Raw genomic sequence first — 55888 nt, forward strand, 5'->3', positions numbered from 1 at the left:
AGCGCTGAAGAGGCTTCGGCCAGTGTTTTCACGTCCTGCGGGTAGGCGTAGGTCACCGCAAGGCCGGGCTTGAGGCCGGAGGGCTGCGGATTTGCGGGTGTGAGTTTCAGCGGTGCAGCGCCTGCCGCCGCCGCCAGAACCGTAAGCGCCGCCACGGCAGCTGCCTTCATCATCAACTTCATTGGTCACTCCCTGTCGTTTTGGGATCAGGATAGTACCAATGACGCCGCCGGACCACAGCTTTCCTTGCGGCCCGCGCCACGCGACCTCCTGCAAGGCGGCAGCAGCAAAGAAAAAGGGCTGCCCCGCAGGACAGCCCTTCCGCCAGATGCCCCGGGGGCAGCAGGCTTAGTTCTTGGCGTAGAATTCGACGACCAGGTTCGGTTCCATCATAACCGGGTACGGCACGTCGCCCAGGGACGGGGTGCGCACGAAGGTTGCGGTCATCTTGGAGTGGTCGGCTTCGATGTAATCCGGCACATCGCGCTCAGCCAGCTGGGTGGCTTCCAGAACGGCAACCATCTGCTTGGACTTGTCGCGGACCTCGATCACGTCGCCTTCTTTGACGCGGTAGGAGGGGATGTTCACGCGCTTGCCGTTCACGGTCACGTGGCCGTGGTTCACGAACTGGCGGGCCGCAAAGACGGTTGCAACGAACTTGGCGCGGTAGACGACGGCGTCCAGGCGGCGCTCCAGCAGGCCGATCAGGTTTTCACCGGTGTCGCCGGAGACGCGGACGGCTTCGCCGTAGATGCGGCGGAACTGCTTTTCGGTCAGGTCGCCGTAGTAGCCCTTGAGCTTCTGCTTGGCGCGCAGCTGAATGCCGAAGTCGGACAGTTTGCCCTTGCGGCGCTGGCCGTGCTGGCCCGGGCCGTAGTCGCGGCGGTTGACCGGGGACTTCGGACGGCCCCAGATGTTTTCGCCCATGCGGCGGTCGATTTTGTACTTGGCAGACGTGCGTTTGGTCACGGCTGATCTCCTTCTTTAATGGCATTGCAGCTTGTTCCGAAAACCGGTTCCCACTTTTCGGGCTGCAATCGCATCCGCCACCGCACCGTCCGTGTTCACCTGCTCCAGGAGCACCTGCAACAATCGAAGGGCGTTGTCCTCTTGCTCCGCATCCAGGATCCGGGCATGACAGGCATCCCCTTGCGGGGGCCACCAACACCAATGAAGCCGCGCTTATATAGGGGGATGGGGCAGAGTCAACATGGCGAACGCGCATTTGCCTGGAAATCTGCAGGCGACAGCCGGGCCGGGACGCGAAATAGCGCGCTGTTCCGGTTCCGTAAAGGCTCAGGCGGCCTGATGCGCGAGAATCGCGGCCTCGGACGCGCTGAGATTGCGGCGGGCATAGGCGCCGTAAGACAGCGGATCGCGCTCCAGCTGCGGCTGCAGACGGAACAGCCTCGCCCTGTCGCTGCCGCTCAGCGCGGTGAGCGAGGCGTTGGAGGGATGGAAGCTTTCGGTCTCCACCCCGTTGGCCCAGAGCACCTGGTGATTGGCCAGCATCAGGTGGATATAGGTGACCTCGCGCACCGTGGCATCGGGCAGGATTGTGCGGCCATTGGCCAGATCGCCGGCCGCCACCAGCACCTCGGGCGTGTTGAACAGCGCCTGCACATGCGCGCCGCGGAGCAGCATCCGGTGATCGGGGGAGACCAGCAGCTCCCGTTCCGGGCGGTCGATCCCCAGGGCGCCGGCATGAATGCGGACCGGGCGCAGCTGCGGCATCACGTGCAGCCGCGCACCGGTGATCCGGCGCGAGCCGATCCACAGGATCTCTTGGGCGCCATTGTCACGGGTCTGGACCTTGCCGCCTTCGCGCAGCTGTTCGACCCGCTTGGGCCCTTCGGGGGTCGAAATCAGCGTTCCGGGGGTAAAGCAGACCACCCCGGATTCGCCGTGGGTCCGCTCCGTGCTGCGGCCGGCCAGCGACTGGTGCACCACCCAGAGGTCGGTCCCGCGCGGCGGCAGACTGCCCGTGAACATCAAGAGCGGCAACTTGCCCGGCCCGGTTTCGATCAGGGTCACCGTGAAACTTTGCGCGCCGTTGGTCACGGCAAAGCTGCTGTCCATCAGCGGCTCGTCCACCGCGACCGCATCCACATCGGTCCGGTTCTGCACCGCTGCCCCAACCAGCCGGCGCACCGACCGTGCCGCCCGGCGACGCAATTCTGCCTCATCGTTTGCCGTATCCAGCCGCAACAGCCCTGCTGGCCCGTCCACCCGCACAGCATCGCCATGCCAGGACCAAGCCGCGCCCACCTCCAGCGCGCCCACCGGCGCGGCCGGAAGGCCGTCAATCTCGGTTTGCGACCAAGAAACAACAAACGTGCCGCGAAAGCCCGTTTTCATCTGCCTGTATGCCCGCTTCAGCTCGTTATTTTTATGGAAAGTTAACAAAACAACCTGAATCAGGAAACAATAAGGCCGTTGAAAGGCTTGTGAACGTGCTCTTTGCGCACCAATCTGCAAGAGGTTGAGACCACCCCGGAGCCACTCAATCCAGAGTGTGCAAATCCGGTGATTGTTCACAAAGGCAGAACAGATCCGTGCCTCAGATCACCGGGCTGCAGCTGGCCCGCAGGGTATCGGCCGCCTGGCGCACCACTTCGGCCACCTGCGTCAGCTGCCGCGCCAGCGGGTTGCTGCGGCGCCAGATCATACCGATGGTGCGGGCGGGCTGCGGGTCGCGGAAGCGGGCCACCGAGACCACCGCCGAGCGGGTTTCAACCGGGACTGCCATTTCCGGAATGAGCGTCACGCCGATGCCCGCACTGACCATCTGAACCAGGGTCGACAGGGAACTGCCGTCCAGCAGCTCACGCGGGGCCGCCGACTGCATGTTGCAGAACGACAGCGCCTGATCGCGGAAGCAGTGCCCCTCCTCCAGCAGCAGGAGCCGCATTTCGCGCAAACCCTCCGGACCCGGCACCGGCTTGCCGCTGTCCTCCCCCGGGCGCACCAGCACGAAGTCCTCGGAGAACAGCGGCACTTCCTGGAACGCAGGCTCTGAGACCGGCAGCGCCACGATGGCGGTGTCCAGCCGCCCCTCCCCCAGTTCCTCCAGCAGTTTGGGGGTCACGGTTTCGCGCACCCGGATGTCGGCCTCCGGATATTGGCGGGTCAGCGTGCCGACAATGGAGGGCAGAAGATAAGGCGCAATGGTGGGAATCACCCCGATCCGCAGCCGCCCGGCCAGACCGTCACGGGAGGCGCGCGCCAGCTCGCCCAGCTCATCCACCGAGCGCAGGATGCCGCGCACCCTTAAGGCGAGATCCTCGCCAAAGCTGGTCAAACGCACCTGGCGCGCCCCGCGCTCCACCAGCTGCACCCCCAGAACTTCCTCCAATTCCTTGATCTGAACCGACAAAGCAGGCTGCGACACCGCGCAGGTCTCTGCCGCGCGGCCGAAATGGCGGTGCTGGGCCAGCGCCTCGAAATAGCGCATCTGGCGGAGGGTCACGTTTATCATAGGTTTTGATTATCACTGCGATGAATAAATGCAACTTAATCCAATGGATTTCCTCTGCTAGCCTCATTTCACGAAGACAGGGAAACCGGCAGCAGCTTTGCCGCGCTTGCATTCTCAAGGCGGGGCCAGGGCTGCGCTCAAGCGATGAGCTGCCGCACAGGCCCGAGGGCGCTTCTGTCACGTAGCACGATAGTAATTGCAGCCACGATCGGAGACAAAAATGGACGGAAATACCCCCCAAGGAAAATGCCCGGTGTTTCATGGCGCCGGCGCATCCGGCGGCACCACCAACAAGCATTGGTGGCCGAACCTGCTGAACCTGAAGGTCCTGCACCAGCATTCGCCTGCGTCGAACCCGATGGGCGCTGATTTCAACTATGCCGAAGAGTTCAAGAAGCTGGACCTGAAGGCGGTGAAGCAGGACCTTTACGCGCTGATGACCGACAGCCAGGACTGGTGGCCTGCGGACTATGGCCATTACGGGCCGCTGTTCATCCGCATGGCCTGGCACAGCGCGGGCACCTACCGCAGTGCGGACGGCCGCGGCGGCGGCGGCACCGGCAACCAGCGGTTTGCGCCGCTGAACAGCTGGCCGGACAACGGCAACCTGGACAAGGCGCGCCGCCTGCTGTGGCCGATCAAGCAGAAGTACGGCAACAAGATCTCTTGGGGGGATCTGATGATCCTGGCGGGGAACTGCGCCATTGAATCGATGGGCGGCCCGGTGTTCGGCTTCGGCGGCGGCCGCGCGGATGTGTGGGAGCCGGAGGAGGACATTTATTGGGGGGCGGAGAAAGAGTGGCTGGCCACCAGCGACCAGCCCAACAGCCGCTATTCCGGCGAGCGCGACCTGGCCAACCCGCTGGCCGCGGTGCAGATGGGGCTGATCTATGTGAACCCGGAAGGCCCCGACGGCAATCCGGATCCGGTCGCCTCTGGCAAGGATGTGCGCGAGACATTCTCCCGCATGGGGATGAATGACGAGGAGACCGTGGCGCTGGTGGCGGGCGGCCATACCTTTGGCAAGGCGCATGGCGCAGGCGATCCGGAGCTGGTCAGCACGGAACCGGAAGGCGCGGAGATTGAGCATATGGGGCTGGGCTGGCTGAACTCGCACGGCACCGGGAATGCGGCTGACACCACCACGTCCGGCATTGAGGGAGCGTGGAAACCCAACCCTACAAATTGGGATATGGGCTATTTCGACGTGCTGTTCGGCTATGAGTGGAAACTGGTCAAAAGCCCGGCTGGTGCAAACCAGTGGCAGGCGCAGGACGTGAAGCCCGAGCATATGGTGGTGGACGCCCATGACCCCAGCAAGACGCATCCGCCGATGATGACCACCGCGGATATGTCGATGCGGATGGACCCGGAGTACGAGAAGATCTCGCGCGATTTCCACGCCAACCCGGAGAAATTCGCCGACGCCTTTGCCCGCGCCTGGTTCAAGCTGTGCCACCGCGACATGGGACCCAAGTCGCGCTATCTGGGCGGGGAGGTTCCGGCGGAGGATCTGATCTGGCAGGATCCGGTGCCTGCGGTGGATCACCCGCTGGTGGAAGACGGCGACGTGGCGGACCTCAAGGCCAAGGTGCTGGCCTCCGGGCTTACGGTGCCGGAGCTGGTCTCCACCGCCTGGGCCTCGGCCTCGACCTTCCGCGGCTCCGACATGCGCGGCGGCGCAAATGGCGCGCGCATCCGCCTGGCGCCGCAAAAGGACTGGGAAGTGAACGAGCCTGAGAAGCTGGCGAAGGTGCTGAAGGTGCTGGAAGGCATTCAGCAAGACTTCAATGCCGACGCAACCGGCGGCAAGAAGATCTCGATGGCCGATCTGATCGTGCTGGCAGGCGGTGCCGGCGTGGAAGAGGCCGCCAAGGCTGCCGGGCATCCGGTGGAAGTGCCCTTCACCCCTGGCCGGACCGATGCCAGTCAGGAGCAGACCGACATCGAGGGCTTTGCCGTGCTGGAGCCGGAGGCGGATGGCTTCCGCAACTACCAGAAGGCGGACTACAGCATTCCGGCCGAGAAGATGCTGGTGGACCGGGCGCAGCTGCTGACCCTGAGCGCGCCGGAGATGACGGCGCTGATCGGCGGGTTGCGGGTGCTTGGGGCCAATCACGGCGGCTCCGCGCACGGGGTGTTCACGGACCGGGCTGGCGTGCTCAGCACCGATTTCTTCGCCAATATCCTGGACATGGGCGTGCAGTGGCAACCGGCTGGCGACGGCACCTATGAGGGCCGCGACCGTGCCAGCGGCGAGGTGAAATGGACCGCCACCCGTGCTGATCTGGTGTTCGGCTCCAACTCGCAGCTGCGGGCGCTGGCCGAGGTCTATGCGCAGGATGACTCCAAGGAGGCGTTTGTGCAGGACTTCGTTGACGCCTGGGTCAAGGTGATGAACGCAGACCGGTTCGATCTGGCGGCGTAAGAGCTGCCGAAACTGAAAATTGGAGGCGCTCCGGGACACCGGGGCGCCTTTCTCTTTACACGACCCAGAAACAACACTGAGGGCAGCGCCTGACCCTCGGCGGGCGTGAAGCGCCCTCCCGTGGGGAAGGTCGGGTGCTGCCCGGCCTATCGGCCAGGCGATTATACTTTACTCTTCTGGCGCGGCAGCTGCCCCCTGCCCGAGCTCAATCACACGGGTATCTGCGGTGTAACCCGACTCGATGATCAAAATTGCCAGCAGCCCGATCATCGCCAGCGGCGGCAGCAGGATCGCATAGATCAGCGCCAGCCGCTCCCAGGCCATATGCATGAAAACGGCAATGATCAGCCCCGCCTTCAAGGTCATAAAGATCAGGATCAGGCTCCAGCGCAGGAGCCCCTGCAGCTGCGCATAATCCACCCAGTAAGACGCGGCGCTGAGGATGAACAGCAAAACCCAGACTACGAAGTAGAGCTTGATCGGATGCTGCTGCCCCTCTTCATGGGCCATGCTGCCGGTGTCCATTGCTTGCGGTGTATCTGTCATCGCGGCCCCCTACCACAGATAGAAGAATGCAAAGATGAAGACCCAGACCAGGTCGACGAAGTGCCAGTAGAGCCCCATGATTTCGACCGCCTCGTAATCGCCGTTGCCCTGTGACATCCAGCTGCGCTGGTCGCGGTCGAAGTCGCCGCGCCAGACCTTGAGCGCGACGATAATCAGGAAGATCACCCCGATGGTCACATGGGTGCCGTGAAAGCCGGTGATCATGAAGAAACTGGCGCCGAACTGCTCTGCCCCCCAGGGGTTGCCCCAGGGGCGCACGCCTTCGCTGATCAGCTTGGACCATTCAAACGCCTGCATTCCCACAAAAGCCGCGCCCAAAGCGGCGGTGGCCAGCATCAGTGCGGCGGTCGCCTTGCGCGCCTTGCGGTAGGCGCAGTTCACCGCCATCGCCATTGTGCCGGAGGAGGAGATCAGCACGAAGGTCATGATGGCGATCAGGATCAGCGGCAGGTCCCGGCCGCCGATATGAAGGGCAAAGACTTCGCTGGCGTTGGGCCATTCCACGGTGGTGGAATTGCGGGCGTTCAGATAGGCGACCAGGAAGCAGGCAAAGATAAACGTGTCGCTGAGCAGCAGGATCCACATCATCGCCTTGCCCCAGGAGACCTTCTTGAACACCCGCTGGTCCGAGCCCCAGTCGGCGGCAAAGCCGCTGTGCCCCTGTTGCAGCAATGTCTGATCCTGGCCTTGAAGCGGATGTTCCATAACTCTCCCTCCTCCTTCAACTCACGGCCGCGCGGCATAGCGCCAGAAAGGCGTTGCCCCAGCCCTGCAGCAGCGCAAACAGCATCAGCCAGAAGGCCAGCAGCCCGTGCCAGTACAGCGCGCAAAGCCGCACGCCCGGCAGCAGCGCCTTGACGTCCCTGCCCCCGGCGTGGCGCAGGCAGACCGCCGCCAGCGCGATGATGCCGCCCAGCACATGCAGCCCGTGCAGGCCGGTGATCAGGTAGAAAAAGCTGGCCGCCGGGGGGCCGTCCAGCGGGTAGCCGTCTTTGGTCAGCGCGATCCATACCTGCGCCTGCCCTGCCAGAAACGCGAGCGTGGCGATGCTGGCGGCAATCAGGCTGGCGCGCAGCCAGCGCGCTGTCCCGGCCCGCGCCGAGATCACCACGAACTGCAGGAACAGGCTGGCCAGCAGCAAAAGCGCGGTGTTCAGCCAGACCCGGCCGGGCAGCGGCACCAGCTCCCACGGCGTTTCCTCAATCTGCATGACAAAGGCGCTGCCCAGCATGGCAAAGAGCCCGCCGGCCACGGCCAGGAAAACCGCGATGAAGATAAATCCTGGCGCCTTGCCCGGGCCATGGCCCGCCAGTGGCGCAATGCCGGTTTCCAGCCAGGGCTTGGAGGCCAGGCGCTGCTGCGACAGCCAAAGCCCCGCAGCCAGGGCGACCAGCGCCAGGAAGGCAAGGATGACCGTCACAGCCGCCTCCCCTCGCCGTCCGGCACCCAGGGATCGTTCTGAGCAACAAAATCCTCCGGCGCGCCGGGCACGCTGTAGTCATAGGCCCAGCGGTAGACATTGGGCAGCTCATCGCCCCAGTTGCCATGCCGCGGCGGCGTTTCCGGTGTCTGCCATTCCAGCGAGGTGGCGCGCCAGGGGTTGCCGTCCGCTGCGCGTCCGCGGCGCAGGCTCCAGAAGATGTTGAACAGGAACAGCACCTGCACGGCCCCGACAATCAGCGCGGCTGAGGAAATGAAGGCGTTGAGCCCGTCAACCGGCGCGGTCAGGAATTCCGGCTCGCCGATCTCGAAATACCGGCGCGGCACGCCGACCAGGCCCACGTAGTGCATCGGGAAGAACACCGCATAGGCACCGATGAAGGTGACCCAGAAGTGGATCTGGCCCATCGCCTCGTTCAGCATCCGCCCGGTCATCTTGGGATACCAGTGATAGATCGCGCCGAAGATCACCATGATCGGCGCCACCCCCATCACCATGTGGAAATGGGCGACGACGAACATGGTGTCAGACAAGGGCACATCGACCACCACATTGCCCAGAAACAACCCCGTCAGCCCGCCGTTCACGAAGGTCACGATGAAGCCCAGCGCAAACAGCATCGGCAGGGTCAGGTGGATGTCGCCCTTCCACAGAGTGAGGATCCAGTTGTAGACCTTGATCGCGGTCGGGATGGCGATGATCAGCGTCGTGGTGGCAAAGAAGAACCCGAACCACGGGTGCATGCCCGAGACATACATATGGTGCGCCCAGACGATGAAGCTGAGCGCGCCGATGATGACAATGGCCCAGACCATCATCCGGTAGCCGAAGACGTTCTTGCGCGCATGGACCGCGATCAGGTCGGAGACGATGCCGAAGGCGGGCAGTGCCACGATATAGACCTCGGGGTGGCCGAAGAACCAGAACAGGTGCTGGAAGGCAATCGGGCTGCCGCCGCCATAGCTGAGCTTCTCGCCCAGCTCCACCAGCGTCGGCATGAAGAACGACGTGCCCAGCAGCCGGTCGAACAGCATCATCACGCAGGCCACGAACAGCGCCGGGAACGCCAGCAGCGCCATCACCGTGGCGGTGAAGATGCCCCAGACCGTCAGCGGCAGCCGCATCATCGTCATGCCGCGGGTGCGGGCCTGCAGGACGGTGACGGCATAGTTCAGCCCGCCCATGGTGAAACCGATGATGAACAGGATCAGCGAGACCAGCATCAGGATGATGCCGCTTTGCGCGCCGCCCGGCGTCCCGGACAGCACCGCTTGCGGCGGATAGAGCGTCCAGCCCGCGCCGGTCGGCCCGCCGGGAACAAAGAAGCTGGCAACCAGCACGAGGACGGCGAGCAGATAGACCCAGTAGCTGAGCATATTGACGAAGGGAAACACCATGTCCCGGGCACCGACCATCAGCGGGATCAGGTAATTGCCGAAACCGCCGAGGAAGATCGCGGTCAGCAGATAGATCACCATGATCATCCCGTGCATGGTAACGAACTGGTAATAGGCCTCCGGCGTGATGAAGTCGAAAGTGCCGGGAAAGCCCAGCTGCAGCCGCATCAGCCAGGACATCACCAGGGCCACCAGGCCGATGGCCACAGCGGTGCCGGAATACTGGATGGCGATGTATTTGGCGTCCTGCGAGAAAACATATTTGCCAATCCAGCTGTGCGCATGCGGCGGCATCACATCGGCAACTTCGCGCGGCGGCAGATTGCTGTCGTGGTCAGGCAGGGTGTCGGTCATTGCAGGACTCCATCGCGTTTGCGTCCCGCCCGGCTGAAAGCCGGGCAGTGCCCGACCGCCCCGTCAAACCGGAGGTTTGCCTCCGGCAATACGGAGCGGGCACTTCGTTTCCGCCCGCGGCCGGGCACTGCCCTCACCGTTCTGCCAGTCTTGTCGCGGGTTCAGACGCCGTGCGGGCGTAGTCTTCAAAGGTCAGCTGCTCCTGCAGCCATTCCTGGTATTCCTCCGCCTCCACTACGGTCACATAGCCGCGCATGAAGGGATGCGCGGTGCCGCAGTATTCGGCGCAGAGCACCTCGAAATTGCCGGTGCGGGTGGGCGTGAACCAGATATAGGTGACCATGCCTGGCACCATGTCCATCTTGGCGCGGAACTCAGGCACGTAGAAATTGTGCAGAACGTCGATCGAGCGCAGCAGCAGCTTCACCGGCTGATCCACCGGCAGATAGACCTCGCCGCCCTCGATGATGAGGTCATCGTTGCCAAAGCGGTCATGCGGGTTGACGCCCAACGGGTTCTCTCCGCTGACCCATTCCGCATCCGCGGTGCCCAGCACCCCGTCCTCCCCCGGCAGCCGGTAGGCCCAGCTCCACTGCTGGCCGAAGACCTCCAGCTCGGTGGCGTCGTCCGGCACGGTGACAAACTGCTTCCACACGAACAGCCCCGGCACCAGCATGGCCGCCACGCCAACGGCGGTCACCGCGGTCAGCCACCATTCCAGGCGCTTGTTTTCAGGATCGAATTCCGCCTTGTGCCCCGGCCGGTGCCGGAATTTCCACACGCAATAGGCTGTGAACAGCACCACCGCGGCGAACACCGCGCCAGTGATCCAGAAGGTTATAACCAGCGTGTTGTCGATATAGTCCCAGTTCGACGCGATCGGCGTCCACCACCACGGGCTGTAAAGATGGAACGCAACGGACCCCGCCACGATCAGCACAAGCACGACCGCAATCAGCATCCCGCCCCCTTTCCCCGCTGCCCGAACACTCCAAAGGTCCGGCAGGCAGGTTCATTCGGCATGAGAGGACAGTATACGGCGGTTTCACAAATTAATCCAGAAACCGTATGTTTTACGCCTTTTGCGGCAAGAAGTTTCCATATTAACGCAATTCCGGCCCCGCCCGCGCAGAGCTGCCCGGGAAGATTCCGGGCCGCCGGAAACAAAAAGGGCCGGAGGGATTTCTCCCTCCGGCCCCTGCACCGCCCGGCAGGGCGGCAGCATTGCTTATTCGGCAGGCGCGCGCTCTGCTGCCTTCTCACGCTGACCGTCGCGGAACAGCGCCTTGGCCAGCGAGATGCACATCAGGCCCATCACCATGGTGAACGGCAGGGCACCGATGATCATCGCGCTTTTCAGCGCTTCCATCGGGTCGGCCCCGCCATTCTGCTTGCCCGCGAACAGCAGGGTGCCGATCACGGCGGTCAGGATCAGGCCCCAGACGATCTTGTGCTTGTTGCCGATGTTCTGGTCGCCGCCGGACATGATGGTGTTCATCACCAGAATGCCGGAGTCCGCAGAGGTGACCAGGAAGGTCATGATCAGAACCACGCACATGATGGTGATGCCGGACAGCAGGCCGCCGTCGATCATGCTTTGCAGCGTGACAAACAGCTTGGCAGTGTTGGAGGCGCCGATGATCGCACCCTCTGCTGCGCCGTTCAGTTCCAGGTCGATGGCGGTGCCGCCCAGGATGGTCATCCAGGCAAAGCAGACCAGCGCCGGGGCGAACACGCAGCCGATGATGAATTCACGCACCGAGCGGCCGCGGGAAATGCGCGCCAGGAACAGGCCCACGAAGGGCGAGAACGCGATCCACCAGGCCCAGTAGAAGGTGGTCCAGCCTGCCTGCCAGCCGAACTGGCGCTGCGGCTCGCCTGCGGCATAGGCCGCTGACAGCACGTCGTCGGACAGGGCAGCCGCTTCGCCTTCCAGACCGGACTTGAAGCCTTCGAAGGAGCCCCAGGCGTTGGTGGCACCGCCGCGCAGAGCGTCGGCATAGGGGGCTGCCTCGGCCGGCAGTGCTGCCGAGAATTCAGCCGCGGATTGCGGGCCGAAAGCGCCAAAGCTCAGCGATGTGAAGTTCAGGATATAGTCCACAAAGGCGGAGGCGTAGGTGCTCATGGCGAACATGAAGGAGCCGAAGACCACAAAGGTCAGCAGCAGGATGATCGACAGCACCAGGTTCAGGTTCGACAGATACTTGACGCCGCGGCCGACGCCGGACACTGCCGAGATGATCGACAGGCCCATGATCGCGAACAGGCCGGCCAGCAGGCCAACGGTGCCCGGTGCAGGCGCGTCGCCGCTCATGTCCATCATCCATTCCATGCCGGTGATCGCGTAGAGGCCGTCCACGAACTGCGACACGCCGAAACCGATGGTCACGGAGACGCCCAGGATGGTGGCGACAACGCCCAGCACGTCAACAACGTGGCCCAGGAAGCCGTTCATCAGCTTGCCGAACAGCGGCGTCAGCGCGGTGCGGATGGTCAGCGGCATGCCGCGGGTATAGGCGTAGTAGGCCAGCGACAGGCCGGTCACCACATAAATCGCCCAGGCGTGGAAGCCGTAGTGCAGGAAGGTGTAGCGGAAGCCGGACTGAATGGCCTCTTCGCTGTTTGCCGCGACATCCTGCGACAGCACCACCGGGTTGGACCCCCACAGGCCCAGCGGCTCTGCGGTGGCGAAAACCATCAGGCCGACGCCCAGACCGGCGCCGAACATCATCGAGAACCAGGAGAAGTCCGAAAACTCCTTTTGCTCGCCCGGGGCCCCCATGATCCGCTTACCGGTTTGCGGCAGAGCGGCGACCACAAACAGGAAAAAGGCGAAGAAGCCGACGATGACGATGTAGAATGCGTTGAAATCCTCCAGAATGCGCCAGTTCAGGCTGCCCAGCACGCCAGTGGCGTTTGCCGGCCAAACCAGGGCCCAGAGCACCAGCGCGACCATGATCCCCTTGCTGAGCAAGGCGATCTCGACGCTGTGCCCCTCGTAGAAGCCGCCGTTGGAGGTCTTAATCTCCAAATCGGTAAAAGGTTGCTTAATTGACATGCGTTTCCTCCCGTTTCGCACGTGCCGCACCGTGGTGCGGAGTATCCGGCGGGTTGCGGTCCCGCCGGGGATTGGCGTCAGCCCATGAGAGCTTTGATCCTGTCCAGCGTTGCAACGCTGACCGCGACGCCTTGGTCACGGGCCCTGATCCGCTTGCCGCGGCGCCCGTCGCCCGGCACATGTGCGCCAGGCTGTGCCCGCACCGCTTCCACGATTCCGACCATTCCGGAACGAAATGTGTCATTTGATGTCGCAGCGGGGTCGATTGCGATAAACATTTGGCCGGTTTTCGGCGGGCCGCCCGCGGTGCCGGAGAACGGCGAGGCGTTGATGCCCAGGGTCGCACCGGTCAGTGCGGCGGCCATTATTTCGGTCAGCAGCGCGACGCTAACGCCCTTATACCCGCCCGACGGCGCCATGGAGCCCTTGAGGCCCGCGTCCGGATCGGTGGTCGGGTTGCCGTCAGCATCCAGCGCCCAGCCCAGTGGGATCTCCTTGCCCTCGCGGGCGTGTTTCATCACTTCGCTCTTGGCGATGGTGCTGGCGCTCTGGTCGATCAGCAGTTCCGGCTCGCCGTCCTCGCCCGGCACCGCGACCGAGAACGGGTTGGTGCCGACAACCGGCTTGCTGCCGCCCGACGGGGCAATCGAGGCCGGCGCGTTGGTAAAGCCCAGCCCCACCAGCCCGGCGCGGGCCAGGCGGGCGGTGTGGTAGCCGAGAACGCCGCAGTTATAGCTGTTGCGGATGGCCAGAACCGCGATGCCCTGCTCGCGGGCTGCCGGGATCAGCGCCTCAAAGCCTGCGTCGATGGCCGGATGCGCGAACCCTGTGGCCGCGTCCACGGAAATGACGCCGGGACGCGGGCGGGCCAGCGCGGGCGACGCCTGCCCGTCCACCTTGCCGCACTGCACATGCTCCGCGTAGATCGGGATATAAGCGAGGCCATGGCTGGCCACCCCGTCGGCCTCTGTCGCTGCGGTGGCAACCGCCAGCGGGCGGGCATTCGCCTCGGATGTGCCCGCAGCCACCAGGGCGCGGAAGGACAGGTCCTCGATCTCGTCAAGGGTCAGGATTTGGGTTTCGGTCATGTATGGGGCCTCTTCAGTCGTTGTCCGACAGCCCGGCGCCGGCGCCCAGAAGGCGCGACTCCTCGGTGGCCGGAGCGTAGGTTTTATGGGCAAACTGGTTGAGCGCGGCCCAGGCCGCCTCTTCCGGCTCAGCGCGGGTGCGGCCCGGCTTCGGGTTTGAAACGATGCCCGCGGCACGGATGGTCATCAGAGCGGCGGCCTCAGGCAAAACGCCTTCGCATTGCAACCCGGCCCCATCGGTGACGGCTTGAAAGCCCTCGCCCTCGACGGTGACGCAGGTATCAAGCTGGCGGGCGGCCATCGCGGCAAACGGCAGGATCATTGCGGGCTGGGCAACAGGTCCAATTGTCCGTGGCGTGTTCCGCAACTGCACCGCGCAGTCCGACAGAACCGCGCCGGTTCCCAGCGGGCACAGCGGCGCTTGGGATTGCCAGTCACCGTCCAGAGACCGCGGCAGGTGGCGCGATAGCTCAGCCGCAAAGCCGGCCCGCAGCAGCCCGGCCAGCACAGCCGCGCCGTCCAGCCCCTGCGCGCACAGCCAGCGGGTAGCCTTGGCAGCCTCCTCGGCCAAGCCCCAGTCATAGCCGGCCCCGCGGGCGGCGCGTTTGGCGGTGGCTTCCACTTCGTTCAGTGCATAGCTCATTGGTCTGCCTCCGGGTACACCCACAAGTCCGCGTTGGCGGTGGTCAGGTCTTCGGGGTAAGGCGCGCCCGCATACATGCAAATCCGCACCCAGCGGTCGGAGCGCGGGTCGAAATGGGTGGCCCCGAAAAACGACAGCTTGGCCCGCAGCATGTCGACCGGCAGCACGCGGTTGCTGATGGTGTTGCTGCGGATCTCGCCATAAGGCGCGACCTGGCTCATCTGCGCGCGGCGCACGGTATGGCGGTGCTCCGGATGGCGCAGCAGGAAGGCCGCAACCGGCTGTTCACCGTCCCACTCTGCCAGCGCGGCATGGGCCGCCGCCGCGTCGCGGGCCGGGGCCAGCGGCTGCTCGTAGTTGGCAATCGGCTCGTCGAACCGCTCGCCCATGCGCGGCTCCAGCTTCTCCTCCGAGACATACCAGGCGCGGGCGCAGTTCTCCTTGGCCGTCCAATCCAGCTCCAGCGCCCAGCCAAAACTGTCCTCGATCAGGCTGCGGACCTGTGCAACCGGCATCGCGCCGTTGATCACAAAGGCCTGTTTGTTGCTGTCTGCCATGCAGTCCGACAGCCCGTCCACCAGCTCTGCATAGGGTTCCAGGATCAGCGAAGCCGCCAGTTCCTGCCCTTCCAGGCTCAGCTCCGCCTCGCTCCAGCGGATCAGTCGGTCCCAGGGGTGATCGTTGAGCAGATCATCTGCCGCGGCCCAGGCTGCCAGTTGGTCGAGATCCTTGCGCAGGCTTGCCAGCTTTTCGATCTGCACCGGATGTTCGGAGTGCCAGCGGGCCGCGGACAGTTCGCTCCGCCGCAGTATCCGGCGGAAGCAGGCGGCCTCGTCGCTGGAAGCCGTCTGAACCGAGCGCACCCGGGCAATCGCCTCTTCCCGCGCCATGATCCAGTTGTTGAACAGCACCGGGTGGTTGACGATGTAGGGCGCCATGCCAAGGCCGGTGGAATTGCCGATGCCCAGCCGCCGCGCGGTTTCCGGCGCCAGCGGCACGGCGTTTTCGCCGCCCTTGGCGCGGGCCATATGCTCCACCAGATCACGGACAAAGACACGGGTCAGGTAGACCGACAGCATCTCTGCCTGGAACGGCGCGTTAAGTTCGGGGCGGTCTGCGATGGCTTCGCGGTCCGCAGCGCCCAGCTTGCCGGAGCCGTAGACGGCGGTGGTGCGCATCAGATAGCCGACAGCCTCCACCTGGTCCGGGTCAGGCTGCCGGCCTTGCGACAGCGCATCGATGAAATGCGCCCACAGCCGCACAGAGCGGTTGGCGCGGGAGACAGACAGGGACTTATCGTTGACCCGGCCCGCCTCCTGGTACGGCACGTTCTTCGAGAGCCGCTCAATGTCGTCATCCCTTGGCACCCCGTCGAACAGGGTGAAGGTCGCATCCCAGGCGGTGGCGATCACCCGGTCCGAGCGCATTTCCGGCGGCAGGTCGTGGGCGAAGGCAATCAGGGAGTAAGTCCGCGCAGGGCCGGTGGCAGTATAGACCGCCACCCCGACGCCCTTGGCATTGATATCGAACTTGGGGCGCGCAAAGCTCCAGTTTTCCCGCGCCATGCGGCGCGTCAGCACCCGCATGAAGCTGAGGCGGCACTGATGCAAGGAGCCGAGCCGGCTGAGGCGCATCACCTGTGCCGGATCCCGTCGTGATATCGTTGTCTGCGCGGTTGTTTCCATGACCTATCCCTTTGGGCCAAAGTTTTCGGCAAAGAACCGGTACCAGTTCCCGCCCATGATGCCGCTGACCTCGTCATCGTTCATGCCCGTCGCGCGAAGGCCGTCTTCGATGTTTCCAAAGTCGCGGTTGTCGTTGAACCAGCTGGGCATTGCCGGGAAGCCCGGCGCGGCGGCTGATCCTTCGCCGTAGTCGATTTCCTTGGTCCAGCGGCCAACGCGCATCCATTCCACGACGCTGTCGGGCTGGTCCTGGCAGAGGTCGGTGCCGATGCCGAGGTGTTCCACCCCGTATTTGTCAGCGGTGCGGGCAATCATCTCGCAGAAGCTTTGCAGGGTGCAGTCCGATTTATCCTTGAGGTGGTGGGGATAGACCGAGAAGCCCATCATGCCGCCGTGGCCAGTCACCGCGCGGATCACATCGTCCTTCTTGTTGCGCAGCGCGGGCGACCATTCATGCGGGTTGGCATGGGTGATAGCGATGGGGCGGGTGGAAATCTCCGCCGCCTCGATGGTGGAGCGGTCGGCGGAATGGCTCATGTCCACGACCAGGCCCACCCGGTTCATCTCCTTGATCACCTGACGCCCCATGCGGGTGATGCCGGTGTCCTCATCCTCGTAACAGCCGGTCGCCAGCAGCGACTGGTTGTTGTAGGTGAGCTGCATGAAACGGGCGCCCAGGGTGTGCAGGATCTCGATCAGGCCGATGTCGTCTTCCATCGGCGAAGGGTTCTGGAAGCCGAAGAACACCGCGGTGCGGCCGGTTTCGCGGGCCTTGCTGATGTCGCTGGCCCACTGCCCCTTCATGATCAGGTCCGGATACTGCTCGAACCAGCGGTTCCACTTCTCGAAGTTCAGAACCGTCTCGCGGAAGTTCTCATGATAGGCAATCGTGACATGAATCGCGTCCACGCCGCCCTCGCGCAGCTGGCGGAAGATCTTTTCCGACCAGTTGGCATATTGCAGGCAGTCGATACGGTATCCGGTCATTCAAGCACCTCGATTTTTAAAGGTCAGCGCCCGTCCCAAGTGTTTGCGGGGGCAGGACGGGCGCTGGATCCGGCGTTTCGCCGGAAAAGTTCAGGCCGAGCGGCTGGCGGGCATCAGACCGGTTTGCCGGCGCTGATATAGGCGGTCTTGACGGTGGTGTAGAACTCCGCCGCCGCCTTGCCCTGCTCGCGCGGGCCATAAGAGCTGTCGCCGCGGCCGCCGAAGGGCACGTGGTAGTCGGTGCCTGCGGTCGGCAGGTTGACGGTGACAACACCGGTGCGCGCGTTGCGGCGGAAATGGGTGGCGCGGGCCAGCGACTGGGTCACGATGCCCGAGGTCAGGCCGAAGTTGGTGTCGTTGACCACCGCCAGCGCCTCGTCATAGCTGCCGACCTTGATCACGCTCGTCAGCGGCGCAAACATTTCCTCGCGGTTGATGCGCATGTCGTTGGTGGTATTCAGGAACACGCCGGGGGACATGTAAAAGCCCTCGTGCGGCATTTCCAAACGCTGGCCGCCGCAGGCCAGTTCGGCGCCTTCGGATTTGCCAAGGTCAGCATAGGCCAGGTTCTCGTTCAGCTGCTGCTCGCTGACCACCGGCCCCATCTGCACGCCCTCTTCCAGCGCGTGGCCCACTTTCATGGCCTGTGCCCCGGCGACAAGCTTGTCGACAAAGGCGTCATGAACAGCCGCGTGGACCACGAGCCGGGAGGAAGCGGTGCATTTCTGGCCAGTGCCGCCGAAGGCGCCGCCCAGCGCCAGGGTGACGGCCAGATCCAGGTCAGCGTCGTCCATGACGGCCAGCGCGTTCTTGGAGCCCATCTCCATCTGCACCTTGGTCAGGTTCTGGATGGCGGCGGCGGCAATGCCTTTGCCGACCGGCACCGAGCCGGTGAAGGAGATCGCGTTCACCTTGGGGCTTTCGACCAGGCGCTGGCCGATGGAACGGCCGGAGCCCATGACCAGCGAGAACAGGCCCTTGGGGATGTCCTGCTTGGCGATGATCTCAGTCAGGGCCACGGCAGAGGCCGGGGTGATGTTAGCCGGTTTCCAGACCACCGCGTTGCCGTAGCAGAGCGCCGGCGCGATTTTCCAAGATGCGGTTGCGGTCGGGAAGTTCCAGGGCGAGATGATCGCCACCACGCCCACGGCCTCGCGGCGCACGTCCACCTCAATGTCGGGGCGCACGGAGTCGGCGTTTTCGCCGATCTGGCGCAGGCATTCGGCGGCGTAATAGGTGAAGAACTGGCCGGCGCGGTAGACTTCGCCCTTGCCCTCGGCCAGCGGCTTGCCTTCTTCGCGGCTCAGCAGCGTGCCCAGCTCCTCGGCGCGGGACATCAGCTCATTGCCGATGTTCATCAGCACCGCCTGCTTGCGCTCCAGCCCGTAAGCGGCCCATTCGGCCTGCGCTTTCTGCGCCTGGTCCAGCGTTGCCTCCAGCTGATCGGCGCTGGCCTGGGCAAACATGCCGACCAGATCGCTCAGATCCGAAGGGTTGCGGTTTTCGATTTCGCTTTCGCCAGCCAGCCATTCGCCGGCAATCAGGTTCAGTTTGGTCACGGAGAAGCCCCAGATGCTGAAATTCAGGTTTGCAGCAGGATGGACTTCCGCCCCCGCATCAGTCAAACTCAATAAACTGAACGTAACTTCAACAATTCTGAAGTCATGGCCTTGAAGATTGAAATGCTGCGCGTCTTTTGCACCGTGGCGCAGACCGGGAACCTGTCTGAGGCTGCGAACCGGCTGGGCCGGACCCAATCGGCTGTTTCCATGACGCTCAAGCAGATGGAGGACCATCTGGGCAAGAAGCTGTTCGAGGGCGAGCGCAAGAGCCAGCTGTCGCCGCTAGGCGAGCAAGTCTTTGAGCTGGCCCAGAAACAGGTGCGCCGCTTCGACCAGACGGTGCAAAGCATCGAGATGGCGGCGGAGGCGACCCACGGGCTGATCCGCATCGTGTCGGTGCCATCGGTGGCTGCGCTGGTGTTCCCGGCGGTGCTGGAGCATCTGACCGCCCGCTTCCCGGGTCTCAAGGTCGAACTGCGCGACACCGACACCCAGCAGGTTCTGGACGCATTGGCCGAAGGCAAGGCGGATATCGGCATCGCCTCCGGCTATCATCCGCTGAACGGGGTCAAGGCGGTGCCGCTGTTCGAGGACCGCTTTGGCCTGGTCTGCTCTGCCGATCACCCGCTGCTGCTGCAGGAACGGCCGCCGGCGATCGCTGACGTTACCGGGGCCGGTTTTGTCCGCAACGCCCTGTGCGGCCTGATCCGCAACGAGCGCTTTGTCGAGGCCAGCAGCTCAGCCGATGTGACGATTCACAACACCCACTCGCTGATCACCATGGTCCGGACCGGGAAATGGGTGACGGTGCTGCCGCAGACCGTGGCCCGGTTCATGCCGGAAACCACCGCCTTCCGCCCCATTGCTGACTTGCCGGACAAACGGGAGGTCTACCTCTACCAGCGCGACCGCTCCCGGTTTGCGGCCCTGACTGAGGAATGCAGCAGCTTCATCCAGTCGTGCGACCTGTCACCGGACCTGGCCGGATAACCGCGCGCCTGCGTCCCGCCGCCGGGCAGGCCCGCCGCGCGTCAGGCCAGGTGAAAGGACAGATGGGGTGCGCCGCCGTCTGCATCCCGGACCTGCCGGGCCGCGATACCGAACACCTCAGATACTGTTTCCGGCGTCAGCGCCTGCTGCGGCGTGCCTGATGCCACCAGCCGCCCGCCCGACAGCACCGCCACCCGGTCGCAGGTCAGCGCCTGGTTCAGATCGTGCAACGCCACAACGGCAGTCACTTTCAGGTTCCGGACGCACCGCAGGATCGACAGCTGGTGGTGGATGTCCAGATGGTTGGTCGGCTCGTCCAGCAGCAGCAGCCCCGGCTGCTGCGCCAGTGCCCGCGCGATATGCAGCCGCTGCCGCTCGCCGCCGGACAGGGTGGCCCACTCGCGCTTGGCGAAGGCCTCCATTTCCACCGTCCGCAGGGCTTTGTCCACCTGCCGGGTGTCTTCTCCGCTCCACGGCCGCAGCGCCGACAGCCAGGGGGTGCGGCCCAGCTCCACCACTGAGCGTGCGGTGATGCGCTCGGCGGTATCAGCCTGCTGCTCGACAATGGCGATCCGCTGGGCAATCTCGCGGCGCGACAGCCGCGCCAGCGGCTGCTCCGCCAGCAGCACCTTGCCTTGCGAGGGCCGGGCCAGCCCCGCCAGCAGCCGCATCAGCGTCGATTTGCCGGACCCGTTGGGTCCGACCAGCGCCAGCGTCTCACCGGGTTGCGCCGACAGCGACACATCCGACAGCAGCGCCTTGCCGCGCACCGCAAAGGACAGGCTGCGGGCTTCGATCCTCATCGCGCCGTCCTCTGCCCGCGCACCAGGATAATGGCAAAGGCCGGCGCCCCGATCAGTGCGGTGACGACGCCGATGGGCAGCACCTGACCGGGGATGATGACGCGCGAAACGACATCGGCGCCGATCAGAAACACCGCGCCGGTCAAAGCGGCGGCGGGCATCAGACGGCGGTGGCCCGGCCCCACCAGGAACCGCGCCGCATGAGGGATCACCAGGCCGACAAAACCGATGGAGCCGACGATCGATACCATCACCGCTGTCATCAGCGCGGTGGCAAAGATCAGCACCACCTGCACCCGCCGCACCGGGATGCCCAGCGCCGCGGCGGAATCGGTGCCAAAGGTGAAGGCATCCAGCGCCCGGGCGTGAAACCGGCAGACCATCCAGCCCGCCAGCGCCAGCGGCACCGCCAGCCACACATCCGGCCAGCGCACGCCGCTGAGGTTGCCCATCAGCCAGAACATGATGCCGCGCGCCTGATCCGCATTGGCGGATTTGGCGATGATGAAGGCCGTGAGGGCGTTGAACAGCTGCGAGCCGGCAATGCCCGCCAGCACAATCTGCGCCGCTGCGGCCCGGCTGCTGCCCGCCCCGGCGGCCCGCGCCAGGATGGCGACAAAGCCAAACGCCAGAAGCGCCCCGTTGAAGGCGCCGAAGGACAGCGACAGGGCGCCACCGCCGAGGCCGGCAATTGTGACCGCCACCGCCCCGGTCGAGGCGCCGGCGGAAATGCCCAGAATATAAGGGTCCGCCAGCGCATTGCGCAGCAGCGCCTGCAGCACCACGCCTGTCACCGCCAGCGCCGCGCCGCACGCCCCCGCCACCAGCGCCCGCGGCAGCCGGTAGCTCCAGATGATGCCCTGGTCCACCGGGTCCACCGGCAGACCCGCCCCGGCCAGCTTGTTGACCAGAACAGACAGGACAAGGTCAGGCGCAAGCGGGGTTTCCCCGATCATTGCGCCTGCCAGAACCGCCGCAGCCAGCACCGGCAAAGCCAGGCAAGCGCCCCGGAAGCCGTGCCATGCAAGTGCGGCGGCTGCGCTCATGCGCCGTTGCCGATTGCGCTGAGTTCAGCGGCCAGATCCTCCAGCGCAGGGATCGCGCGGATGGTGGCGTCCATGGCCTGGGCATCCATCACCACGATACGGCCGTTCTTCACGGCGTCCATCTGGCTGGCGACCGGATCATTGCGCAGGAATTCCAGCTTCTTCTCGTAGTCGTCGGCGGCAAAGCGGCGGCGGTCCATGCGGGCAATCACGATCACCGTCGGGTTGGCCTTGGCAATGGTTTCCCAGCCGACGGTCGGCCATTCCTCGTCGGTCTCGATGACATTACGCAGGCCAAGCTGCTGCATCATGTAGCCCGGCGCGCCCTTCTGGCCGGCCACGAACGGGTCGCTTTCCAGCTCAGGCGAAGAGAACCAGAACACGGCTGAGGCGTCGGCCAGCGCAACCTCTTTCGCCTTGGCAACAGCCGCGGCCTCGCGGGCCTTGTAGTCAGCGACCAGCTCTGCGCCTTTTTCGGCCTCTCCGAAGATCGCTGCCAGCTCCTCGATGCCCTGATACAGGCTCTCGGTGGTGAACATCTGCGTTCGGGTGCCGTCGCCGCCGGTAGTGTTGTCCTTGCCGACGCAATCGGCGGGCATCACATAGGTGGGGATACCCAGGTCATGGAACTGCTCGCGCTTGGCGACGACACCTTCAGGACCCACGTGCCACTCATACTGGGCCGCCACCAGACCGGGGCGCTTGGCCACCACGCTTTCAAAGCTGGGGTCGTTGTCGGCCAGCCGCTCAACCTTGGCGTTCACGTCGGCGTATTCCGGCAGAACATCGTTGAACCAGACCGAGGTGCCGAGCACCTTGTCCCCCAGCCCCAGCGCATAGAGCACTTCGGTGGCGGCCTGGCCGACGGTCACGGAGGACGCCGCAGGGGCGTCGAAGGTGACGGACTGGCCGCAGTTTTGGATAGTCAGCGGAAAGCTGTCGCCGGCAGCCGCCGCCTGGGCCGCAACGGTGAAGGTAAGGCCGATAAGGCCGGAACGCAGAAACATGTTAGTCGATCTCCATATGTCAATGACCGGAGAACGGGTGAAAGGGCATTGACCGGCAGGGCGGAAGACCTGGGCCCTTCCTCTGCGGCACCTGATAGCGGCGGCGCATCCAGCCGGCAACCTCCCCGGACAACCCCGCCCGGTGTGCTTCGGTTTCTTCACCGGCAGGTCTCCTGACTGGCGGGTCATCGTCTGGGCCGCCTTCCCGGACCGCTGGGGTCCAGTGACGCGATGGCTCAGCACTCGCCGCCTACAGTTGCGGGGGCAGTTCCGTTTGGTGCCCGGCGGGCACCGCGGATTCCCTCTTAGCCCTTGCGGGACCGGTAGGGCGCGCGTAGCGCATCACTTCCGCTGCGGCAAGAAAAACTTGCAGCCGCTGCTGGATTCCCGTGGAAAAGGCGCGGGCTGCTTCGGCATCCGCAGGAACACCTCCCAGCCGCGGAGCACGCCACCGCGGTTTACAGGATCTCATCCTCGTCGAACATCGGATCGTCCTCCAGCTGGGCGCTCAGATCCTCCACCGAGTCCTCTGCCCGCTCGACCGACCCCACCCTGCCCAGGTGGAACACCGCATCGCCTTCATTAACGACGGGCATCACCGCACGGCCGACAATCAGCCCGTCGAAAGGAGCCAGGATCTCCTCGTCCTGCTCGCCGAAGGGGTCGGAAACCGATCCCAGCAGATCGCCTTGCCGGACCAGCTCCCCGTCGTTCTTGTACACCCGCAGAAGCCCGCCCATCGGCGCCCGCAGCCATTTGCTGGAGGCGCAGAACTGCGGCTGCGATTTGGGTTTGGAAATGCCCTTGGCCGGAACCATACCCATGTGCCGCAGCACCCGCAGGATGCCGGCCAGCCCGGCCCGGATCGACAGCTCGTCAAAGCGCAGGCCCTCGCCCGCCTCATAGAGCAGCACATCCTTGCCCATCTCCTTGGCCGCGCCGCGCAAAGAGCCATCGCGCAGCTGCGACTGCATCACGATGGGCGCGCCGAACACCCCGGCGAGTTCCCGGGTGCGCGGGTTATCAGGCGAGATGCGGATCTGCGGGTAATTGGTCCGGTGAACAGCCGCCGAGTGCAGGTCGATCCCCAGGTCCGAGCGGGCGACCACCTCTGTCATGAACAGATGCGCCAGGCGCGAGGCCAGCGAGCCGTGCTCGCTGCCGGGAAACGCCCGGTTCAGGTCGCGCCTGTCCGGCAGATAGCGGGAGTGGTTGATGAAGCCGAAGGCATTGACGATCGGCACCGCGATCAGCGTGCCCTTGAGTGTCGTCAGGTTCGGCGCGCGCAGGAGCCGCCGGACAATCTCCACACCGATCACCTCGTCCCCGTGCACGCCGCCGCTGACGAAAACCGCCGGCCCGTCCTGGCGGCCGTGCACAACATGCGCCGACATGGTGACCGGCGTGTGATCGGACAGAACGCTGACCGGCAGGTCAACCGTCAGCCGCGCGCCCGGCGCCACCTTGGCGTGGCCGATGGTGAAATGCTGCCGCACCCTCATACTGCTACCCTTTGCCCTTGGATCTGGTGACGCCGGACTTGGCGTGTTTTTCAAGGAATTCGACCATCCTGCCAGTGATGTCCAGACTGGTCGCCTTTTCAACCCCTTCCAGGCCGGGGGAAGAATTCACCGCCATCACCACTGCGCCGTAGCTGGCGCGCAGCATATCGACGCCGCAGGCGTTCAACCCCTTGGTTTTGGCGGCGCGGATGGCGGTGGCGCCCGCCTCGCGCTCTTGAGTTGCGGCCCTTGTGCAAGCGTGATTATTTCGCCGCAGGCAAAACTCCACCGGATTGTGCAACTAAACGCCTTTGCCAGCACTGCCTGCACTTTGGCCGGGCGGTATGGGCGCCGATGCGGTGGCGAGGCTTCCGGGCGGTACAGGATCACGCGGAGGCTGCCTCAGGAAATCTTCGGGCGGCGCGGGCTGGATCGGGGCGACGTCACGGCGCTCTCGCGTGTGCGGCTGGAATAAGGGTATGTTCTGATTGATTTGGGCCGCTTTTTCGTGGTTATGAGCGGCAGCGCCTTCGTCAGCCACCGGCGCGCGGGCAAGGAGATGCCGGCGCCCCGGACCGCAGCAGGCTGAACGCTGTGCCGCGGCTGGCCGCCTGACATTACAGGGATAAGATGGATCTTGAACAGCTGATTGCCTGCCCTGCCTGTGACGTGCTGCACCGCAACCAGGACGTGGCCAAGCACACGGTCGCCAGATGCGCCCGCTGCGGCACGGTGCTGGCGGCGCCCAAATCGGGGGCGATGACCCGGATTGCGATGCTGTCGCTGACGGCGCTGATCCTGCTGGCGGCCGCGGCCGGCTTTCCGTTTCTGGAGCTGCAGGCGCAGGGGCTGTCGCACCGGGCGTCGGTGCTGGATGCGGTGCTGGCGTTTTCCAGCGGGCTGATGGCGCCGCTGTCGCTGGCCACCGGCTTTCTGATCGTGCTGCTGCCCGCCGCCCGCTACGGCGCCCTGGTCTATACCCTGGCGCCGATGGCCCTAGGCTGGCACCCTGCCCCGCATGCCGCCGCTGTCTACCGCTGGGCGGAACGGCTGAAACCCTGGGCGATGGCAGAGATTTTCATTATCGGCGTCGCGGTGGCCCTGGTCAAAGTGTCCGGCCTCGCCCGGGTCGGGCTGGGGCCGGCCTTTTGGGCCTTCGCCGCACTCCTGGTGGTGACCATCCTGACCGACAGTTCCATTTGCAGGCTGACCGTATGGAAAACCCTGAAGACCCGCCGCGGTTCCTGACCGCAGCCGAGGCCGGGCTGACCGGCTGCCGCACCTGCGGGGCCGTCAATCAAGGCGGTGCGCGGATCTGTTACAGCTGCCGCAGCGAGCTGACCCCGCCGTCCGCCTACAGCTTGCAGCGGGTCTGGGCCTGGCTGGCGGCGGGGCTGATCGCCTATATCCCCGCCAATATCTACCCGATGCTGCGCACCACCTCGTTTGGCCGCGCCTCCGAGAACACGCTGCTTGGCGGCATCGTGGAGCTGTTCAGCCTAGGTTCCTACGGTGTCGCCTTCATCGTGTTCTTTGCCAGCATCGTGATCCCGCTCGCCAAATTCCTGGCCATCGGCTATCTGGCGGTCTCGGTCCGCAGGCCCGCGGCTCTTGGCAGGCACGGCAGGCTGGTGCTTTATGAGGTTGTCGAATTTATCGGCCGCTGGTCGATGATTGATGTCTTTGTCGTGGCGATCCTGACCGCCCTGGTTCAGCTGGATTTCGCCGCTGCCGTCACTCCGGGAATTGCAGCGGTCAGTTTTGCATTGTCGGTTGCCTTCACCATGCTGGCAGCCCAAAGTTTTGATCCGCGGCTGATCTGGAACGCGGAAAAGCGAGAGTATGAATGAGCACGCCTGAACCCGCCACGATGAAAGTTTCTGCGCAGCGCCCGTCGCCGTGGCGCAATTTGTCCCTAGTCTGGCTGGTGCCGCTGGCGGCGCTGGCGGTGTCGCTGGGTATAGCGTGGCAAGCATATTCCGCCCGGGGCGTTCTGATCCGCATCACTTTCGAGAACGCCTCCGGCATTGTGGCCAATGAAACCACGGTGCGCTACCGCGATGTGGCGATCGGACAGGTTGAGGAGCTCGGCTTTACTGAAGACCTGAGCAAGGTCACTGTCTGGGCCCGCATCGACAAGAAGGTTGCCCCCTATTTGGATCAGGACGCCGCCTTTTGGGTGGTCCGCCCCGAGGTCAGCACGCGCGGCATTTCCGGGCTCAGCACCGTGCTGTCGGGTGTCTATATCGAAGGCACCTGGGACCAGGATCCCGGCGTGGCCGCCACCCGCTTTGAGGGCGAAGACGGGCCGCCTCTGGTGCAGCCGGGCCGGGAGGGCCGGCGGATCACCCTGCGCACTACCGACGGCAGCATGATCTCCGAAGGCGCGCCGGTGCTGTTCCGCGGCGTTGAGGTCGGCCGGCTGGAGCAGCCGCGCCTGACGGTCAGCGGCGACAGTATCGTCGTCGATGCCTTCATCGACGCCCCGCATGACCGCCGCATCAACTCCGCCACCCGGTTCTGGGACACCTCCGGCTTTTCCGTCTCCTTCGGCGCCAGCGGGCTGTCGCTGGACGTTGACAGCATCGCCTCGCTGGTGGCTGGCGGCATCGAATTCGACACCGTTTTCGATGGCGGCAAGCCGGTGGGCAAGGGCACGGTTTTCGACATTCACGAGGACGAGGCCGCCGCCCGCCGCACCGCTTTTGCGCGGTCGCGCTCGGATGGCGTGGCGGTGGCTGTCGCCTTTGACGAGTCGGTCGCTGGGCTTGCCAGCGGTGCCGCGGTCAAGCTGGGCGGTGTCAAAGTCGGCGAGGTCAGCACCCTGAACGCCGCCATCCAGAACCAGAGCGACGAAGCCGAGGTGCGGCTGATTGCCAAACTGCTTCTGCAGCCTGCGCTGATGGGGCTTCCGCCCGGTGCCGGAGAGGTAGAGGTGCTGGATTTCCTGGAGCAAGCGGTCGAAGGCGGGCTGCGGGCGCGGCTGGCCTCCGCCGGGCTGCTGAGTTCGGAACTGATTATTGAACTCGTCACTCTGGAGGAGGCCGCCCCAGCGCAGTTAGACCGCAGCGCAGAGCCCTTCCCCGAACTGCCCAGCGCCCCCTCCGATCTGCCCGATTTCACCGCAACCGCAGAAGGCGCGATGGAGCGCATCAGCGAATTGCCGGTTGAGGAGCTGATGGCGCAGGCCATCGCCACCCTGGCCAGCATCGAAGACCTGGCCGCTGCCGACAGCACCCGCGAGGTTCCCGCCGCTGCGGTGGCGCTGCTGGAAGACACCCGCGCGCTGGTCGCAGATCCCGGTACCCGCGCCCTGCCGGCTGAGCTGACCGCCGCCGTGGCGGACCTGCGCGCCATGCTGACGGAGGTGCAGCAGGGCAATGCGGTGGCCAATCTGAGCGCCGCGCTGGAGCAAGGCAGCCAGGCCGCCGCCAGCCTCGCCGCCGCATCGGATGAGCTTCCTGCCCTGGTCAGCGACTTTCGCGCCCTGGCGGCCAAGGCCAATTCCCTGGAAGCCGAAGAGCTGATCCGCTCCGCCAGCCGGCTGATGAACAGCGCCGATGCGCTGATCGGCACTGAGGAAGCCCGCGATCTGCCCCCTGCCCTGACCGGCGCGCTGGATGAGATGCGCCGCACGCTGGAGGCGCTGCGCCAGGGCGGGCTGGTGGACAATGCCAATGCCACCATGGCCTCTGCCCGCGGCGCCGCCGATGCCGTGGCCGCCGCAGCCGAAGGCCTGCCGGCCCTTTCCGCCCGGCTGGAACGGCTGGTCGCCCAATCAGAGGCGCTGATTGCCTCCTATGGCGCCCGCTCCAGCTTCAACTCCGAGACGCTGGACGCCCTGCGCGAGGTCAAGACAGCCGCCCGCGCCGTCTCGCAATTGGCCCGCAAGATTGAACGCGACCCGAATTCTCTGCTGTTTGGACAATAAGATGATTAAATCCCTGACTTTGATGGCTCCCCTTGCCCTGCTTGCGGCCTGCGGCCCCTCCAATGAGGCCCGCTACCTGATTTCCGCAGCACCGGGTGAAAAAGTGGCAAACCTGCGCTCCCGCACCATCGAAGTGCGGCTGGTCTCCCTGCCCTCCTACGCCGCCGCCTCCGAGATCGTTGCAGAGGGCGAAGGCGGCGCGCTGTTTGCCCTAGGCGGGGCGCAATGGGCCGATGATCCGGCCCGCGGCATGACCGCGGCCCTGGCCCGCGGACTGAACGAGCGCACTGGCGCCTCTGCCGCGATGGAGCCCTGGCCGCTGAACACCGGCCCGGACGTGCGGCTGGATGTGCGGGTCGATCAGGCCTATGCGCGTGCCGACGGGGTGTTCGAGCTGACCGGCCAGTTTGCGGTCTCCTCGCCCGAAGGCACCGTGCGCGAATTTGTCAGACCTTTCGACATTCAAGCGCCTGCCAGCGGCACCGGGCCATCCGCTGCCGCTGACGCTCTCTCCCGCGCGCTGGCGGAACTTGCGCGGCAGGTGTCCCAGTCCATGTAAAGGCAAGCCGGGCTGATGGGCGTGCCTGCTGCAGGTGCGGCAAACCCGCTGTCCCATCAGGCGCTCTGCGCGTCCGGCCCGGCCAGCGGCAGCCCTTGCAGCATGCCCGATCGGTAGGTCTCGGTGATCAGCATGCAGGAGGTGTTTTCAATCTCCAGGACATAACTCCTTGCCGCCTCCGGGTCGGGCACGCCGCAGCGCTGCCAGAGCCGGGACAGAACCCCGTCCGGGCACGGCACCGGTCTTTTGCGGGTCAGCTTGATATCGAAGATGTACCCAATTGGCGACAGCCCCTGTTCCAGATGCCGCTGCACCTCCGGATCGAGCTGCTCCAGCGCGACATAGGTCAGGTTATCCATCATCACCTCGCCCCGGTGCGACATGCACACCTGGCGTTCGATAAAGGACGTGCCAGGCAAATGCGCCCTGACTCCCTCCAGAACATCCGCGGTGACCTTCTGGTGCAGCACGTCCAGCTGCACCGGCCCGTCAGCCAGAGTTTCGCAAATCAGCGTGGCTGAGCCGTCCTGCACCAGCAGCATCTTTTTCCAGACCGCCGCCCATTTCGCAAAAGGGCTGCCAGCGGCGAGGCCATCGTCAAACCGCTTGCGCAGCAGCGGCGCTTGCGCTCCTTCCGGCCGGCCGGGCGGCGTGCCCGTGCTGTGATGCTGACTGCCGGTGCTCATGTGCTGTCACTTTCTCTATCGGACCAGGCGACAGGAATAGCAGCACCGGCGCCGTGGTCAAACGGCTAACCGCCGCTTGCGGCGGAGGCTTCTCACCCCTGGCCAATTCAGTGCAATAGCGACGCCGCTTCGGCCAATTGCTCTGGCGACAGAGGCTTGCAAAGGAACTTCTTGATCAATGGGAACTTGGCCGCGCGGTCCAGATCCGCCGGATTGACCGTGGTGCTGACAATCACAACCACAGGCACCGGGTCCAGAGCCTGGATCTGGCTGGCGTATCTTTCAAGAAATTCGAAACCGCTGATGGGCGGCATATTGATGTCCAGAAGTATGAGTTCCGGCGGCCGCCCGCCGTCGCTGATGAATTGCATCGCAGCCAGTGGCCCGTCGAACAGCTCGAACTTGTCGAACACCTGCGACCGGCTGATGATGCGTTCTGCGAACTTCCGGTCCATTCTGTCATCATCTATGACGTAAACCACTTTGTCGCGGCTATCCATCCTGCATCTCCTCCAAATTCAGGTCGACGCTGAAAGCCGCGCCTTTCCCGGATTCCGAAATCACCCGAAGCTCTGTGCCGTGGGTTTCGGCCACCCGTTTGCACAGGGCCAGTCCGATACCCGAGCCGGGGCATTGGTCATAGCGGTGCAGACGCTTGAACAGCTCAAAAATCCTCTCCTGCATGTCTTCAGGAATGCCGGGACCGTTGTCGGACACCGAGAGCCGAACCTTGCCCGCCGTACCGGCTGGAGCACACTCAACCCTGACCTGCGCCTTTTGCCCGCTGCTGCCGTAGGTCAGCGCGTTCGACAGCAGGTTGGTCAGTAATACCCGTATCTGGAACGGGCTGCCCATGACCACGGGCAAGGCCCCCACACGGATTTCGGCCTGCGAACCGGCCGCCAGGGAATCCATGTCTTTGAGAACCTGCCGCACCAGCATCTGCAGATCCACCCGTTCCGGGGTGAACTGATGGCCGACAATTTTCGAGTAATCCAGCACGTCGTCCACAAGCTGGCGCATTCGCGCGGCAGTGCCGATCAGATCACTGATGAGCTCCCGTGCTTCGGGCTTTAAGTCCGCCTGATAATCCTCAAGCAGGACCTCCAGAAAACAATAGAGCGTGTTGATCGGCGTCTTGAGATCATGGGACAGCGCATAAGTGAAATTGGACTGTTCCTGATTGGCCTGCACCAGCTGCCGGTTCTTGCCTTCCAGCTCTTCCGCGCGAAGGCGGATCTCTGTTGTCCGCGTCCGGACCTCCCGGTCCAGTTCGTCCCGCTGACGGGCCAGCTCAAAGGTAATGTCACGCAATTCCTGCTCAACACGGCGGCGTTCTGCGATTTCCTTTCTCAGGCTGGCCATGCCGCTGACGTAACCGCGCAGCGCCATGTCATAAACTGCCACGCCCTCAAGAAAGAAGTCCTCCGCCCGCTCAAGGAATGCGCCGGAAGCACCCGTCGGCAGCAGGCTGTTGCGCAGCCCGGCGAAATGCAACAGTCCGAAATCCGGCAACGGCACGTTTGCTTCCAGGGCAAGACGCGCTGTTTCATACGCCTCCCCCAACTGCTCTGGATCTCCGCTTTCGATATAGGCGGCCAAGGCTGTCTGGTAACGTTCAGCCACCAGCGTCAAAGTCTCTTTGGCCGGGTGCCGGTCAACACCGGTCATGGGTGCCTCCGCTGATGGGAGACAGCCAGGACCGTGCGGTCATCATGGTCTTTTCCGAAAGTCGCGAGACAGGAGGCCACCCACTCCTGCGGCGGCATGCCGGCCGTCGGGAGGGCGTCGCGGAAGCGCCGCGAAACCCCGTCCGAGGCAAGGATCAGGGCATGGTCTGGCGGGAACGGCTGGGTTTGGGACAATACACCGGGGAAATGCACCCCCAGGGTCCCGCCCTTTTGCAGGATCGGAACGGTGTCTTCACCCCCCGGCAGGAGGGCGCAGAGGACCCCCTCCACATCCCCGAGTGCAGCCCATTCAACGGCCGCCCTGTCAGGGTCGATCAGCGCCACAGCAAGTGCCGCGCCGCGCGTGCCCCGTATGCGGTCATGCGCAGCTTCGAACAGCTCTGCAATATCACCGACGGAGACCGTCGCAAGTGCTTCCAGGCAGGCATTTGCTGCGTCCTGAGCCCCCGGACCGCTGCCGACACCATCCGCCAAAGCCACCATCAGCCTGTTGCCGGCACGCCGCAGCAAGTAGCCGTCGCCGCACACAGAGCCTGCCATCTTTGAAGCCTGTGCCGCGGCCCAATCTATCCGGGAGCCGCCAGTTTCAAAGTCGATGCTGCCGCTGTCTGCACTTAACGCCATTTCACCACCGTCACGACAAGACCCCGGCCAGGATCTGAGCTGATATCGAACTGATCGACGATCCGCCGCGTTCCCGGCAGCCCGAGGCCCAGGCTGTTGCCGGTAGAGTAGCCGTCCTGCAAAGCCAGTTCGACGTCAGCCAGGCCCGGCCCCCGGTCGCGGGCCGTGACCTTTATACCGGTCTTTGTTCCGCCCCTGGCAGTGCAAAGCTCCACTTCTCCTTCTTGCGCATAGTTCACGATGTTCCGGGCCAGTTCCGAGACAGCGGTTGCAATCAAAGCCTGGTCCGGCCTGCTGAAGTCCAGCTCGGCAGCGAGGCGGCGTGCCAGCTGGCGGGCCGCCACGACATCGCTGTCGCAGGATACCGGCTGCAGCAGTACAGCGGGGTCCGCTGCGGGCGCGTTCATGGACCGTCTCGCAGAATGGCGATACCGTGATCCAGGTTCAGGGCTGTGGGAACATTTTCCAGCTTGAGGCCCAAAAGCACCATTGCCATTGCGATTTCAGGCCGGATGCCCACTATCGCGATCTTTGCGCCGCGCAGGGCGACCGAAGCCGCGATATCGCTCAGCATCCTGGTGCCGTAGCTGTCGATGACATCCAGCAGGCTGACATCCAGGATCACCTTGGAAGCCGCCAGGCGGGTAACCTCAAGCAGGATCTGATTTTGCATTTCCTGGATGTCGCTGTCGGACAGCTCCTCCTGCACCGCTGCGATCAGCAGGTCGCCCTGGCTTATAATGGGGACACGCCGGACCACTCTAGCGCTCCAGAAGCTTGCGCGCGGTTTCAACGCCCCGCTCAAGATCTCCTGCCGGGTTCAATGCCTCACCGGTGACACCGATTTTCACCAGAGACTGCGCCACCTCAGCGCTGATACCGGTCAGCACTGAGTGAGCGCCCATCAGGCGGGTTGCCGTCATTGTCTGTATCAAGTGGTTGGCGACCATACTGTCCACCGCAGCCACCCCGGTAATATCCAGCACCACTGCGCGGGCGTTCTGATCCCGGATTGCATCCAGAATCTGCATCGTCAAAAACCGCGACCGGTGGCTGTCCAGCACGCCGACCACAGGCACCAGCAGCAGCCCCGCCTGCAGGCGCAGCACCGGCGTCGGCAGTTCGCTTAGCTGGCGTTCGCGCTGTTCAATCGCATCGCTCCTGGCTGCCGAGAACGCCTCAATCGTCATGGCCTGATGGCACGCCGCCGTCTTGCGCAGCGCTTTCTCGGTTTCGAGGGCCTCTGCTTCGTTATCGGCACTCTCCCGAACGAGGTCGCAGATCCGGTTAATGGCGAAGGTGTACAGTCCAAGATAGAAGCTGGGTGAGATGCCATAGCTTTCGTTGAACAGCCCGGCGCGCTTGCGGTCCTTGTAGTATTTCTGATCGAGGCCCGCCTCAAAAAGCTCCAGCAGATGCCGCCGCTGCTCGTCCCTGACCTCTTGCATGCCATGCGGGCGGGCTTCGCCGCCGGGATGGTCGTAGCCTCCCTCGCGGCTGTAGAATTCCTGCAAGACTGCCTCGATATTCTGTTCTGCCAGAGGCATGAGGCCGGATACCCGGGCCCTGTCGTCTTGGCTAACGTCGAACCAGCCCCAAAGTTCCTGCAGCCCTTTGGCCGGGGTCTGGATTGTCGAAGTTATGACCTCATTCATGGCGCCCTCGCAACGATGACAATGCCCTCAGAGAGTCTGGCGATATGCTTAATGAAGCCCTAAAGAGGCCAGCAAGACGCCAATAAATCCCCGTAAAATCAGTGCGTTGAATGGCATGAGGACGGTGCCGGGTTCAGCCTGCCCTGAGGGCTCCGCACAGCCCGCCTTTCGCGCTGGTGCGGCCGCCTGCAGCGAGCTTCAGGTCCGAATCCGAGCTTGCCGGTGCCCATGAGGCAGGCACCGCTCCGAGCTGGCCCCGGACGAGGCAAACTCTTATTTATAACACTTGGCGGCGCCTTATGGAGCAGCCAGAGAATCTGCGGGCTGCTGCTGCGTGATGCACCCGATACCGCCGCCATCGAGCGCGGTAAAGGTGCTGTCCACGCCCACAATTTTGCGGCCAGGGACCAGCCTATCCAATCCGGCCGCTGTCGCGCAGCCAGGCATCGTTGATCGGGATTTCCAGAATCTCAATGTTGCCGCAGCCCTCGAGTGCCGCGCGCGCTCCGGAAGCGTCGCTGGGATCAGCAATCACGGTCACCAGCTCGAACTCTGCCACTGCGCGCATCACACCGGCATAATCCGCCCGTATGCAGCCCGGATTGCTGCGGCAGCTCAGCTCGGCCGGCCAGGCATTACAGGTGCGGGCGCGGGGTCCGCCAGCGTCTTCAGGTCGATATTGCCTTCGACGAGATCGATCCAGCAGACGAGGCCGGTGCGGCCCCGATCAAACGGCAGCATCCAGACTTGGCCTTCCGACGACACTTCCGGCAGCTGCGCGAGCGCAGGGAGCAGTTCATCCCAGGCTTTTAGCCGCGCGGTGTCGATCGGCTTGATCGGGTCCGCGGCCCGCATCTTGCCGATCAGCCCGCCGCGGGGGTCCGCCACATCGGCCCCTTTCGGGCGGCAGCTGCCGACGTGTACCCGCTCGGGCCGAAGGCTGATCGTGACTGCGGCGCCAACGCTATCGGGCACCCCGAGCGCGCCGGTTCAGAGCGGATCGCGGTTGGATACAGCAGCCTTCCGGCGCCCTGCGGCACCATGCGGCGGGCCGCTGCGGGGAACAGGCGGGCAAGGACGTCCAGCGCCTCCTGGTCGTGCTTGGGCAACCCGTACTGCCGGCCGATCACGCCGCCATTAACCGAGTGGACATTGATGTCGACAGAAAGCGGCGGCTGCCGTCCGGCTTGCCGTCTACGGGCGGCGAGGTCACCCGATACGGTACTGTGTCATGCGAGCTTGACCCCCTGCTTGACGAGATCGCTGGTTGTCTTGCGGATGCCGTTCTCGAGAATGTCGAACATCTGGTCGATCTGGCTTTCGGAGATAATCAGCGGCGGCGAGAACACGCACATGTTGATGATCGGGCGCAGGATGAGGCCGTTTTCCTGGCAATGCGCATCGATCATGGCGCCCACGGTCTTGTCGAGTGCGAGAACATCGTCGGCCGACGCATCTGCCACGCATTCGACACAGCCGAGCAGCCCCTTGCCGCGGGCATCGCCGACAAGCGGGAGGTCCGCGAGGGCTCCGAGCCGGGCCTCGAAATGGGGAGTAACATCCCGCACATGCTCAAGGATGCCCTCGCGTTCGATGATCTCGATGTTTTTGAGCGCAGCGGCAGCACTGACCGGATGGCCTGAGTAAGTGAACCCGTTCGAAAAGGTCGCATCCCGGGACTTGTCGCCGGATACCTCGGCGATCAGCCGGTCCGAGATGATGCAGGCCCCCATTGGCACATAGCCTGAGGTCATGCCCTTGGCGCAGGTGATGATGTCGGGAACGATATCAAACACCTTCTGGGAGGCGAACCAGTGGCCCATGCGGCCGAATCCGGTGACGACTTCGTCAGAGATGTAAAGCACATCGTGCCGGCGGCACACTTCGAGGCAGCGTTTGTGGTAACCCGCCGGCGGGACAATCACCCCGCCCGAACACAGGATCGGTTCGGCAATGAATGCCGCCACCTTGTCAGCGCCGGTCTGCAGAATGGCGTTCTCCAGATCCGCCACCTTCTCATCCAGAAACGCCTCGATGCTCTGACCTTCGGCGCGGACATAAGGATTCACGTTGGGCAGGAAATGGGTCAGATGAGATGCCTGGTCCAGCCAGCCCTTGTCGCGTTCCTTGCCGCTCATCGAGGCCGCCAGATAGGTCGAGCCGTGATAGGCCTTCTGCCGTGAGATCACGATCTTCTTTTCCGGCCGGCCCAGAACATTGTTGCGGAACTGGATAAACCGCAGCGCGCTGTCCACGGCAGTTGAACCGCCGGTGGTAAAGAACACGTGGTTCAGATCGCCCGGCGTCCGCTTGGCAATCTCGTGGGCCAGGCGCGCAGAGGTGGAGTTTGCGTTGTTGAACGGCGAGAAATAGGCCAGCTCCCGCGCCTGCTGCGCCATTGCTTCGGCGATCTCAGTGTTGCCGTAGCCAATCTGCACGCACCACATGCCGGCCGGTCCATCGATCAGGCGCTCGCCCGTTTCCGTCGTGACATAGATGCCTTCACCGCCTTCGGTGAAAGTCCTGTCATTCTGGCCGATATAGGCCATTCCCTCCCACGGATGAACGAAATTCCCATTGTCCCAATCGCGGACGGTTTCGAAGTCGGCAGTCTGCTGCGTCATGGCATCACCAGGATTGTAACATCAATCACAAACTGAACGTACGTTCATTCATTGTCAAGAAATGCTTTTGCCATTAGGTTTTAGCTGTATGAAGCCGTTGGAAACTCAGGGGCATTCACCCAAGTCAGAAAGGTTCGCAAAGGACGTGAGCAACACCGGTCAGCATGAGGAAGGGCAGAACGCCCGGGAACTGAGCAAGTCGAAGAACCGGCGCCACCTTCTGGATTCGGCAGCGGATGCCATTTTCAAACACGGCTTCCGCGGGGCGACGATTGCAGCGATTCAGAAGATATCAGGCCTATCGCGGGGCATGATCAATCTGCACTTCAAGACAAAGGAAAACCTCTTGCTGGCGGTCGCTGAAGACTTGTCTAACAGTTATTCCGAACGCTGGAAAAAGATTGCCCGCAACCCTGACCTCTCCGCGAGGGACAAGCTGATGGGGATTATCAAAGTTGATCTGTCACCGGATATTCTGAATGAACGTGATGTGGCAATCTGGTTCGCGTTCAGGTCCGAGGCTTGCTCGAATCCCGAGTACCACAAATACATCGATTCAAGAGATGCGAGCTTTCACAACACGATCGTGGAGATCTGCCAGAGCCTGATCGACGAGGGTAAGTACCCAAATGGCGACGCCCATCTTGCGGCCGACGCCTTTATTGCGCTCTTCGAAGGCATGTGGACAGATTTCCATCTCCACTCAGAAGAATTCGACCGGTGCCGCGCCGAACGTGTCTGCCTCTACATCGCAAACAGTCTTTTTCCGGATCACTTCGACCTTTGAAAGGTTCAGCGGGAGTCTGGGCTCTGAAGCAAAGGTGCGGATTTACAGCGCGAACGGCCAACATTCTGCGGCAAGGACCCTGACCAGCGAGGCGTTTCTTAGGCCATCCGGCAGTGGACCTTTTGTCAGTCTCTGAACAGCAACGGTTGTGCGCTAATGCGGGGTGCAGGGTCTGGCGCGGGACACAGGTCTGGCTGTTTGTTGTAGAGCTGACCCGCATGTCAGCCAAATACGCTCCGAACGCAGCAGTCCGGCATTCGGATTTCAGACACTCCTGCATCAAACGGAATTCCCAAGGATCGAAGCAAGCGCAGCGGGCAATCCAGGCGGCGAGGCCGACCCTGCCGGAAGGAACGCTTGCAAGCTTTGACACCACCATCCGGGCGCCGGTGCTAAAGCGCCAGATGCGGCAGGCAGCCCGGTTCCATCCTTAGAAGTGCTGCAAGCAACTCCAACCCTTTACGGAAATGACTTTCATCCTGCACCGCACCCAGAGAAACCCGCACAGCGCCAGGTGGGCACGTGCCGGAGGCCAGGAATGGCGTATCAGGTGCAACAGCTATTTGCAGCTGACGCGCGTATTGCGAAAAGCTGCCGGAACTCCACCCTTCAGGCAGCGGCAGCCAAAGATGCAAGGCAGAGGGATGCCCCCTCCAGGAAATTCCCCGGAAGACCCGGCTGGCGATGCGGTGCCGTCTGTTGAAGGCGTGGCGCTGCCAGCTGGTGAATTCCAGCATTGTGCCGTCCGTCACCCAGCGGCTGGCCAGCTCCCACATTAATGGCGCGCCCGCTCCTCCGAAGCTCAGCAAGCGGCTTGTCAGAGCTGGACGCAGATGGCCCGGGGCGGCCATGTACCCGGCCTGCAGCCCGGGCATCGCGCATGTGCTGAGGGTAGTCAGATATACTGAACGCTCCGGCAGCAGCGCCGACACCGGCGGCGGGCGGTCCTCTGCCACGGGGCCAAGCGGATCATCTTCAACGATACAGAGATCATGGGCATCCGCAATCCGGGCCAGATCCCTGCGCCGGTCCTCCGGCATCATGACCGGAACCGGATTGGCCAGTGAAGGCCGCAGGCACAGCACCTTGGGGCCGGACGTCCGGCAGGCGTCCTCCAGTGCGTCCGGCAAAATGCCATCAGAGTCCGCCTTCAGTCCCGCAAGCTTCAAGCCCAAGTAGGAGCAGCCCGATACGAGCAGGTTGTGTGTAATGCTGTCTGCCAAAACAGTGTCGCCCGGGCGGGTCAGAGCGGACAAGGCGGCGGACATTCCGAGGCTGCCGCCGTTTGTCAAAAGAACCCGCTCTGGTGCAGCCGCAAGCCCGCAGGCTGCCAGCCACCGGGCCCCGGCAGCCCGGTGCGCCCCGCTCCCGGCGACGGCGCCGCAGGCCTGCAGTGCCGAGGGATCCAGTTCTGCCGCAAGCTCCTGCAATGACGTCTGAAACCGCTTGCTGTGCTCTTTGTTGCGGACGGGGCTGACGGTGGAGAAATCAAAGCCGCCTTCGCGCTCTGACCTTTGCGGAGCAGGGTGCGGCGCGGGACCGCAAACATAGCTGCCCCGTCCGACCTGCCCGTCTATCAGGTTCTGCTTGCGCAAGCTCTCGTAGGCTTTGCTGACGGTGTGAACGCTCAGCCCAAGCCGGTCTGCCATCTTACGGTGCGGCGGCAGCCGGGCGCCGGCGGGGAGTTCTTTGGTCAGAATGGCCTGTTCAATGGCTACTGCCAGGCTGGCGTGCAGAGGTGAATGAAGCGTTTCAGGATCAGGATACCACATTGCCGTTCCCTGCTCCCGGCCGCCGCGCCGAACCGGCTGCACAGCAAGGGTCCAGCAGCCGCTTCACGCCGCTTTTGCTTTTGCAGCCTGACCGGCGCCCGGAATGAGCGCCGCGTGCAAAACCGCGACCGCTGTTTCCGCTGATGTCCTTGGCACCGCAAATTGAACATCGACGTTGCGCGGCGTCTGGTGCGCCGCGATCACGTCGACACCTGCCTTGTGAAAAGCTGCAAGCCCGCGGCCGAGCGCCTGCACCCCGGACAGATCGCGCCCGATGGCTGAGACGATGGACAAAGCCCGCGCATCGACCTGGGCCGACGGGTAGACACGCTCCAGATCATTCACCACCCGCCGCACGGCCTTCAGCGATGCCTCGACATAGTGGGTGATGGTATTCGCGTTCGAGCTTTTGGAAACGATCCGGACGCTGTGGCGGCGCAAAGCCTCAAGCACAGTGGCATCATAGCCTTTGACGCCGACCATATCCTGCTCGAACAGCTCCAGCGCAATAACATCAAGGCTGGTCACGATTTCAACTTCCGGGACTTCGGCAGGCTGACCGTCGATGAGCGTGCCGGGGTCGGCAGGCTCGAAGGCATTGGTAACGCGCAGGGCAACGTTTGACTGGCGCAGGATCTTAGCGGCATTGGGGTGAATGGCTTCCATCCCCATATTCGACAGCTGGTCGGCAACATCATAGTTCGTGTGCCCCAGTTTGCGCACGGCATCCGCGCCCACCAGCGCCGGATCTGCAGAGGACAGATGGAACTCCTTGTGGATGATCGCCTCTTTTGCCCTGGTGAAGGCCGCGATGCTGGAAAAGGTAACCTCGGAATACCCTCGGTCATACTCCCGCATCAGGCCTTCGCGGCACTGGGCATAGCCGGTGACAACAGGCAGTTCCGAAGCCAGGTCGAGAGAGCTGAGGCCGCCGGCAATCCGCTCCTGGAGCGAGCATTCGCTTTCATCGCGCCAGCCGCTGAGGTCAATGAAACGGGCATTCACACCAGCGCGCTGCAGCATCAGGGTCGTGACAAATGCAGAATGCGCCTCGCCCAGCCCGGACAGCAGCTCGCGCACCAGCATCATCTGGCTCGACAGGCGAAAATGGCCGTAAGAGCAGAGGCGCCGCAAGTCGAACAGGCAACTGCGGGCCCCTTCAATGCGGTCGCGCACAAAGTCTTCAGCCAGCGCCCGGTCGGCCGGATTATCCAAAACGCCGTTGTGGACACCGGCCATCGCTTCCCCCACGCGGCTCAGCGCATCAAGCCAGCCATGATCGTTGTCGTCGTTGGCAAACAGGGCATAGACGCCTGGTTCCCCGGATTTCTTGTGCTCCAGCAGCAAGTTGGTGATCCCGCCAAAAGCGGAAACAACAAAGATCCGGTGATAGAGCGCGCTGCCGCAACGGTCAGCAATGATCAAAGTGTCACGCAGCTCCCGGATGCGGGACATCGACGTGCCGCCGATCTTCTCGACGGTATGTTCGGGAAAATTCACTGCCTATCCCCCGGCTGGCACCGGGGCCTCTTCAAGTGGTTTCGAGCGCGTAGGAGCCGTCTTCGCGGTGGACTTCGCTGCCGGTGACCGGCGGATTGAACACGCAGGCCATGACCAGCTCTTCCTCGGCACGCAGGGTGTGACGGTCATGCTTATCCAGCGCATACATGACGCCGGGCCGGATCAGATGGGTTTCGCCGGTTGCCAGATCGGTGATCGAGCCGGAGCCCTGCATGCAATAGACGCTTTCAAAGTGGTTCTTGTATTCGAACGTGTGTTCGGAACCGGCCTCAAGAAAGGTGATATGGAAGGAAAACCCCATTCCGTCCTGCGCCAGCAGCATCCGGACCGAAGACCATTTTGCGTCTGAAACAACGCGGTTGCGCTCACTTTTGACGATATCGTTATAGTCGCGAACAATCATGTCTTACTCCGCTGCGAATTTGCTTGAGTCCGTCACGCCGCGGATCGCGTCGCGCAGAATTTTCAGGCCCTTAAGGAAAGTCTCGTTGTCTGTCGTCAGCGGCGCCAGAACCTTCACCACCTGGTCCTCGCTGCCTGAGGTTTCGATGATCAAACCGTTCTCGAAAGCACACGCGCAAATGCTGGCGGCCAGCTCGCCTGAGCCCACGTCCAGGCCCTGCATCATGCCGCGCCCCTTCAGACAGGAACCAGGAAGCAGCTCGCTCATCTCCTCCAGGGCAGCTGTCAGGAGCCGGGATTTGGCCGCAACGTCCCTTTGGAAACGGTCGTCCGTCCAGAACTTGCGGATCGCAACCCGGGCCGTGACAAAAGCATGGGTGTTGCCGCGAAAAGTGCCGTTGTGTTCTGCCGGGCCGAAGATGTCGTGCTGCGGGCGCACCAGCATCAGCGCCATCGGCAGGCCAAAGCCCGACACCGATTTGGCCAGGGTTACGATGTCCGGCGTGATACCCATCTCCTCGAACGAGAAGAAGCCTCCGGTCCGGCCGCAGCCGGCCTGAATATCGTCAATGATCAGCAGCGCGCCGTGGTCCTTCGCCAGCGCGGCGATGCGCTGCACCCATTCGGGGCTGGCTGCATTCAGACCGCCTTCGCCCTGCACGGTTTCCAGCAAAATTGCAGCCGGGGCGTCCACACCGCTGGAGCGGTCGTTCAGCATGGCTTCAAGATAATCCGCCGTATCAGCGCCTCCGGGGAGATAGCCGTCATAGGGCATCCTGGTCACGCCGTTCAGCGCCAACCCGGCACCGCCGCGGTGATAACCGTTGCCGGTTGCCGCAAGAGCACCCATCGTGACGCCGTGAAAGCCGTTGGTAAAGGCAATGACATTGGTGCGGCCGGTCACCTTGCGGGCCAGCTTGAGCGCCGCTTCAATGGCATTGGCACCGGTCGGGCCGGTAAACATTACCTTGTGGTCCATGCTGCGCGGCCGCAGGATCTGCTGGTCGAAGGCCTCCAGAAAGGCAGCCTTTGCATCGGTATGCAGATCCAGGCCATGGGCAAGGCCGTCGGACGAGATATGTTCGATCAGGGCCGCCTTCATGTCCGGATCGTTATGCCCGTAGTTGAGCGAAGAGCAGCCAGCGAGAAAGTCGATGTACCGGCGCCCCTTGTCGTCCGTCAGTTCGGATCCGCTGGCACGGGTGAAGACCGTATCGAAGCCACGGCAATAGCTGCGCGTTTCGGACTCGCGGCGCTTGAAAATAGAAATCTCGGCTGACGTATCAGTCGGCATAGTGTGTCCTCTTGGAATTAAGCAGGTCAGAACGGGCAAGCGCCACATGGATGTAAACGCCCTCAGGCTGCCCTGCCGGGCGCCTCGGAGAAATCGATCGTGACCATGTGCTCGGTGCTCTGGCGGTCCCTGAAATGCCGGGCCTGAGTAAAGTAGGGCTGGCTCTTCAGCGGCGCGCTCCGGTTAGCTGCGAATGTGTGGAACAGCCCCCAGGACGCTCTGTTTTCTTGGGTGATGGTCGTTTGCAGCCGCTTGATGTTTTTGCAGGCATCGCGGCGCAGCAGGCCGTTCAGCATCAGCGAACCAAGCCCGGCACCACGGGCCTTTTCCGACACCGCAACCTGCCAGACAAACAGCGTTTCCGGATCGTCAGGCAAAACGTAGGCAGAAACCCAGCCAGCGATTTCGCCATCAATCTCAGCAACCACGCAAGTTTCGCGGAAATGGTCGCACTGGATCAGATTGCAGTACATCGAGTTTTCGTCGAGCGGTTTGCAGGCGCGCACCAGCTCCCAGATTTCAGCTCCGTCTTCGGCCGCAGGTTCGCGCAGCGCTGGTGTTGATTTCCGGAAAAACTCTAATGCATGCCGCATCTGTCTCGGCGCCTCCATTTAATTTGATTAGCTAAGTACCACCTCAAAGCACCCCCCTCAAGCGGTTGTCGCAAATTGCGGCAATGTGTCGTTTTTCTGCAAAACAAGGCACGCGAGCGTCGGCACATTCGACCTCTTGTGTTTCGCTTGTCAAAGCAAAACCGCGGTTCCGCTCGGCTTGATTATCGCTTCGGGCTCTGTCAGAAACTGAAGATGGACCGTATTGATGCCAGTCTGATAGCCCTGCGGCGGATTTTGCGCGCGACCGACATGTTCGGGCGCGAGCTTGCCCAATCAGTCGACCTGACGGCTCCGCAGTTCCGGGTTCTGCAAATCATCGCCGGAAATGAGAGCTGCACAGCCAAGGCGATTTCCCAGCAGATGCGGATCTCCCAAGCTACCGTGACCTCACTTGTCGACAAACTGGTGCGCAAGGAGATGGCTGTGCGTGAAAAATCGCTGGCAGACCGGCGTCAAACCAATATTTCCGTTACCGCAAAAGGCCGCCGGGCAATTACGGAAGCTCCGGACCCCCTTCAGCAGCGGTTCGTCCGTAAATTTGAAGCGATGGAAGATTGGGAGCAAGCGGGGCTGATTGCGGCGCTGGAGCGTGTCGCCGCCATGCTGGACGCGGAGGACATTGATGCGGCGCCGGTTTTGGATACAGGAGAATCCTTGACCACTTCGTGAACTGGATTTGCAGCATTTGCTGTACGGCTGGACATGCAGCAACGGTCAAGCTGAACCACACCTGGAGGGCTGTCCGCGGCGGCTGCTCAGCACAGCCGGAGCTGTCTTCGCGATACCATCCGCAGACTATTGATTGATATAGTACCGGTAATTCCGCCTGCCCCAGTCGGTGTAAAGGTCCGCCATGATCGTGCGGAACTGGCTTTCGGCCATAAGCGGCCGGATCGGTGCAGCCCCCCGGCCGCCGAACACGCTGACTGTGTCGCCGACTTGAATGCCGTCAGCTCCGGTCACATCAGCTACAATCGCATTCATGGAGATCTTGCCGATCACTGGCGCCAGAAAGCGCCCGCCCACAACAACGCTGCCATTCCGAGAAAGCCGCCTGAAACCGTTTTCGTACCCGATCGCAATACAGGCCAAGCGGCGGGCCCGGTTAAGGCGGTGCTCCCTGTCATAACCAACGGTTGACCCTTCAGGGTAGTCTTGCAGGCTCACCACGCGCGCTTCCAGGTCCATCGTGCTGCAAAAGCCCAGTTCCGGCTTCAATATCCCATACAGTATGGCACCGCAGCGATACATGTCTGTTTCAATTGCGGTCTCTGAAATCAGTGTCAGCGAACTGCCTGCGTGAACGACAACATCAGACCGTTCCAAATTGCTGTTTTCAAACACCCAGGAAACCTGCTGCTGGAACAGCCGGTTGCTTTGCTGCAGTTCGGGCCGGTCATTTGACGGAAAGTGAGTGCAGATCCCGCCAATGCGCTCCCCCAGGCAGTCCAGAATTTCGCGGCAAGTCTCCTTGCCGGCCTCCGTCGAGACTTCCAACCCATCGCGCGACATTCCTGCTGCGTTCAAAGAGAGATGCACACTGGCCTTGTACCGTCCGGCCTTTGCGCTGGCACGGATTTGCTGTGCGGCTCGGCGCGAGGCAACCTGTTCTTCGACCCGGTCCTCCAAAGCCCCCTCAATTTCCTGGGGCGCTGCCGCCCTAAGGCGGATGACAGCCCCTTTGAAGCCCGCCTGGCGCACGGCCCGCGCCTCGGAATTGCTGGTGATGCCAATACATTTGACACCCTGTTCTTGCACCAGGGGAACAACTTGCTGAATGCCGTGACCATAGGCGTCTGCTTTCAGCACGGCACAAAAGCGCCTGCCCTTCGGGACGAGACCCAGAGCAAGCTCAAGGTTTCTCGAAATGCGGTCGCGGTGAACTGTGCACCACGAGGCAGGGCAGATGTCCGGCATCTTCAGGCCTGCGACCGCCCGAGAAGTCTATCGGCAATCCCGCAAAACAAATCTGTCACAATCGGAAGGAGCGCATCGGGGAAATCATAATCCGGGTTGTGAAGCTGGGGATGCTCCTCACCGGATCCGACATAGAGCAAGGCCGCCTTGGCTCCGTCTTCTCCGAAGCGCCCGAAATCTTCGGACCAGCGCATCGGGACAGGCATGTCGCGGCAGGTCTGCCCCAGCGCTTGCGCCGCTTCTTGCGCGATTTCGGTGGCCTGTTCATCGTTCTCGACTGCGCGGAAAACATCGTGCCATCGTACCTCCGCTTTCAGGCCGACGGCGCTGCTTTCGACCTGTCTTCGCGCCTCGGCGATCAGGGTGTCCATCCGCTCATTCGTCATTGAGCGCAGCGTGACGCGCATCTCCCCGTCGGCTGGCGAAATACCGAAAGCAGGTTCGCCCAGTTTCACATGCGTCAGGGTGCTGAGCGCAAAACCGGCATCACCGATTACGCCCTGGCTGAGTGCCGGCAGCCCGGCCATCAGCTCCGCCATTGCATTGGCGGGCGAAATCCCGTCCTCGGGGGCTGCAGCATGCGAACTCTTTCCTTCCAGCAGAATCTGCATCCCTCGCGAAGCGCAATTGCCCGCCCCCGGCCGCAGGCCAATCTCGCCGAGCGGCCGGCCGGGCACATTATGGTAAGCAAAGGCAAAGTCCGGGCGGATTTCGGGCCAGCGCGGATCCTTGATCACCGCCTCGGCACCGGCACCGGTTTCTTCGGCCGGCTGAAACAGCACAATGACGCGCCCGGCGGCAGGGCGGCAGCCGGCCAGCCGCATCGCAACCCCCAGAACCGATACCATATGCCCGTCATGGCCGCACAAATGCCCCCTGCCCTCTACCTCCGACCTGTAAGGCAGATCCGAGATTTCGCGGATCGGCAGCCCGTCAAGCTCGCATCGGAACAGCACGGCGGGGCCGTCCTGCGCCCCGGTGAACTCTGCCGCAACACCATGACCGCCGAGGCCGCGCCAGATCCGGTCCGCCCCCAGCGCGGTCAGTTCGGCCGCGATGCGCTCAGCGGTTCCGGCCTCCTCACCGGAAATCTCGGGGCGGCGGTGCAACTCCTGGCGCAAAGCCGTCAGCTGGCTGATCTGTTCAGCAGAAAGAGCGGCCATCAGAACCTCCTTAGAAAATCTCGAACAACCCGGCGGCGCCCTGCCCGCCGCCGACACACATGGATACCACGCCCCACGTCACACCGCGGCGGCGGCCTTCCAGCAGGATGTGCCCCGCCATGCGGGCGCCGGACATGCCATAGGGGTGGCCGATGGAAATCGCGCCGCCATTCACGTTCAGCCGGTCATCGGGAATGCCCAGAGCATCGCGGCAATAGAGCAGCTGCGCGGCAAAGGCTTCGTTTATTTCCCATAGGCCGATCTGATCCATGCTGAGCCCGGCTCGCTCCAGCAGGCGCGGAATGGCCACTACCGGGCCGACGCCCATTTCTTCGGGAGCAACACCCGCGGCAGCAAAGCCGCGCAGGGCTCCCAATGGGGTCAGTCCCCGCTGGCGGGCCTCGCCGGCCTCCATCACCACCAAGGCCGCCGCGCCGTCGGAGAGCTGGCTCGCATTCCCTGCAGTCACGGTTTTCCCCGCGCCGCGCACCGGCGCCAGCCCCGCCAGCCCGGCAGAGGTAGTACCGGGGCGGTTGCATTCGTCTTGCACCAGCCGGACCCGTTCTTCACGGGTTTCCCCGCTCGCCTTGTCTGTGACAACCTTGACCGCGTCAACGGGCACGATTTCATCAGCAAACAGCCCGGCCTGCTGCGCCTTTGCAGTCCGGATCTGGCTTTGCAGCGCATAAGCGTCCTGTGCTTCTCGTGTCACGCCATAGCGGCCGGCCACCACTTCGGCGGTGTCCAGCATGGCCATATAATAACCGTCCCGAACATTCGGATCGCGATAGCGATGCCCGTTCCAATGCGCATTCTGAACCAAAGAGATGCTTTCGAGCCCACCGGCCAGCGCAATACTGACCTCTTCGCACCGCACCATGTGCGAGGCCATCGCGATGGCGTTCAGGCCCGAGGCGCACTGGCGGTCCACCGTGGCCCCGGCGACGCTGTCGGGCAGCCCGGCAGCCTGGGCAATATGGCGGGCGACGTTCACACCGGATGTGCCTTGCGTCAATGCCGAACCAAAAACGGCCTCTTCGACGTCACCGCCCTGCACTCCGGCGGCGGCGAGGGCTGCTGTGACTGCGGGCGCGGCCAGGCCCGGCGCCTCGAGATTGTTGAACGCACCGCGATAGGCTTTGCCTATCGGCGTGCGGGCGGTGGAAACGATGAAGGCGTCGCGCATGTGAAAGGTCCTCAGATCTCTTCGGTTCCGCACCAATCGGCGATGAACATGGCTGTGGCCCTGGTGACGCGGCGTACGCTTTCCAGGTCGACGCGTTCATTGAAACCGTGGATCGCTTCGGCGCGCGGGCCATAAACCAGCGCCGGAGTGTCCGCATAGAGGCCGAAAAAACGCGCATCGGTGGTGGCGGTGATCGCTTCGCGCGCCAGGGCCTCACCGGTGGCGGATTGGTGCGCCTGATCAAGCGCGGCAATCGCGGACGCGGCTTTGGCGGAACTGTCCTGCGACAGCGCGTACCCTTCGGCATGAAAGCCATGATAGACAATCTCGGGCAAGGCATTACGCAGGAAGTCATTTTCGCGCGCGGTATCCATAATCACCTGTTCGATCTCGGCCTTTGCGGCGTCGATGGACTGGCCAGGGAATATTGCCATTCGCACGTCGAAAACGCACCAGGCGGGCACCGAGCTGGTCCAGTCGCCGCCTTCGATTTTGCCGACGTTCAGGTTAAGCGCGTGATCCATATGGGCGTAATCGGCCGGGCGGTTCCCGGCTGCGTTCCAGCGGTGCTCCATTTCATGCAGCGCCCGGATCAGCGGAAAGGCCGCCTCGATCGCGTTGGCTCCGCTGCCGGCATAGGCGACATGAGCCGGCAGGCCTTTGAGATGCACCTGAAACCAGATCACGCCCAGCTGCGCGGTGACCAGACGTTCGGAAAACGGCTCGGGGATCAAAGCCGCGTCAGCGGTATAGCCCCGCGCCAGGCAGGCCAGCGCGCCGTTGCCGGTGCACTCCTCCTCGACCACGGATTGGAAGAACACATCCGCGGCAGGGGCCAGCCCGCAGGCCCTGAGAGCGTCCAGCGCAAAGAGGTTCGAAGCCAGGCCCGCCTTCATATCCCCGCCGCCGCGGCCATAGAGCCAGCCTGCTTCCACACGCGGCTCGAACGGGGGGCTGTCCCACATGTCCAGCGGCCCGGCGGGCACCACGTCAATGTGCCCGTTCAGGATGAGCGAGCGGCCTGCAGGCGCCTGAGCGCGGTGAATGCCCACTACGTTGACGGCATCTTCATAAGGACCGAGCACCGGTGAGAACCCGGGCAAATGCCGGATCCCGGCAACGTCAATCTGCCAGCGGTCGACCTCATAACCGCGCGCGGCCAGTTCAGATGCCATGAAATCCTGTGCCGACTGCTCATTGCCCCGCGTCGACGGGTGCGCCGTCAGCTCGGACAGGAATCGGACTTGCCGGTCGAAACCAGCGTCTACGGTGTCACACAGCCGGTTTTTCAGATCATCTTGCATCATGAGCCTCAAAATGCTGGCAGGTCGGTATCAGGACGGATCAGCGGTGCGCCGGTGGCCTCGGCCACTTCAGCCGCGCTGACACCTTTTGCAGTTTCAGCCAGAACAAATCCCTGCGGCGACACATCAATCACTGCCAGATCGGTAAAAACCCGCGCCACACAGCCGCGGGCCGTCAGCGGCAGGGCGCATTCGGACTTCAGTTTGGGATTGCCGGCCCGGTCGGTATGCGTGGTCAGCACCACCACCCGCCGCGCTTTCTGCGCAAGCTCAATGCCGCCGCCTGCGCCGGGGCTGAACTTACCAGGGATTTTCCAGTTGGCCAGATCACCATTCGCGCCGACCTCGAACGCCCCCAGCATAGTCAGATCCAGGCGCCCGGAGCGCACCATCGCAAAGCTGGTGGCGCTGTCGAAAAAGGCCGATCCCGGCACGGTCGAGACATAGCCGCCCCCTGCGTCGATCAGATTGCGGTCCGCCTGTTCCGGCGGCACCGCCGGGCCGATGCCCGCCAGGCCGTTTTCGGTATGCAGGCATACCGGGAAATCAGCAGGCAGATGGTTGACGACCCGGGTCGGCAAGCCGATCCCGAGATTGACCACCATGCCCGGTGCAATCTCACGCGCGGCGCGGGCAATCATGCGTTCCTTAGCGCTGGACAACGGCGTACTCCTCCGACAGCTCACCCAATTCAGCCACGTGATCGACAAAAACTCCGGACGTATGAATTGCATCCGCCGCCAGCCCCCCCGGCGGAAGAAGGGTCTCGGCCTCAACAATCACGCAATCGGATGCCATCGCCATCAGCGGATTGAAATTCCGCGCTGTCGCGGCATAGGCAAGATTGCCGAAGGTATCCGCCCGGCCGGCATGGATCAGCGCCGCGTCCGCGCGCAGGGCGGTCTCGACCAAATGGGGCCGTCCTGCGATCTCGACCACCTGCTTTCCGGCCGCCAGCTCTGTGCCGATGCCAATATCGCTCAGCACCGCGCCGATCCCGGCGCCGCCCGCCCGGATGCGTTCGGCAAGAATGCCTTGCGCGTTGAATTCGACCTCGATCTTGCCTTCGTTCATCAGCGAAATCGCGTGGCTGTTCAGCCCCAGATGGGTGGTGATAAGCCGCGCCACCTGCCCGCTCTGCAACAGATGGTCGATTCCCATGCCGGGCTCGTTCGCGTCGTTCTTGATGAGCGTCAGGCGGCGCGCGCCGTGGGCAGCAAGAGCCCTGATCAGCGCCATTGGTGTGCCGGGCACACCAAAGCCGCCCACCATCACCGTGCTGCCATCCTTGATGCCGGCAATAGCGCTTTCGATTGTGCAGCTTTTGTCAGGCAGCCTCATGCGGCCTCCGCGATAGGCAGTCCCGCCTCGTTGGCAAATGCATCCAGAGCGTCCTGCAGGATCGCCATGATTTCACCGATCTGCGCTTCGGTGACAATCAGCGGCGGGGCAATCAGGAAATGGTCACCAGCGGTGCCGCCGCGGGTGCGCCGGGAATAAATGATCAGGCCGCGCTCATAAGCAAGTTCGACAAGCCGCGCATGAGCATCAAGGCTTGGCGGCAAGGGGGCCAGGGTTGCGCGGTCCGAGACAAGCTCGAAGGCCGTCAGAAGCCCTTTGCCGCGCACGTCGCCGATAAAGGGATAGCGGTTCATCAATGCACGCAGGCCTGCCATAAGGACCTCCCCCATCTTGGCAGCGTTCCCGATCAGCCCCTGATCTTCCAACTCTTCCAGAACGGCAAGCCCGGCGGAACAGGCAAGCGGATTCCCTGCATAGGTGAAGCCATGCAGGAAGCCGCCGGCGTCCAGAACCGGCTCCACCAGGCGCGCGCTGGCGACGATCGCCCCCAAGGGCGCGTAGCCTGCGCCGAAGCCCTTGGACAGGGCGACGATATCCGGGGTGATGCCCCAATGCTCGGCAGCCAGGAATTTGCCGGTCCGGCCGGCGCCTGTCATGACCTCGTCGTAGATCAGCAGAACACCGAACTCGTCGCAGATTTCGCGGACACGGCCATAGTAGCTGTCCGGCGCGACCAGGGCCCCGGTGGAGGCCCCGCCGACCGGCTCCATCAGAAAGGCCAGCACGTTTTCCGGCCCTTCTTCCAGGATCCGGTCCCGCAGCAGCTCCGCATATTTCAGCCCGCGCTCTTCTTCGCTCAGGTCATCGCGGTCGAGATAGGTCGCGGGCGCCGCCACCTTGGGCATGCCCTCCAGCATTGGTGCAAACGGTTCGCGCAGCGGGTCGTACCCTGTCAGATCCAGCGCGCCGAAGGTGCAGCCGTGATACGAGGGAAAGCGTGAAATCACCCTGTGGCGGCTGCTTTGGCCCTGGGTGACCGCGTATTGCCGGGCCAATTTCACAGCGCTTTCAACCGCTTCCGAACCGCCGGACACGAAAAACACCCGGTCCAGCCCTTCCGGCGTCATGGCGACGGTTTTTGCCGCCAGATCCTCTGATGGATGGGTGCGGAAATGCAGGCGGTAGCCAAAGGTGGCCTTGTCCATCTGTGCCTTCATCTTGGCCAAAACGCGCGGATTGGAATGGCCGATGTTCGACACCATCGCACCGGAGGAGCCGTCGATGTAGCGTTTACCAGTCTCATCGAACAGGTAGATGCCCTCGCCGTAATCCAGAAACGGGCGCGGTGTGCGGGACTGGTAGAACAGGCAGGAGTTTGCGTCGCTCACTTTGCACCCTCGATATGCTTGCGAAGAAATTCGCGTGTTCTTTCCTTGGCCGGGGTCTTCAGCACGATCTCCGGCGGGCCTTCTTCAACAACGACGCCTTTGTCCATGAACAGGACGCGATCGCAGACCGAGGCTGCAAAATCCATTTCGTGGGTCACGATGATCATCGTCATATGCTCTTCGGCGAGCCGCTTCATAACGAGGTTCACCTCTTCCACAAGTTCGGGGTCCAGCGCCGAAGTTGCTTCGTCGAACAGCATCAGCTTCGGCTTCATGGCCAGCGCCCGTGCGATCGCGACCCGCTGTTTTTGCCCGCCGGACAGCTGCGAGGGGTAGTAGTCGATCCGCTCCAGCATCCCCACTTTGTCCAGTTGCTCTTCGGCCAGCTTGTCGGCCTCCTGCTTGGACAGCCCCTTGAGCATTTTCGGCGCCATGGTGACGTTTTCGCGCGCGGTCATGTGCGGAAACAGGTTGAAGTGCTGAAACACCATGCCAACCTGCTGGCGCATCTCATTGATGTGCTTTTCATACTGGCGGTGGGGCAGCTTCCTGTTCACCTGCACCCCATCCAGCCAGATTTCGCCGCTGGTCAATGGGTCCAAGTCGTTGATCGCCCGCAATAGCGTGGATTTTCCGGACCCTGACGATCCGATGATGCCAACGATCTGCCCGCGTTTGACGGTCAGGCTGATGTCCTTGAGAACCTCAACCGGGCCAAAGGATTTCTGTGCGTGTCGTATTTCGACAAAGTCTGTCTGTTCAGGCATGAGCGGCCTCCTGAAATCAGCGGGAGATGGAGATGCGGCGTTCGATCCTGCGCTGCACCCATTCCATGCAAAGGTTGATGACGTAGTAGAACGCGGCAGCCAGGATGTAGAATTCGAACGGGCGGTACGTCTTGCCGATCACCCGCTGCGCCGAAAGCGTCAATTCGCTGACGCCGATCACCGACACCAGGGCGCTGTCTTTCAACAGGGCGATCATGTTGTTTCCGATCGGCGGGATCACGTCGCGCACCGCTTGCGGGATCACCACCTTGCGCAGGGCTTCACCACGGCTCAACCCCAAGGTGCGCGCGGCCTCCATCTGCCCTTTATCCACGGCAAGGATCGCGGTCTGAATCAATTCGGAATTGTAAACCGCAAAGTGCAGGCCCAGGCCGATGATCCCCGCCACGAACGCCGGCAGGTCGATGCCGATCTGCACCAGGCCAAAGTAGATCAGGAACAGCTGCAGCAGGAGCGGCGTCCCCATGAAGACCCATTCGATCAGGCGGAAAGGCAGGCGGATGATCCAGGGTGCAAAGAGCGCAATCACTGCAAAGACGATGCCACCGAAGAAGCTGAGGATCGCAGCAGCGGCGGTGATGCCGATGGTCCAGGCACAGCCCAGAAGTATCACATCCAAGTATTTGGGAATGATCGAAAAATCGAGGCCCATCTGACTTTCCTTTTTCCGATCAGGTGATTTGAACTTTGCGGTCAAGCCAGGCAACGCCCCGGCCAACCGCATAGATGATGATCATGTAGAGAACCCCGGCGAGAAGGAACATTTCGAACGGTTTGTAGGTCGAGCCGATATAACGCTGTGCGGTGTAAGTAAGCTCGATGACCGAGATCGCCGCCACCAGAGCCGTCGCCTTGACCAGCATATTCAGGTTAACCCCAAGCGGGCGCACCATCAGCCGCGCAGCTTGCGGCAGGATGACCTTGTAAGTCGCCTGCCAGCTGCTCAACCCCAGGGTACGGGCAGCTTCACGCTGGCCTCTGTCGATTGCGATGATCGCCCCGCGGATCGTTTCGGTCACATATGCCCCGGCGTTGATGCCCAATCCGATAACGCCCGCCTCGAAAGCGTCCAATTGGATGCCGATTTGCGGGCCGCCGAAATACAAGATGAATAACTGGATCAGCGCGGGCGTACCGCGGAACAGGCTGACATAGGCGGCACCAAGCAACCGCAGAACCGCAAAACGCGACAGACGGGCAGCAGCGCCCAGCGTTCCACAGGCCAGGCCTAGAATGGCAGTCAGCACCGACAGCAGAATGGTTGTCCAGGCCGCCTCCAGAAAAAACGGATAGACCTTGAGCATCAATTCAAAGTCCATGTTCCACTCCTCTGGTTAGACGGCGCGCCGGTACTGCGCCCGTTTGCGGCAGAAGAATTCCCTTGCTGGATAACATGCAACTCCACACCTGTATTTTGGCTGAGATCGGCGTGTGCAATCCAGCCGCGGACAGCTGGTCCGTTCTGGCGGGAGCGCGCGATCCGTCATGCGGGATTGACGAAGCCCCTGCCGCGGCGCTGGGCAGCAGGGGGAAGGCTTGTCAGCGGATGTCCGCGCCAATCCACTTCTCGGCGATGGCAAGGTAGGTGCCGTCTTCCATCATGGAATCCAGCGCCTTTTGCATTTCCGCCGCCAGTTCCGGGCTACCCTCACGGATCGCTATGCCTGCCCCGAAAGGCTCGGTCGTCGGATCGCCGAACATTTCGAACTCCTGCCCCTTCTCCTTCATCGCAAGAATGGCAGCGATGGAGTCGTTGACGATGGCGTCAACACGTCCGTTTTCCAGCTCCAGCAGAAGCTCAGGCAGGCCTTTGTAGGTGTTGATGTCGTAGCCCTTGTCACGCGCCCAGTCCTCATGGGTTTCACCCAGGGTCAGGCCGACTTTCTTTCCTTCGAGATCCTCCAGCCCGGCAATGCCCGATCCCGGCTTGGAAAAGATGGCGCGCTTGTCCGAGTAGTATGGCCCAACAAAGTCGACAACTTCATCGCGCTCCTCGGTAATGGTCATCGATCCAACGATTGCATCGTATTTGTTGGCAAGCAGCCCGCCGATAATGCCATCCCATGCGGTGGTCACGATTTCCGCTTCCATCCCCATCCTCTTGGCAATCTCGGTGCCGATGGCCGGATCAAAGCCGACAACCTGGTTTTCGTCGTTCACAAAGTTGAACGGAGGGTATGCACCCGACATTGCGATGCGGATGACACCCTTTTCTTTCAAGGTGCCAAGCTCTTCTGCAGAAACAGTGTTCAATCCGGCCACTGCAAGGGCAGCTGCGGCAATCGCGGATTTCAGGACGGTTCGGCGGACAGTCATTTTTTTCTCCCTATTGAAACAGGCCGGGCTTTTCGCCCGTGCGCAGTGGCGGACGAGCCGCTTGAACAAAAGCTTGCACAACCGTCCTGTATTGCGCAAATAAATATATGCTACCTTCAATATAGGTGAAATCTATGAGCCTGCCGCATCAGCAGCGTTTCCCCTGGAACCTGGATTGGAACCTGCTGCGCACTTTCATGGTGGTCGCCGAGCAGCGCGGCATCTCTAAGGCCGCGGATTTTCTAGGGCTGAAACAGCCAACGGTGTCCGCGGCCCTGAAACGCCTTGAACAAACAACCGGCAAGACGCTTGTCATTCGCAAGCCGAATGAGTTCACCATAACCCGCTCGGGACAGGCGCTTTACACGGAATGCGCCAAAATTTTCGGCTCCGTCTCTCAGCTTCCATCTCTGCTTGACGCCGACAATACAGAGCTGCGCGGGCACCTCTCGATAGCCATCACCAGTTCTGTGATCTCTGAGCATTTCGAAGATTTTCTGAGCCGGTTCAGCGCGGCCCATCCGCACGTCACCTATTCCTTCTCTGTGCACGAAAGCGACGATGTCGAGACCATGATATCCCAAAACCGTGCCAGTTTCGGGATATGCCTGCTGTCAGCGCTTCCTCAAAACCTGGACACCATGGTCCTGTACCGGGAATACTTTGGCCTCTATTGCGGCGCACGCCACCCATTATTCGGCGCTCGGACCATCACCCCGGAGGACTTGGAGGGCGAACCGTTTGTAGCTTTTCAAACCGAAGCTGAAGGCGGCCCGCTTGAAGCCATTTCACGCCTGCGTGCCCGCATGGGCTTGGCCAATACCTGGCGCGGCGTGTCCTCAAGCTTGAATGAAATCCGCCGGATGATCATGGCGAATATCGGGATAGGCGCATTGCCCCTTCACGTGGCAAGCCAGGACGTCGCAGCCGGGCGCATCCGCCAGCTGCCGCCCTATGACGAGCTGCCGATGGTGAATATCTACCTGATTACCAACCCGGCGCGCCGCCAATCGGACGCAGAAACAGCGTTTCTGTCCGCTTGCGAGGCCGAAATATCCGCCATCGACATCAGGGAGAGGACATATGGATCAGACCGGTAGCCGACCCGAGGACGAAGCCGCTCCGCGGCAATGGCGCGGGTGGCTGGGGTTCAGCGATGATCTGACAGTGGTGCATTTGGGGAACGGCATTTCTGCCTGACGATTGAGGCCTTCTCGATCATCAGACAGAAGGTTCCCATGACAGGAGAGGGATCGAACCTGCTTCGAGTGGACGTGTCGCGTTTTAGTGCCGCCCCAGTTGCTCGTTTAGGCCACTTTCCGTTCGAAAGCGACCGGGCTTCTCCAGCCCAATGCTGAGTGCCGGCGTCGCGGATTGTAGAAGCCGTTGGTGTACTGGAAGATGGCCATCTCAGCCTGACGCCGTGTGTCCCATGACTGTCGCCAGATCAGTTCAGCTTTGATGGTCTTGAAGAACGTCTCGACCGCGGCATTGTCGTAACAATTACCCTTGCCGCTCATAGACACCTGGAAGCCATGCTGACGCAGGATTTTTTGATAGTCGTGTGAACAGTATTGCGACCCGCGATCTGTGTGATGAATGCAGCCCTTAGGCGGTGATCTGAAGGCGATAGCCATCTTCAGCGCCCGGATCGCCAAGTCCCACTTCATGCGATTGCTGACGGCCCACCCAATGACACGCCGGGAATGCAGGTCCAGGATCACAGCAAGATACAACCATCCCTCACGCGTCCAGACATAGCTGATGTCACCCGCCCATTTCTGGTTTGGCAGGTCTGCTGTGAAGTTTCGATCCAGCAGATTGGGTGCGATGTTGAACTGGTGGTCGCTATCGGTCGTGGCCTTGTATTTGCGGGTTCGAACCACGGATATGCCATTCTGGCGCATCAAACGGCCCACACGGCGATGGCCAACATCCAGGCCGATCTCCTTAAGCTCTTCGGTCATTCTTGGCCGACCATAGCTGCCCAGGCTGAGACGTGACTGTTCTTTGATGTGCGCCAGTGTGACCATATCAGAGCGCTGCCTGCGACTGGCTGGCCGACTGCGGAAGGCCCGCAATCCGCGTGTGCTGACACCGACGACATCGCATAGGCGTTTGGCCGGGAACCTGTCTTGGTGCTCTTCGATGAACTTAAATCTCATTGCTTTAGGCCCGCGAAGAATTGGGCGGCCTTTTTTAGGATGTCCCTCTCCTCCTTGAGAATGCGCACCTCGCGCCGAAGGCGTTCATTCTCCTGAGCGAGGCTCAAATCCTCTTTCGACACCGCATCAGTGTCTCGATGTGCCGTGATCCATTTGTTCAGCG

56 protein-coding genes, 1 pseudogene and 1 riboswitch (2 of these 58 cut by a window edge) are annotated in these 55888 nt (G+C 63.0%); of the genes and pseudogenes, 9 read left to right on the forward strand and 48 right to left on the reverse strand.

The genetic code is table 11. From position 1 onward, the window contains the following. The 4 genes from CAER_RS0108265 to CAER_RS0108285 form a co-directional block, all read right to left on the reverse strand. Window positions 1–182, reverse strand: partial view of a PA14 domain-containing protein gene (locus CAER_RS0108265; RefSeq protein ID WP_027234904.1) — the start only. It extends 391 nt beyond the left edge of the window; the window shows 182 of its 573 coding nt (coding positions 1–182); the start codon lies at window positions 180–182; the stop codon falls past the left edge of the window. 166 nt (window positions 183–348) lie between these two features. Continuing rightward, on the reverse strand, window positions 349–969 hold the full coding sequence (rpsD, locus tag CAER_RS0108270; RefSeq protein ID WP_027234905.1) for a 30S ribosomal protein S4: 621 nt from the start codon (window positions 967–969) through the stop codon (window positions 349–351). Between the two features lie 327 nt (window positions 970–1296). After that, a complete protein-coding gene (locus tag CAER_RS0108280; RefSeq protein ID WP_027234906.1) occupies window positions 1297–2358 on the reverse strand; it encodes a Hint domain-containing protein in 1062 nt (353 codons plus the stop codon). A gap of 202 nt (window positions 2359–2560) precedes the next feature. After that, complete coding sequence (locus CAER_RS0108285) at window positions 2561–3478, reverse strand: LysR substrate-binding domain-containing protein (protein WP_027234907.1); 918 nt, start codon at window positions 3476–3478, stop codon at window positions 2561–2563. A gap of 220 nt (window positions 3479–3698) precedes the next feature. On the opposite strand from CAER_RS0108285, the gene katG reads away from it, so the two are divergent. Next, the gene (gene katG / locus CAER_RS0108290) at window positions 3699–5906 is read left to right on the forward strand and encodes a catalase/peroxidase HPI (protein WP_027234908.1); all 2208 of its coding nucleotides are present in this window, start codon (window positions 3699–3701) and stop codon (window positions 5904–5906) included. 168 nt (window positions 5907–6074) lie between these two features. On the opposite strand, the gene CAER_RS0108295 is transcribed toward katG, so the two are convergent. From CAER_RS0108295 to CAER_RS0108345, 11 genes are all read right to left on the reverse strand, one after another. Next, entirely contained in the window at window positions 6075–6452 is a 378-nt protein-coding gene (locus CAER_RS0108295; protein WP_027234909.1) for a cytochrome C oxidase subunit IV family protein, read from the reverse strand. A 9-nt stretch (window positions 6453–6461) separates the two neighbouring features. Then, the gene (locus CAER_RS0108300) at window positions 6462–7178 is read right to left on the reverse strand and encodes a heme-copper oxidase subunit III family protein (RefSeq protein WP_027234910.1); all 717 of its coding nucleotides are present in this window, start codon (window positions 7176–7178) and stop codon (window positions 6462–6464) included. 16 nt (window positions 7179–7194) lie between these two features. Then, window positions 7195–7893 (reverse strand): cytochrome c oxidase subunit 3, encoded by a 699-nt coding sequence (locus tag CAER_RS0108305; protein ID WP_027234911.1) that lies wholly within the window; start codon window positions 7891–7893, stop codon window positions 7195–7197. Next, window positions 7890–9665, reverse strand: a complete 1776-nt coding sequence (locus CAER_RS0108310; RefSeq protein ID WP_027234912.1) for a cbb3-type cytochrome c oxidase subunit I — start codon at window positions 9663–9665, stop codon at window positions 7890–7892. The genes CAER_RS0108305 and CAER_RS0108310 overlap by 4 nt, the downstream gene beginning before the upstream one ends. Window positions 9666–9798: 133 nt before the next feature. Continuing rightward, window positions 9799–10626: a cytochrome c oxidase subunit II gene (locus CAER_RS0108315; RefSeq protein WP_027234913.1), complete on the reverse strand. Its 828-nt coding sequence runs from the start codon at window positions 10624–10626 to the stop codon at window positions 9799–9801. A 267-nt stretch (window positions 10627–10893) separates the two neighbouring features. Next, window positions 10894–12723: a BCCT family transporter gene (locus tag CAER_RS0108320; protein ID WP_027234914.1), complete on the reverse strand. Its 1830-nt coding sequence runs from the start codon at window positions 12721–12723 to the stop codon at window positions 10894–10896. 77 nt (window positions 12724–12800) lie between these two features. After that, window positions 12801–13811 (reverse strand): Ldh family oxidoreductase, encoded by a 1011-nt coding sequence (locus CAER_RS0108325; protein WP_027234915.1) that lies wholly within the window; start codon window positions 13809–13811, stop codon window positions 12801–12803. A 13-nt stretch (window positions 13812–13824) separates the two neighbouring features. Beyond that, complete coding sequence (locus tag CAER_RS0108330; RefSeq protein WP_027234916.1) at window positions 13825–14454, reverse strand: DUF3726 domain-containing protein; 630 nt, start codon at window positions 14452–14454, stop codon at window positions 13825–13827. Further along, on the reverse strand, window positions 14451–16139 hold the full coding sequence (locus CAER_RS0108335; protein WP_027234917.1) for a hypothetical protein: 1689 nt from the start codon (window positions 16137–16139) through the stop codon (window positions 14451–14453). The genes CAER_RS0108330 and CAER_RS0108335 overlap by 4 nt, the downstream gene beginning before the upstream one ends. A gap of 3 nt (window positions 16140–16142) precedes the next feature. After that, the gene (locus CAER_RS0108340) at window positions 16143–17126 is read right to left on the reverse strand and encodes a membrane dipeptidase (protein WP_027234918.1); all 984 of its coding nucleotides are present in this window, start codon (window positions 17124–17126) and stop codon (window positions 16143–16145) included. Window positions 17127–17239: 113 nt separating this feature from the next. Next, window positions 17240–18685 carry an aldehyde dehydrogenase family protein gene (locus CAER_RS0108345; protein ID WP_027234919.1) on the reverse strand — a complete coding sequence of 482 codons (1446 nt, stop codon included), beginning with the start codon at window positions 18683–18685 and terminating at the stop codon, window positions 17240–17242. A 105-nt stretch (window positions 18686–18790) separates the two neighbouring features. Here CAER_RS0108345 and CAER_RS0108350 point away from each other — a divergent pair, with 105 nt between their 5' ends. After that, the gene (locus CAER_RS0108350) at window positions 18791–19678 is read left to right on the forward strand and encodes a LysR family transcriptional regulator (protein WP_027234920.1); all 888 of its coding nucleotides are present in this window, start codon (window positions 18791–18793) and stop codon (window positions 19676–19678) included. A gap of 293 nt (window positions 19679–19971) precedes the next feature. Here CAER_RS0108350 and CAER_RS0108355 read toward each other — a convergent pair. The 5 genes and pseudogenes from CAER_RS0108355 to CAER_RS0108380 form a co-directional block, all read right to left on the reverse strand. After that, window positions 19972–20481, reverse strand: a pseudogene (locus tag CAER_RS0108355) (ABC transporter ATP-binding protein); the annotation flags it as partial. Further along, window positions 20478–21527: a FecCD family ABC transporter permease gene (locus tag CAER_RS0108360; protein WP_027234922.1), complete on the reverse strand. Its 1050-nt coding sequence runs from the start codon at window positions 21525–21527 to the stop codon at window positions 20478–20480. The gene CAER_RS0108360 and the pseudogene CAER_RS0108355, both read right to left, overlap by 4 nt. Then, the gene (locus CAER_RS0108365; RefSeq protein WP_027234923.1) at window positions 21524–22534 is read right to left on the reverse strand and encodes an ABC transporter substrate-binding protein; all 1011 of its coding nucleotides are present in this window, start codon (window positions 22532–22534) and stop codon (window positions 21524–21526) included. The genes CAER_RS0108360 and CAER_RS0108365 overlap by 4 nt, the downstream gene beginning before the upstream one ends. Before the next feature lie 146 nt (window positions 22535–22680). Next, window positions 22681–22874, reverse strand: a riboswitch (cobalamin riboswitch). 118 nt (window positions 22875–22992) lie between these two features. After that, window positions 22993–24036: a succinylglutamate desuccinylase/aspartoacylase family protein gene (locus CAER_RS0108375; protein WP_027234924.1), complete on the reverse strand. Its 1044-nt coding sequence runs from the start codon at window positions 24034–24036 to the stop codon at window positions 22993–22995. A gap of 4 nt (window positions 24037–24040) precedes the next feature. Then, entirely contained in the window at window positions 24041–24325 is a 285-nt protein-coding gene (locus tag CAER_RS0108380) for a hypothetical protein (RefSeq protein WP_245597336.1), read from the reverse strand. 341 nt (window positions 24326–24666) lie between these two features. On the opposite strand from CAER_RS0108380, the gene CAER_RS0108390 reads away from it, so the two are divergent. The 4 genes from CAER_RS0108390 to CAER_RS0108405 are packed head-to-tail and all read left to right on the forward strand — an operon-like array spanning window position 24667 to window position 28526. After that, window positions 24667–25284: a paraquat-inducible protein A gene (locus CAER_RS0108390; RefSeq protein ID WP_027234926.1), complete on the forward strand. Its 618-nt coding sequence runs from the start codon at window positions 24667–24669 to the stop codon at window positions 25282–25284. Further along, window positions 25251–25886 (forward strand): paraquat-inducible protein A, encoded by a 636-nt coding sequence (locus CAER_RS0108395; protein ID WP_027234927.1) that lies wholly within the window; start codon window positions 25251–25253, stop codon window positions 25884–25886. The genes CAER_RS0108390 and CAER_RS0108395 overlap by 34 nt, the downstream gene beginning before the upstream one ends. Beyond that, window positions 25883–27967, forward strand: coding sequence for an MlaD family protein (locus CAER_RS0108400; RefSeq protein WP_027234928.1), 2085 nt, complete (start codon window positions 25883–25885; stop codon window positions 27965–27967). The genes CAER_RS0108395 and CAER_RS0108400 overlap by 4 nt, the downstream gene beginning before the upstream one ends. Before the next feature lie 22 nt (window positions 27968–27989). Further along, the gene (locus tag CAER_RS0108405) at window positions 27990–28526 is read left to right on the forward strand and encodes a PqiC family protein (protein ID WP_245597337.1); all 537 of its coding nucleotides are present in this window, start codon (window positions 27990–27992) and stop codon (window positions 28524–28526) included. A gap of 56 nt (window positions 28527–28582) precedes the next feature. Here the strand turns inward: CAER_RS0108405 and CAER_RS0108410 are convergent, their stop codons facing one another. The 11 genes from CAER_RS0108410 to CAER_RS0108460 all read right to left on the reverse strand — a co-directional run bounded on the left by CAER_RS0108410 (window position 28583) and on the right by CAER_RS0108460 (window position 35806). After that, complete coding sequence (locus tag CAER_RS0108410) at window positions 28583–29212, reverse strand: chorismate--pyruvate lyase family protein (RefSeq protein WP_027234930.1); 630 nt, start codon at window positions 29210–29212, stop codon at window positions 28583–28585. A gap of 107 nt (window positions 29213–29319) precedes the next feature. Further along, window positions 29320–29712, reverse strand: a complete 393-nt coding sequence (locus CAER_RS0108415) for a response regulator (RefSeq protein WP_027234931.1) — start codon at window positions 29710–29712, stop codon at window positions 29320–29322. Further along, the gene (locus CAER_RS28885; protein ID WP_245597410.1) at window positions 29705–30838 is read right to left on the reverse strand and encodes a sensor histidine kinase; all 1134 of its coding nucleotides are present in this window, start codon (window positions 30836–30838) and stop codon (window positions 29705–29707) included. The genes CAER_RS0108415 and CAER_RS28885 overlap by 8 nt, the downstream gene beginning before the upstream one ends. Before the next feature lie 41 nt (window positions 30839–30879). After that, window positions 30880–31443 carry a SpoIIE family protein phosphatase gene (locus CAER_RS0108425; RefSeq protein WP_161631084.1) on the reverse strand — a complete coding sequence of 188 codons (564 nt, stop codon included), beginning with the start codon at window positions 31441–31443 and terminating at the stop codon, window positions 30880–30882. Window positions 31444–31517: 74 nt separating this feature from the next. Further along, window positions 31518–31934, reverse strand: coding sequence for an anti-sigma regulatory factor (locus CAER_RS0108430; RefSeq protein WP_036797176.1), 417 nt, complete (start codon window positions 31932–31934; stop codon window positions 31518–31520). Next, complete coding sequence (locus CAER_RS0108435) at window positions 31931–32287, reverse strand: STAS domain-containing protein (protein WP_027234935.1); 357 nt, start codon at window positions 32285–32287, stop codon at window positions 31931–31933. The genes CAER_RS0108430 and CAER_RS0108435 overlap by 4 nt, the downstream gene beginning before the upstream one ends. Window position 32288: 1 nt before the next feature. Continuing rightward, window positions 32289–33182 carry a protoglobin domain-containing protein gene (locus CAER_RS0108440; protein WP_027234936.1) on the reverse strand — a complete coding sequence of 298 codons (894 nt, stop codon included), beginning with the start codon at window positions 33180–33182 and terminating at the stop codon, window positions 32289–32291. Between the two features lie 297 nt (window positions 33183–33479). Further along, window positions 33480–33629 carry an agmatine deiminase family protein gene (locus CAER_RS30770; RefSeq protein ID WP_154667757.1) on the reverse strand — a complete coding sequence of 50 codons (150 nt, stop codon included), beginning with the start codon at window positions 33627–33629 and terminating at the stop codon, window positions 33480–33482. Next, a complete protein-coding gene (locus CAER_RS29215) occupies window positions 33595–33888 on the reverse strand; it encodes an agmatine deiminase family protein (protein WP_084299500.1) in 294 nt (97 codons plus the stop codon). Before CAER_RS29215 ends, CAER_RS30770 begins: the two co-directional genes overlap by 35 nt. Continuing rightward, complete coding sequence (locus tag CAER_RS0108450; protein WP_027234937.1) at window positions 33798–34070, reverse strand: type 2 periplasmic-binding domain-containing protein; 273 nt, start codon at window positions 34068–34070, stop codon at window positions 33798–33800. The genes CAER_RS29215 and CAER_RS0108450 overlap by 91 nt, the downstream gene beginning before the upstream one ends. 341 nt (window positions 34071–34411) lie before the next feature. Next, window positions 34412–35806 carry an aminotransferase gene (locus CAER_RS0108460; RefSeq protein ID WP_027234939.1) on the reverse strand — a complete coding sequence of 465 codons (1395 nt, stop codon included), beginning with the start codon at window positions 35804–35806 and terminating at the stop codon, window positions 34412–34414. A gap of 88 nt (window positions 35807–35894) precedes the next feature. Between CAER_RS0108460 and CAER_RS0108465 the strand changes: the two genes are divergently transcribed. Continuing rightward, window positions 35895–36593, forward strand: coding sequence for a TetR/AcrR family transcriptional regulator (locus CAER_RS0108465; protein ID WP_245597338.1), 699 nt, complete (start codon window positions 35895–35897; stop codon window positions 36591–36593). Window positions 36594–36985: 392 nt separating this feature from the next. Here the strand turns inward: CAER_RS0108465 and ehuR are convergent, their stop codons facing one another. The 5 genes from ehuR to ectA form a co-directional block, all read right to left on the reverse strand. Next, window positions 36986–38365 (reverse strand): MocR-like ectoine utilization transcription factor EhuR, encoded by a 1380-nt coding sequence (gene ehuR, locus CAER_RS0108470; RefSeq protein WP_027234941.1) that lies wholly within the window; start codon window positions 38363–38365, stop codon window positions 36986–36988. A gap of 63 nt (window positions 38366–38428) precedes the next feature. Then, complete coding sequence (locus tag CAER_RS0108475) at window positions 38429–39865, reverse strand: aspartate kinase (protein ID WP_027234942.1); 1437 nt, start codon at window positions 39863–39865, stop codon at window positions 38429–38431. A gap of 31 nt (window positions 39866–39896) precedes the next feature. After that, window positions 39897–40289, reverse strand: a complete 393-nt coding sequence (locus CAER_RS0108480) for an ectoine synthase (protein ID WP_027234943.1) — start codon at window positions 40287–40289, stop codon at window positions 39897–39899. A 3-nt stretch (window positions 40290–40292) separates the two neighbouring features. Continuing rightward, on the reverse strand, window positions 40293–41582 hold the full coding sequence (gene ectB / locus CAER_RS0108485) for a diaminobutyrate--2-oxoglutarate transaminase (protein WP_027234944.1): 1290 nt from the start codon (window positions 41580–41582) through the stop codon (window positions 40293–40295). Window positions 41583–41644: 62 nt separating this feature from the next. Next, on the reverse strand, window positions 41645–42193 hold the full coding sequence (gene ectA, locus CAER_RS0108490) for a diaminobutyrate acetyltransferase (RefSeq protein ID WP_245597339.1): 549 nt from the start codon (window positions 42191–42193) through the stop codon (window positions 41645–41647). 195 nt (window positions 42194–42388) lie between these two features. On the opposite strand from ectA, the gene CAER_RS0108495 reads away from it, so the two are divergent. Next, a complete protein-coding gene (locus CAER_RS0108495) occupies window positions 42389–42865 on the forward strand; it encodes a MarR family winged helix-turn-helix transcriptional regulator (protein ID WP_027234946.1) in 477 nt (158 codons plus the stop codon). 126 nt (window positions 42866–42991) lie between these two features. On the opposite strand, the gene CAER_RS0108500 is transcribed toward CAER_RS0108495, so the two are convergent. The 11 genes from CAER_RS0108500 to CAER_RS0108550 form a co-directional block, all read right to left on the reverse strand. Further along, window positions 42992–44113 carry an alanine racemase gene (locus tag CAER_RS0108500; RefSeq protein WP_036797179.1) on the reverse strand — a complete coding sequence of 374 codons (1122 nt, stop codon included), beginning with the start codon at window positions 44111–44113 and terminating at the stop codon, window positions 42992–42994. A gap of 2 nt (window positions 44114–44115) precedes the next feature. Next, entirely contained in the window at window positions 44116–45276 is a 1161-nt protein-coding gene (locus tag CAER_RS0108505; RefSeq protein ID WP_036797181.1) for an amidohydrolase, read from the reverse strand. A gap of 10 nt (window positions 45277–45286) precedes the next feature. After that, window positions 45287–46462 (reverse strand): thiolase family protein, encoded by a 1176-nt coding sequence (locus CAER_RS0108510; protein ID WP_027234949.1) that lies wholly within the window; start codon window positions 46460–46462, stop codon window positions 45287–45289. Window positions 46463–46473: 11 nt separating this feature from the next. Beyond that, complete coding sequence (locus tag CAER_RS0108515; protein WP_322786335.1) at window positions 46474–47769, reverse strand: ArgE/DapE family deacylase; 1296 nt, start codon at window positions 47767–47769, stop codon at window positions 46474–46476. Between the two features lie 5 nt (window positions 47770–47774). Beyond that, window positions 47775–48428: a 3-oxoacid CoA-transferase subunit B gene (locus tag CAER_RS0108520; RefSeq protein ID WP_027234951.1), complete on the reverse strand. Its 654-nt coding sequence runs from the start codon at window positions 48426–48428 to the stop codon at window positions 47775–47777. Next, on the reverse strand, window positions 48415–49107 hold the full coding sequence (locus tag CAER_RS0108525; RefSeq protein WP_027234952.1) for a CoA transferase subunit A: 693 nt from the start codon (window positions 49105–49107) through the stop codon (window positions 48415–48417). The genes CAER_RS0108520 and CAER_RS0108525 overlap by 14 nt, the downstream gene beginning before the upstream one ends. Then, window positions 49104–50456 carry an aminotransferase family protein gene (locus tag CAER_RS0108530; RefSeq protein WP_027234953.1) on the reverse strand — a complete coding sequence of 451 codons (1353 nt, stop codon included), beginning with the start codon at window positions 50454–50456 and terminating at the stop codon, window positions 49104–49106. The genes CAER_RS0108525 and CAER_RS0108530 overlap by 4 nt, the downstream gene beginning before the upstream one ends. Continuing rightward, a complete protein-coding gene (locus CAER_RS0108535) occupies window positions 50453–51223 on the reverse strand; it encodes an amino acid ABC transporter ATP-binding protein (protein WP_027234954.1) in 771 nt (256 codons plus the stop codon). The genes CAER_RS0108530 and CAER_RS0108535 overlap by 4 nt, the downstream gene beginning before the upstream one ends. Window positions 51224–51239: 16 nt before the next feature. After that, window positions 51240–51896: an amino acid ABC transporter permease gene (locus CAER_RS0108540; RefSeq protein WP_027234955.1), complete on the reverse strand. Its 657-nt coding sequence runs from the start codon at window positions 51894–51896 to the stop codon at window positions 51240–51242. A gap of 19 nt (window positions 51897–51915) precedes the next feature. Next, the gene (locus tag CAER_RS0108545; protein WP_027234956.1) at window positions 51916–52563 is read right to left on the reverse strand and encodes an amino acid ABC transporter permease; all 648 of its coding nucleotides are present in this window, start codon (window positions 52561–52563) and stop codon (window positions 51916–51918) included. A 220-nt stretch (window positions 52564–52783) separates the two neighbouring features. Then, window positions 52784–53560, reverse strand: coding sequence for a transporter substrate-binding domain-containing protein (locus CAER_RS0108550; protein ID WP_027234957.1), 777 nt, complete (start codon window positions 53558–53560; stop codon window positions 52784–52786). A 134-nt stretch (window positions 53561–53694) separates the two neighbouring features. On the opposite strand from CAER_RS0108550, the gene CAER_RS0108555 reads away from it, so the two are divergent. After that, the gene (locus tag CAER_RS0108555) at window positions 53695–54660 is read left to right on the forward strand and encodes a LysR family transcriptional regulator (protein WP_027234958.1); all 966 of its coding nucleotides are present in this window, start codon (window positions 53695–53697) and stop codon (window positions 54658–54660) included. Between the two features lie 207 nt (window positions 54661–54867). On the opposite strand, the gene CAER_RS0108560 is transcribed toward CAER_RS0108555, so the two are convergent. Then, window positions 54868–55888, reverse strand: a protein-coding gene (locus tag CAER_RS0108560; RefSeq protein ID WP_154667758.1) for an IS3 family transposase whose coding sequence is annotated in 2 segments (ribosomal slippage) — window positions 54868–55751 and window positions 55751–55888 — 1131 coding nt in all (it continues 109 nt past the right edge of the window). Because the reading frame shifts where the segments join, the coding sequence is not laid out codon by codon here.

The organism is Leisingera caerulea DSM 24564, from assembly GCF_000473325.1.
GTDB classification, from domain to species: Bacteria; Pseudomonadota; Alphaproteobacteria; order Rhodobacterales; family Rhodobacteraceae; genus Leisingera; species Leisingera caerulea.

Excerpts from the sequence above, each read along its gene's own strand:
- CAER_RS0108360 (WP_027234922.1), bottom strand. The coding sequence starts at position 21,527 with ATGAGCGCAGCCGCCGCACTTGCATGGCACGGCTTCCGGGGCGCTTGC.
- CAER_RS0108540 (WP_027234955.1), bottom strand. The coding sequence starts at position 51,896 with ATGGGCCTCGATTTTTCGATCATTCCCAAATACTTGGATGTGATACTT.
- CAER_RS0108535 (WP_027234954.1), bottom strand. The coding sequence starts at position 51,223 with ATGCCTGAACAGACAGACTTTGTCGAAATACGACACGCACAGAAATCC.
- CAER_RS0108555 (WP_027234958.1), top strand. The coding sequence starts at position 53,695 with ATGAGCCTGCCGCATCAGCAGCGTTTCCCCTGGAACCTGGATTGGAAC.
- CAER_RS0108515 (WP_322786335.1), bottom strand. The coding sequence starts at position 47,769 with ATGATGCAAGATGATCTGAAAAACCGGCTGTGTGACACCGTAGACGCT.
- CAER_RS0108375 (WP_027234924.1), bottom strand. The coding sequence starts at position 24,036 with ATGAGGGTGCGGCAGCATTTCACCATCGGCCACGCCAAGGTGGCGCCG.
- ectA (WP_245597339.1), bottom strand. The coding sequence starts at position 42,193 with ATGGAGGCGCCGAGACAGATGCGGCATGCATTAGAGTTTTTCCGGAAA.
- CAER_RS0108505 (WP_036797181.1), bottom strand. The coding sequence starts at position 45,276 with ATGGCCGCTCTTTCTGCTGAACAGATCAGCCAGCTGACGGCTTTGCGC.
- CAER_RS0108295 (WP_027234909.1), bottom strand. The coding sequence starts at position 6,452 with ATGACAGATACACCGCAAGCAATGGACACCGGCAGCATGGCCCATGAA.
- CAER_RS0108365 (WP_027234923.1), bottom strand. The coding sequence starts at position 22,534 with ATGTTTCTGCGTTCCGGCCTTATCGGCCTTACCTTCACCGTTGCGGCC.
- CAER_RS0108495 (WP_027234946.1), top strand. The coding sequence starts at position 42,389 with ATGGACCGTATTGATGCCAGTCTGATAGCCCTGCGGCGGATTTTGCGC.
- CAER_RS0108350 (WP_027234920.1), top strand. The coding sequence starts at position 18,791 with ATGGCCTTGAAGATTGAAATGCTGCGCGTCTTTTGCACCGTGGCGCAG.
- CAER_RS0108465 (WP_245597338.1), top strand. The coding sequence starts at position 35,895 with ATGAAGCCGTTGGAAACTCAGGGGCATTCACCCAAGTCAGAAAGGTTC.
- CAER_RS0108395 (WP_027234927.1), top strand. The coding sequence starts at position 25,251 with ATGGAAAACCCTGAAGACCCGCCGCGGTTCCTGACCGCAGCCGAGGCC.
- CAER_RS0108390 (WP_027234926.1), top strand. The coding sequence starts at position 24,667 with ATGGATCTTGAACAGCTGATTGCCTGCCCTGCCTGTGACGTGCTGCAC.
- CAER_RS0108320 (WP_027234914.1), bottom strand. The coding sequence starts at position 12,723 with ATGTCAATTAAGCAACCTTTTACCGATTTGGAGATTAAGACCTCCAAC.
- CAER_RS0108440 (WP_027234936.1), bottom strand. The coding sequence starts at position 33,182 with ATGAATGAGGTCATAACTTCGACAATCCAGACCCCGGCCAAAGGGCTG.
- CAER_RS0108525 (WP_027234952.1), bottom strand. The coding sequence starts at position 49,107 with ATGAGGCTGCCTGACAAAAGCTGCACAATCGAAAGCGCTATTGCCGGC.
- CAER_RS0108550 (WP_027234957.1), bottom strand. The coding sequence starts at position 53,560 with ATGACTGTCCGCCGAACCGTCCTGAAATCCGCGATTGCCGCAGCTGCC.
- CAER_RS0108405 (WP_245597337.1), top strand. The coding sequence starts at position 27,990 with ATGGCTCCCCTTGCCCTGCTTGCGGCCTGCGGCCCCTCCAATGAGGCC.
- CAER_RS0108310 (WP_027234912.1), bottom strand. The coding sequence starts at position 9,665 with ATGACCGACACCCTGCCTGACCACGACAGCAATCTGCCGCCGCGCGAA.
- CAER_RS0108425 (WP_161631084.1), bottom strand. The coding sequence starts at position 31,443 with ATGGCAGGCTCTGTGTGCGGCGACGGCTACTTGCTGCGGCGTGCCGGC.
- CAER_RS0108545 (WP_027234956.1), bottom strand. The coding sequence starts at position 52,563 with ATGGACTTTGAATTGATGCTCAAGGTCTATCCGTTTTTTCTGGAGGCG.
- CAER_RS0108415 (WP_027234931.1), bottom strand. The coding sequence starts at position 29,712 with ATGGATAGCCGCGACAAAGTGGTTTACGTCATAGATGATGACAGAATG.
- katG (WP_027234908.1), top strand. The coding sequence starts at position 3,699 with ATGGACGGAAATACCCCCCAAGGAAAATGCCCGGTGTTTCATGGCGCC.
- CAER_RS0108315 (WP_027234913.1), bottom strand. The coding sequence starts at position 10,626 with ATGCTGATTGCGGTCGTGCTTGTGCTGATCGTGGCGGGGTCCGTTGCG.
- CAER_RS0108335 (WP_027234917.1), bottom strand. The coding sequence starts at position 16,139 with ATGGAAACAACCGCGCAGACAACGATATCACGACGGGATCCGGCACAG.
- CAER_RS0108430 (WP_036797176.1), bottom strand. The coding sequence starts at position 31,934 with ATGAACGCGCCCGCAGCGGACCCCGCTGTACTGCTGCAGCCGGTATCC.
- CAER_RS0108300 (WP_027234910.1), bottom strand. The coding sequence starts at position 7,178 with ATGGAACATCCGCTTCAAGGCCAGGATCAGACATTGCTGCAACAGGGG.
- CAER_RS0108500 (WP_036797179.1), bottom strand. The coding sequence starts at position 44,113 with ATGCCGGACATCTGCCCTGCCTCGTGGTGCACAGTTCACCGCGACCGC.
- CAER_RS30770 (WP_154667757.1), bottom strand. The coding sequence starts at position 33,629 with ATGCCTGGCTGCGCGACAGCGGCCGGATTGGATAGGCTGGTCCCTGGC.
- ectB (WP_027234944.1), bottom strand. The coding sequence starts at position 41,582 with ATGCCGACTGATACGTCAGCCGAGATTTCTATTTTCAAGCGCCGCGAG.
- CAER_RS0108280 (WP_027234906.1), bottom strand. The coding sequence starts at position 2,358 with ATGAAAACGGGCTTTCGCGGCACGTTTGTTGTTTCTTGGTCGCAAACC.
- CAER_RS0108340 (WP_027234918.1), bottom strand. The coding sequence starts at position 17,126 with ATGACCGGATACCGTATCGACTGCCTGCAATATGCCAACTGGTCGGAA.
- CAER_RS0108480 (WP_027234943.1), bottom strand. The coding sequence starts at position 40,289 with ATGATTGTTCGCGACTATAACGATATCGTCAAAAGTGAGCGCAACCGC.
- CAER_RS0108325 (WP_027234915.1), bottom strand. The coding sequence starts at position 13,811 with ATGACCGAAACCCAAATCCTGACCCTTGACGAGATCGAGGACCTGTCC.
- CAER_RS0108460 (WP_027234939.1), bottom strand. The coding sequence starts at position 35,806 with ATGACGCAGCAGACTGCCGACTTCGAAACCGTCCGCGATTGGGACAAT.
- CAER_RS0108285 (WP_027234907.1), bottom strand. The coding sequence starts at position 3,478 with ATGATAAACGTGACCCTCCGCCAGATGCGCTATTTCGAGGCGCTGGCC.
- ehuR (WP_027234941.1), bottom strand. The coding sequence starts at position 38,365 with ATGTGGTATCCTGATCCTGAAACGCTTCATTCACCTCTGCACGCCAGC.
- CAER_RS0108400 (WP_027234928.1), top strand. The coding sequence starts at position 25,883 with ATGAGCACGCCTGAACCCGCCACGATGAAAGTTTCTGCGCAGCGCCCG.
- CAER_RS0108330 (WP_027234916.1), bottom strand. The coding sequence starts at position 14,454 with ATGAGCTATGCACTGAACGAAGTGGAAGCCACCGCCAAACGCGCCGCC.
- CAER_RS0108410 (WP_027234930.1), bottom strand. The coding sequence starts at position 29,212 with ATGAGCACCGGCAGTCAGCATCACAGCACGGGCACGCCGCCCGGCCGG.
- CAER_RS0108510 (WP_027234949.1), bottom strand. The coding sequence starts at position 46,462 with ATGCGCGACGCCTTCATCGTTTCCACCGCCCGCACGCCGATAGGCAAA.